This window comes from Streptomyces sp. NPDC029014, from assembly GCF_055564695.1.
Map to the genome: position 1 here is coordinate 80,262 of NZ_JBVHVT010000011.1, position 54,776 is coordinate 135,037.

Genomic DNA, 54,776 nt, shown 5'->3' on the forward strand with positions numbered 1-54,776 from the left:
GAAGGCCGCAAGAAGAACCGCCGGGTCGAGATCACCTTCCCTCGCAGCACCGGCAGCACCGGCAGCACCGGCTAGCTGCCGGACCCGTCCGGCTTCGCCCCCGCCCCCGCCGCCGCCCCGAGCATCGCGGCTGCCGCTGCGCCCGCGGTGCGGGCTGGGTCCGGGCCGGGGGTGAGGGCGGCCACCGCCGTGGCGCCCTCGACCAGGATCAGGAGCTGGTCGGCCAGTTCCTCCCGCCCCGGCCCGGCCACCTCTCCCAGCAGCGCCCGTAGCTCCGCCTTGTGCCGGCGTACGGCGTCCAGCACTACGGCCGGCCCGGCCGCGCCGACTTCCCCGTACGCGTTCATGAACGCGCACCCGCGGAACCCCGGCTCCGAGAACCAGGCCCCCAGCCAGTCGAAGACGGCCCCCACCGGGTCGTCGGGGGCGGCGGCCACCGCGTCCCGCAGGCTGCCCATCCAGCGCCGGTCGCGCCGCTCCAGGTAGCCCGCGACCAGTGCCTCCTTGGCGGGGAAGACCTTGTAGAGCCGCTTGAGCGGTACGCCCGACTCCGCGCGGATGCGGTCCATGCCGACGGCCTGGATGCCGTCGGCGTAGAACAGCGCCTCCGCGGCGTCGAGCAGCCGGGTGCGGGCCTCTTCGTCGTCCATGCCGGCAGCGTAACCCAGGACCCGCTTGCGCGGAGAACGCTCGTTCTCTAGGGTCGGGGCGTGATCGGAGAACGGTCGTTCTCCGATTGCCTCCCCTTCGTTTCGTTCCGTCGAAAGGTGTGTTCGCCATGACCTCGGCCCCGACCTCGACCTCTGCCTCGACCCCGCCCGCCGTACGTCCGCCCCTGCCGCCCTTCACCGAGGAGTCCGCCCGCGCCAAGGTGCAGGCCGCCGAGGACGCATGGAACAGCCGCGACCCCGAGCGGGTGGCCCTCGCGTACACCGAGGACTCCGTCTGGCGCAATCGCGACCGCTTCCTCACCGGTCGCGCCGAGATCCGCGCCTTCCTCGCCGAGAAGTGGGAGCGCGAGCTCGACTACCGCCTCCGCAAGGAGCTGTGGGCGTACACCGGCAACCGCATCTCCGTCCGCTTCGAGTACGAGTGGCACGACGCCTCTGGCCAGTGGTGGCGCAGCCACGGCAACGAGCAGTGGGAATTCGAGGAGAACGGGCTGATGCGCCGCCGCGAGGCCAGCATCAACGACGTCCCGATCGAGGAGGCCGACCGCCGGCTGCGCTGACGCGCTCATGCGCGCTGACGCGCTGATCCGGACGTGTGGCGTTCGGCGCCGCCCGGCGTTCCCCGGCCGGTCGCGGCGCCGGACGGGTGGAGGCTCGGCCCCGTCGAGCAGCCCGCACCACCCCCTCCGAGGAGGACGCCATGTCCGACCCGATCCCGTCCTCCGACTGGGAAGACCGCATCACGGCCCGTCCGGCCGCCCGACCTGGGGATCCCGGGCACGGGCACTCCTTCCCGCCGCGCCCCGAGACCGTCCGCGTCACCCCCGCCCACCTGTCCGCGCTGGACCGGGAGGTCTCCCACGACCTGGACGGCCACCTCCCCGAGGGCGTGCCGGTGCGCGCGGTGCCGCGCCCCGTGCCGCCGGAGCAGGTGCGCCCGCCGCTGTGGCGGCGGCCCGCCGGTGTGGAGGGGGACGACCGGGGCGAGGCCACGGGGGTGTTCCGGCCGGACGACCGCTTCGAGTTCTCGGACACCTCGTTCCCCTGGCGGACCTGCGGCCGGGTCCAGACCCCGGCCGGCTGGGCGTCGGGGGTGATGGTCGGCCCCCGGCACGTGCTGACCGCCAGCCACGCCGTGCCCTGGCTCGCGAGCGGGGGCGCGGACTGGATGACCTTCACGCCGGCACAGTTCGACACGAGCACGCCGTTCGGCACCGCCCACTCGACCCGCGTCTACTCCTGGCTCTGCGCCAACGGCGCCGACGGGATCGACTCCACCGAGGCCGCCTTCGACTACGTCGTCTGCGTCCTCGACCGGCGCCTCGGCGACACCGTGGGGTGGATGGGCTCCCGGACGTACTCCACCGACTGGGACGCCAAACCGCTCTGGGGGCACGTCGGCTACCCCTTCGACATCGGCTCCGGGGTCCGGCCCGTCTACCACCCGCGCGGCGTGATGGACCGGACGGTGGCCGAGAGCACGGCCGGCCGCGACTCGTACCGGATCGTGCACCGCAACGACGCCGTCGGCGGCCAGTCCGGCGGCCCCTTCTTCGGCTGGTGGGACGGCGACCCCTGGCCCCGGGTCGTGGCCGGGCAGAGCGCCGAGAACTGGGGCGGGGTCGGCGGCCCCAACGCCGCGGGCGGCGGCTCCGCACTCCCCGTCCTGATCGACTACGCCCGCTCGGTCGAGCCGTAAACTTGCCTCCCGCCTCCGCCGTGGACCGGCCAATGCCTGCTCGCGAGGCGACGTTCAGCGGCCCGACAGTTCGTGCGGGGCGGCGAGCGACTCCGTGCCCCGGATCTCTGGATGAGACTCCGGCGATGCCGCCTCGCTGCGGCATCGCCGTCGGCGTGCCGCACATGGCTGCACCGCCCGGCCCACCCCCGTCGGCGCTGAACACGCCTGAACCGAGGCATCACACCTGGACGGGATCGGCTTCTCAGGCGCTCTGCCGCAGCCGGAGCCGGCGGCCGAAGACGTCGTATCGAACCCGGTCCACCCCGCGCTCCGCAGCGACACGCGAACCTCAAACGACCGGGGGCTTTATGGGCGGCCCACTGCCCCGATCAGCCAGACCCCCCGTCGGCGAATCCAGGTCAGTTTTCGATCGATGGAATGACACCCAGCACTGCTTCCGCATTTGCGATCATTCGCCCGATTTCGATGGGCAGGTTTTCGAATTCCTCCATCACTACATCAAATGGCTCCACTCTGCGAATGGCGCCTCCCGGGCTCTTTACTTCCACGAAAAAGCGATATCCTGTTGGTGAATTCTGGTCGGCGACCTTCACCCAAGCGGCCCCATGACGCTGCACCAGGAGGTCGCCCAGGTACGACGTTAGATCCGTGTGGAGTGTGATCCAATCCGACTGTTCGAACTCGCCCAAAGGAAGTCGATCGGTGTAGTTTTGCAGACCCGGAATCAGCGACAATGGGTCCGCCGCGTAACGCTCAGCATCGACACCCAGTATGGATGCAATGTTGAGGACGTTGAAATGCGCCTCTCGCCCCCAAGATAGCAGATCTTCATCCGCTCGGCCGAGTGTTTCATCGTGCATGTTCAATATCCCTTCGATCGGACTTCAGTATCCTACCGCTTCCTCCGTGTCGGCGGATCCCACTGATCCCTCTTGGGCGCGGGTCCGTATTCGAGGAATATTATCTTAGCCTCCGTCAGGTATTTTCGAAGCTCCGCAGAGGGTCCCGCGTCCGTGAACGACCATCGAGGGTCATAAAGCGGGTCTATTCGACGCAGAGCGAGATCCTTGTTGATCTGTTCCCTGATGTCTGCCTTGAGTGGGACCTCGTTTAGGAGCGTGCGATTGCTACCATCTTTCAACGTAATGGTTCGGTAGGGCCCATACGTCTTAACTTCCACTGCGATCGTGCGGCCATCCGGCAAATCAACAGGCACATCTACCTTGCGTCCACCCTTGCTGGTTACGGGATAGCGCGAATCTTTGTTGGTGGGTACCGGATAATGCCTTTCGGTGCCGCCGCCCCACAGCTGTCGATGGAAATCCTCTCCCCGATTCCACCGCAGCTCGACGGCGCGGGTGTTGCGGACCTGCCGTAGTGTGAGTGGGCCATCTGAAGGCAACAGGGCGGGCCTGGAATAATCAGGTTCTTGCCCGGTGTAAGGATTCCCTTGGTCCGCCTTAATTTTGTTACTGCCGGCACCCGGCTCCGGTGCATCGCCCGGCGTAGGGGCGGCGTCGTCGGCGGCTTGGCCCGCCTCATCCGCAGAGCCGCCCGAGATGTCGCCGTGACCCGGGTGGGGAGGGGGGCCGAGGTGGCCGCTACCCCTGAGCGGATTCTCGGAGTGGCCAATTCCAGAGGCTTCCGAACGCCTGGTGATGGACACCCTTTCGATGTGGCCGGCGGTGTCCGTAGGGCGCGAGTGACTAGGAGTGGCCGGGGGGTGGGCGCCCGCACTGTTGCGGGGCATGTTGTCCGGGGCATAACGGCCGAGGGCGGTGTTCGGGCCGGCGCCGCCGGGCGTGTGGTCGCTGGTAGCGAGGACCGGGTCGGATGTGTCGGAGCCGAGGCGGATGGCGTCGCCGGCGCGGCCGCCCACGCTGGCCAGGACCCGGTCGGGTGTCTTGGTCGTGGCCGGGGTGTCCGCCTTGGGTGCGTCGGCGTTCGGGGTGTCCGCGTTCGCGCCCGGCTTGCTTGCAGGGGCGTCTTCCGCGCGCTGGAGGACGTTGCCCTTCGCGTCGTAGATGTTCCCCTCGGGGTCCATGAACTGCGCCGCGCCGGCCTTGGGCAGCTTGACCGTCCCCGGAGGGAACTCGGTCGTGCCTTCGGGGAGTTTGATGGTGTCGTTCGGGAGCTTGATCGCGCCTTCGGGGACGGCCGAGCCCGGGGGGAGTTTGATCGAGCCGTCCGGCAGGGTCTTCGCGCCGTCCGGTAGAGCCACCGCGCCGTCGATGTTGATCTTCGGGATCTCGCCCTTGCCCATGCCTCGCAGGGCGGCCATCACGTCGCCGACCTTCGACACGCCGGCGCCCGCGCCCTTGAAGACGTAGGTCATCGGGTCGACGACCCGGCCTGCCTTACCGGCGAAGGACAGGGCCTTGGCGACCGCGCCCGCTTTGCCCGCGCCGGACACACTGCCGCCGGTGCCGCCGGTGGCGATGGTGGTGATCACGTTGAAGACGACCGCGCCGGCCGCGCGGGAGGGGTTCGAGCTCCACTGGTCCCAGGCCAGGAGTGCCTTGCCCGTCTCCTTCATCGCCGTGCGCGACTCGCGCAGCCACGGCGGCAGCTTGTCCGCCGGGGCTGCGAGGAAGATCGGGCCGATGCCGGGCAGGGAGGTGATCGCCGATGCTGTGGACAGCTTGGCCAGGCCTGTCCACGACGCCTTGAAGGTGTCTGCGCCGTCGAGGCCGACCAGGCCGCCGAGGCCCTCGAGGGTGCCGCCGATGCCGTCGACGATGAAGCCCGTACCGAAGTCCCAGGCGTGCTCCCACACCTGCCAGGCGGGCACGGACTCCTCTACCGCATCGCCCCAAGGCAGTGACTTCGCCTGCTTCAGGTCCTCGGCCTTGTAGCCGTACATGCCCGGGCCGTTGGACCCGTCGTTCACCTTCAGCGGCGAACCGTCGACCAATGCGACGATCTTGGCGTGAGCGGACCGCTCTATTTCGTGGAACTGGGCCCACACTTCGGCGATCTTGTTGCGGCGTTCGAGGTTCTGGTCGGTCAGGTCGCCGTCCTCGTACCACTTCTCGTCGCCGGACACCTTCGAGCGAAACGATTCTGCTTCTCTCCTCAGGCTGTCCAGTCGTCGCACGAGCGGCTCGGCGTCGCGCGCGTACCTGTCCAGCGCGCCGGCGATCGTGGTCATGTCCGAGCTGACCCTGACGCCCCAATCCGACACGGGCTTCGTCGTCGCGAAGAGCTGCTCCGCCTCGGGCGCCTGGTAGAAGGCGTGGAGTCCGCCGAAGCTCGTGTGGACGTCGCTCGCCTTCGTCTGGACCGTGGTTCCGCCCGACGAGATCGCCTTCGCCTTTTTGCCCAATGCGGCGAGGTCGCCCGTGAATACAGGGACCTCGGCCGGGTCTACCGGTGAGTGGTCGCTCACTGCCCGCCTCCCGGCCGGTCCCGCAGGGCCTGCAGGTTCACGGCCCTGGCGGCGTCCTGAGCCTGCTTGGCCGACTCCAGGTCACCTTCGATGTACTCATTCGTCGCCTTCACCGCACCGAGCACGCACGCCTCGATCCGGTCCGACATCGACTGGAATTCAGGTTTCCGTTTCGCCAGGTACTCACCCAGGGCGGCCGCCACCGGGCCCAGGGCCTTCGTCGACACGAACGCCTGACCGGCGGCCGGTGCCGCGCCAGGCGCCACGGGCCCCCGCGGCCCCATCCCCGAAGCCGAGCCGGGAACAGCAGTCCCGGCCGCCTCCGCCGCCTCCGACATGGCGGTCATGAGCGTGCTCAAGGCCTTTTCCAGATCACCCGCGTTGCCGCCGACCGTCCGCAACTGCCCTTGTACCCCTTGCGGCTTGATGTCCCATGACGTCATAGGCCCCCCGTCCCTCGTGCACCCGACTGTTCTGCACCGGCTGCCCGGTCGGCCTGTGAGGCCGACCGGGGCCTGCGCGTGCCGGGCCGTTCCGTTCTTCTTCGCCGGCGCCGAGCGCAGCGGCTGGATGCTGTTGTGGATCTTGCCCGAGAGGTTGCTCCGCCGCTGTTCCTCGGCGCGCTGCTCGTCCATCGCAGCGTCCGCCCTGGAGTCCGCGATGACGGCGCCTTCATGTGTCCGATGCGCGCGGCGATGACGAGTTCGCGTCGAGTGCGTTGGTGAGGCTGGCCGCACCGGCTCGAACGAGCCGAGTGCAACCTGCCCCGGCTGTTGAACTCGTCTCCCGGGGACCGTGCACCGGTGATCAACTATCGGATCAACGCCCCCATATACCAACCGATTTGTGCAACTCGGACATCAGGTTGGCCGGAACCTGCGCCCCCATGTCGAACGTCATTCCGTTCCCCGGCGGGTCGAACAGCCGTAAGTATGGGTGTTTTTTGTGACCTTGCGTTGCCCTGATCGCTTGAGTCCAGCGTGTTGTTACGAATGGATGACAACCGGACTGTGTGGCTCGGGCGCCCTCCAGGTGGCCGCGTGCGCGCCGGAGTCCTCGACTCGACGCATGCCGATCTCATGTGATAGGCCGCGCTGCCGCCGCCGCAGCCGCTCGTGCCGTTCTCAGCGATAGAGGTGGGCGTGTTCCCTGGCCCAGGTGCCGAAGGTGCGGGGGTGTCGGCCGGTGATCTCGTGGACGCTCGGGCGCTGGTCGAGGGTCCACTGGGTGAGTTCGGCGAGTTGGGCGCCGTACTCCTGGAGGGCGTACAGGGTGACGTCGATGCCGTCGTCGGGCCAGCCGCGCCCGCGCCATGTCTCGCGGCTCTCGTCGGGAGTGGCCTCGGCGGCGGCGATGTCGCGGCCGACGGCCCTCGCGATGCCCGCCACCCGCTCGCGGGTGGCGATCGGCAGTCCGACCGCTTCGAGGATCCTGCCGACGTGGTCGCCGCTGCGCAGCGCTGCCGCCGCGACGGCCGCCAGGTCGTCCTCGTGGATGAACGGATAGTGGCCGCCGTTCAGGAACGCCTCCCGGACGACGCCTCCGGTCCTGATCGTGTCGGCCCAGTCCGAGCCCGTCGCCGGGTAGGTGCCCTCGATGACCGCGCCCATCACCGCCGAGGGGCGGATGTGCGTCCACTCCATGCCCGAACGCTCGACGGCCTGCTCGACGGCCAGCCAGAACCAGGTCTCCGGCGGGTACGCCACCTCGTACTCCGGCCCGTGCGACGACAGCACCACGATCCGCCGCACCCCGGCATCCCGGGCGGTGTCCAGCACCTCGCCGACCGTCGCCGGAACCGCGCCGGCGAGGAAGACCGCGTCCACGCCGTCGAACGCGTCGGCGTACTCCAGCGGGCGCCGGCTGACGGAGCCCTCGACGACCTCGGTGCCCGCGGGCCAGTCGTGGAGCTGGCCGGATTCCGCGAGGACGCGGACGCGGTCGCCGGTGGCCGACAGCTGCCGGGCCAGGCGGCGTCCGACGATTCCCGTGGGGCTGCAGCCCGCGCCCTTGCGGGGGTTGACGGCGGTCAGCAGGTGCAGTCGGCTGCCGGACGTGTCCGTCGACGGCGTGACCGTGGTTCCGGGCATGGCAAGATCCTCCAACGCGGCAGCGGAGATCTTGCGCCGCCCTCGGCAGGTGCTGCGACGGGCGGGTGCGGATCAGGAGCGCCAACTGTACATGCGATAGCGGGAGTTAGGGAGGGGGGGTGAGGATTCGCGGGTCCGCCGGTCCGCCGGCCCGCCGGTCCGCCCTCACCGCAGGTGCAGGAAGCTCCGGGCGTCGTCCCAGCCGTCGAGGGCCCGGCCGTCCACGTCCGAGGGGTCCGCCTCGGCGCGTGCCGCCAGTGCCTCCACCAGCGCGAGGGCGCGGGGGCCGAGACGGCCGAAGCGGCGGGCGGTGTGCCCCAGGCACAGCCCGGCCAGCCTGAGCAGCGGGCTCCCCGGGACGGCCCGGGTGCCGACCTCCGTGCACCAGTGCTCCACGAACTCCCGGTCGTCGTCGTTCAGCGCACTCCCGACCAGGACGTGCGCGGCCTCACCCTCCTGCGAGCGGTCGCGCAGAGCCCGCTCCAGGGTCTCGGCGACCACGCCGTGGGGCAGCACGGGAGGGTTCATGCCGGACGGTCCGGGCGTCCTGACCGGTGCGTCCCGCCGCCTGCGGCCGCCGTGACGCCGCAGCAGGGGCGCATCCGCGCCACGGGCCCGTCCGGTTGGGCTCGCAACCGGCTGCGCCCGGGCGTCATACCCGGGCCACGAGCGCGTAGCGGACGTCGTCGACCGGGTGCCCCCACAGGTCCGGGTCGGTGCCGAGGTCCTCCACCTGCACGGTGGCGACCAGAGGTTCGAGCGCGGAAGCGAGGTCGTCGGGAAGCACGCCGCCGCTCCAGGGCAGCGCTTCGGCCCCGGCGACGTACGGCACCCCGGACTGCCCCGCCTCCCGCCAGCGCCCCTCGACCAGGAGCAGAGTGCCGCCCGGGCGAAGCCGGTCCACCCATGCGCGCAGGGCGGCTTCAGGAGCAGGGAGGGTCCACAGGAGGTGCCGGGCGAGCACCGTGTCGAACCGCTCACCGCCCGTCGGAGGTTCAGCGGCGTCCCCGACGACGAAACGCCCCGGGAGACCGGCGGCCGCCAGCTTCGCCCGGGCCTGCTCGACCATCCTCGGGGCGAGGTCAACCCCGGTCACCCGGTGTCCGGCCGCCGCGAGCAGCGCGGAGAGCGAGCCCGTGCCGCAGCCGGTCCCATGGCGGCCTCGCCCTACGGGACGTTCCAGGCGGAGATGACGGGCTGCCCGTCCTCGGTGGCCAGGAAGGCGAAGGTGCCCGGATGCGGGTGGCCGAGCAGTCGGCTCGCGGACGCGTCGAGGCCGAGCCAGCGCACGGTGAGCACGCGCGCCAGGTGGCCGTGCGCAACCACGGCGACATCGCCCTCGCCCAGCAGCGGACGGATGCGGTCCAGCACCGCGTCCGTGCGTGCGGCCACCTGCGCGAGTTCCTCGCCGGGGTGGTCGGCACCACCGGGAACGACACCGTCGCGCCACAGGTCCCAGCCCGGCCTCGTCTCGCGGATCTGCTCGGCGGTCAGGCCTTCGTAGCCGCCGTAGTCCCACTCCAACAGGTCGGGATCGGGCTTGGCGCCGGTCAGGCCGGCGAGCTCGGCCGTCCGCATGGCGCGGCTCAGCGGGCTACTGAACACGGCAACCGGACGGCGGCGGGCCAGCCTCGGAGCAAGAGCGCGGGCCGCAGCCTCGCCCGCTTCCGTCAGCGCGACGTCGGTCCGTCCGGCGTGCCGGCCCGACAGGCTCCACTCGGTCTGGCCGTGCCTGATCACCATCAACTCACCCATGGCCGCGCACGCTATCTGACCTTGCGGCACGCCGAGGCGGTTTCTGCACCTTGGCCACCGTCGCCGGTCGCTCACAGCGAAGCCGCGGGCGTCGTCAGGTGTCGAGGAGGTGGTCGGCCTTGCCGGCCTTGATGTCCCGGATCAGCTGGCGCAGGGCCTCCGCGCTGTCGGTGAGGTACGCGGTCTCCTGGCCGGCGACCGCGATGTAGCTGTTCCCGTTCCCGTCCACCCCGAACCGGTAGCAGTTGTTCCCCTCGCCGCAGAACGGCTCTTCCCAAGTGATTTCGGCCATCGAGGGCTCCTCAGAGTTGGCGGGCGATCGCGTGGATGAAATCGCGGGACGCGTCCACCGACAGCGCGTGCTTGTCCATCCACATCAGGTGGGACCGGTACTTCGACAACTGGGCCTCGACGTGGGTGAACTCGGGGCCGTGTGCCGAGTCGAGCTGCACGGTGTCGAGTCGACGTACAGGGCCTTCGGCGTAGAGCATGGCGTGCCCGGCGCCAGGGAATGCCCCAGCACCGACCGTCAGCACGCGGATCGTGATGTTGTCCCGGTCTGATGCCTCGCACAGGTGGTCCAACTGCTCCCGCGTGGTACGACGGCCGCCGAACAGCATGCGCAGGGCGGCCTCGTGAATGACTCCGACGTACTCGCAGGCATTGTCGCCTTCCAGCACCCGTTGCCGCTGCATGCGGTGGGCGATGCGCAGCTCGACCTCCGATGCCGGCAGCTCCGGGATCACGGAGCTGAAGACCGCTCGGGCGTACGCACTCTGCTGGAGAAGTCCCGGAACGTGCACGCTCTGGACCGTGTGCATACGTGTGGCGTGCCATTCCAGTTCGGAGACATCCAGGAGGCCGGACGGGAGCCTGCCACGGTACGCCTCCCACCATCCGCGCTCCCGCGGGTGAGCAAGCGCCGCAAGGGCGTCGACGTAGGTCTCGTCCGGCACGGCGCAGTGCCGTGCCAGGGTGCGCAGGCGCTCTTCGCTGACCGCCCGCAGGCCCTGCTCGATCGAAGACAGCTGCGAGCGGCTGACGTTGAGCACCGCCGCTGCCGACTCCGCGGAGATATCTGCTGCGATACGCATCCCGCGCAACTCGGCGCCCACGCGCCGCTGTCGCTCCGTTGGAGAGGTCCTGGCAGTCATGCCTGCAGTCTGCCCGCTCGCAGCAGCGCTTGACGATACGGGTGAATTTTTCGGAAGTGTGGGCGCAATTGCGCCCCTCATGCCCTACATTTTGTAACGCACCGCTTACGCAGGGCAGTTGAAGTGCATCCCCGGGCCGCGCCGTGTCCTGCTCCGGGGGCGGGCCACAGCTCCCGGTATTGCGTAGCCATCCGTGCGCGTCGACCTCACCGCAGCCACGCCAGCCACAACCGCCGTGTAGTGCTTGAGGAGTTCGAGATGTCCGTGCCGCCTTTCGCGTACCCGCCCGCCGACCACTTCGCCGCCTGTCCGACCGCCCGGGTCGAATCCGGGTCCGCGCCCGGCCCGTTGCCCGACATGTTGGCCTGCAGCCTCGGCGTGCCGGGGGAGGCCTGGAGCGGGCAGATCGCGCGCTCGGCGGTGGAGGCGGCCCTGCACGCCCACGGGCTGGACCGGCTCGTGCCGGCCGCCGTGCAGGTCACCGGCGAGCTGCTGGCCGCGGCCTGGCGGCTGGACCCCGGCGGGCACCTGTACCTGTCCGCCCGTTACCGCGATGACGTGCTCCGCCTGACCGTGTACGACGGCCACCGGGCCCACGGCCACCCCCGGCTCGCCGCGCACTGCGAGGCCCGGCGCCGGGCGGCGCTCCGGCTGCTGCGGGTGGTCGTGCGGGAGTGCGGCGGGGAGTGGGGGTTCGGGGACTCGCGGGAGCCCGGCGGCGGGACGCGGACCTGGGTCACGCTGCCCCGGGCCGGGGCCGTCGGGTACCTCCCCGGCTGAGCGGGCCCCGGCTGAGCGGGCCCCGGCCGGGGTCCGGCCGGTCAGGAGCCGCGGTGGGCCTGGGTGATGAGGTCCATGGCGACCTCCAGCGCGGCCGCGCGGGTCTCCTCCGGGTCGCCCTCCACGTGCTGGAGGAACATCATGCCGGCGTGCAGCGTGAAGAGGGCGCTGACGCAGCGGACCTGGTCCGTGAGCGGGCCGTCGTCGTTGCGCAGCACCTCGACCAGGTTGAACAGCCGCCGCTTGACGGTCTCGCCGATGCTGAGCTCCCGCATCGTGGCCTGGTTCTCCTGCATGAAGCGGTACAGCTGGGCGCCCGACGCCATGGCCTCGCTGTAGCGGCGCAGCACCTCCCGCTTGGTCTCCAGGGTGCACGGCTGGGGCTGCGCCTGGGCCCAGTCGATCAGCTCGTCGATCGGGCGGGTCGCGTCGTCGAAGACGCTGATGATGATGTCTTCCTTGGTCTTGAAGTGGTAGTACAGCGCCGCCTTCGTGACCTCCAGCCGCTCCGCGATCTCGCGCAGCGACGTCTTCTCGTACCCCTGCTCGGCGAAGAGCTCCAGTGCGACGTCCTGGATGCGCTGGCGCGTGTTGCCACGTCGCCCCTGCGGACTGCTGCTGGACATGCGTCTCCCCATGAACTTACTTGACGCCCGGCTAGTGACGGGTCTACCTTCCCTAGTGTAGTGAACTAGCCGGGCGTCAAGTAAGTGCCAAAAGCGCAGAAGTGCCCATCGCCCGGCCCCAAGTGGATGTGCCGACGGGGAGCGGAATCATGGTCGACAGTGCCAGCAAGACGGTCGGGGCCTCGGGGGAGGTGAAGCCGCGCAGCGTACGGGTCGTCCTGATGGCGCTGATGATCGCGATGCTGCTGGCGATGCTCGACAACATGATCATCGGCACCGCGATGCCGACGATCGTCGGTGAGCTCGGCGGTCTGGAGCACCTGTCCTGGGTGGTCACCGCCTACACGCTCGCCACCGCGGCCTCCACCCCCATCTGGGGCAAGCTCGGCGACATGTACGGCCGGAAGGGCTCCTTCCTCACCTCCATCGTCATCTTCCTGATCGGCTCCGCGCTCAGCGGCATGGCCCAGGACATGGGCCAGCTCATCGGCTTCCGTGCCGTCCAGGGCCTCGGTGCCGGCGGTCTGATGGTCGGCGTCATGGCGATCATCGGCGACCTGATCCCGCCCCGCGACCGCGGCAAGTACCAGGGCATGATGGCCGGCGTGATGGCCCTCGCCATGATCGGCGGCCCGCTGGTCGGCGGCACCATCACCGACCACATGGGCTGGCGCTGGTCCTTCTACATCAACCTGCCGCTCGGCGCCGTGGCCCTCGCCATGGTCACCGCCGTCCTGCACCTGCCCAAGAAGAAGGCCCAGGGCAAGATCGACTACCTGGGTGCGGCGCTGCTGACGGTGGCCATCACCTCCACCGTGCTCGTCACCACCTGGGGCGGCACCGAGTACGCCTGGGGCTCCACCGAGATCCTCGGCCTGATCGTGCTGGGCGTCGCCGCCGTCGCCGCCTTCCTCTTCGTCGAGACCAAGGCCGCCGAACCGGTCATGCCGCTGCACATCTTCCGCAGCCGCAACTTCACCCTCATGTCGGTGATCGGCTTCCTCGTCGGCTTCGCGATGTTCGGCGGCGTGCTCTACCTGCCGCTCTTCCAGCAGGCGGTCCAGGGCGCCTCGGCCACCAACTCCGGCCTGCTGCTGCTCCCGATGCTGCTGTCGATGATGGTCGTCTCGCTGATCGCGGGCCGCATCACCACCAGCAGCGGCAAGTACAAGATGTTCCCGATCATCGGCGGCGCGCTCATGGTCGTGGGCATGTACCTGCTCGCGCAGATGGACACCGGCACCAGCCGCCTCGTCTCCGGCGTCTACATGGCCGTGCTCGGCGCCGGACTCGGCTTCCTGATGCAGATCACGATGCTGGTCGCGCAGAACAGCGTCGAGATGAAGGACATGGGCGTCGCGTCCTCCTCGGCCACCCTCTTCCGTACGCTCGGCGGCTCGTTCGGCGTGGCGCTCATGGGCTCCCTGTTCACCAGCCGGGTCACCGACGCCATGGTCGAGCGGCTCGGCCCGCAGGCGGCCGGCTCCGTCGGATCCGCCCAGCTCGACGCGGCCAGCCTGGCCAAGCTGCCGGAGGCGGTGCGCGAGGCGTACCAGCACGCGGTCGCCGCCGGTACGCACTCCGCGTTCCTGCTCGGCGCGTTCGTCGCCGTACTGGGCTTCCTGGCGGCCTGGTTCGTCAAGGAGGTCCCGCTGCGGGGCGCGGGCCCGGCCCCGGCCGAGGCCGGAGCGGGAGCGGGAGCGGGAGCCGAAGCGGGCGACGCCGGGAAGCCGGCTGCGGCCGCGCCGATCGCCCACTGACGGACCCTCACCGGGCTCATCGGCCCCAGCCCTCACACAGGCCCCGGCCCCGGCGGACCACCGCCGGGGCCGGGGCCTTCCGTCTGCCCTGAATCCGCCGCGGACCCGCCTGACGACCGGTCTCCGGTGTCGCTTTCGTCCCAGGTCAGGACTTGATTCCGGGTGATCAAGGACCAAGGCCATCAACCGGTGCCAATGGGGAAATTGGTGGGAACCCGATCTCCGGCGCGGACGTCATGAACCTCAGAGCGCGGCAAACGCGGAGAGGGGAGTGGACGGTTCATGGACTTCACGGCACGCACGCGCAGGCTGGGTACGCGTTCCCGGATCGCCATCGCGGTTTCGGCCGCCGCGGTGGCGGCGACGGTGTGGGGGGTGGCGACCCTCGTCGAACCGAACGGCACGGCCCAGCAGAACCTCTCGCGCGGGCACGACACGGCCGGAGCCGACTCCACCGGCGGGGGGAAGGGCGGCGGCCCCGACGGCGCCCCGGCCGCCGGCAGCCCGGACGGGGGAGGCAAGAACGACGGAAAGGGCGACGGGGCCGGTGGCGGCAAGGCTGATGGCAAGGGCGGCGGGAACGGCGACGGGACCGGCGACGGGACCGGCGACGGCAAGGGCGGCGCCCCGGGCGGCAGCGGTCCGCAGATGCCCGATTCCATAGCCCACGCCTCCGAGGGCGGCGGGAACACCGTCAACATCACCATCGACGACGGCCCGGACCCCAACTGGACCCCGAAGATCCTCGACGTACTGAAGAAGCACGACGTGAAGGCGACCTTCTGCATGGTCGGCCCGCGTGCCAAGGCCCACCCCGACCTGGTCAAGAAGGTCGTCGCGGCCGGCCACCGGCTCTGCGACCACTCCATGGACCACGACACCACCATGGACAAGAAGCCCGTCGCGTACCAGGAGAAGCAGATCCTGGACGCGAAGCGGCTGATAGAGGAGGCGGCGGGCGGCGGCGCCAAGGTGGAGTACTACCGCGCCCCCGGCGGCGCGTTCACCCCCGACAGCCGGCGCATAGCCGCCGCCAACGGGATGCGCCCGCTCGGATGGAACGTCGACACGAAGGACTTCCAGAAGCCGGGGACCGCCGCCATCGTCAACGCCGTCAAGCAACACATAGGGAACGGCCCCACCATCCTCTTCCACGACGGCGGGGGCGACCGCCGGCAGACCGTCGAAGCCCTGGACCGGGTCCTGGCCTGGCTGGCCGAGCAGGGCCGCCCCACCGGCTTCCCGGTGCGCACCGCACCCGACGCGCCCTGACACGCCGTCCGGCGGGCGAACGGGTGAGGGTCGGCGGCAACGCGCCCCGCCGGGTGTTCCCTGGGCGTACGACCGCATCCGACGGCGTACGACCGCGTACGACTGCCCACGAGCGCGCGCGGACCGTGGTGCGGCCGCACCGGCCCCGTGCCAGGAACCGACCAGGAGCCCCCGTGACCATCTCCCCGAGCAAACTGTCCGACCCGGCCGTCAGAGCCTTCGTCACCGCCGTCAACGCCCACGACGAGGAGGCCTTCTACGACCTCCTCACGCCCGACGCGACCATGTCCGACGACGGCTCCGACCGTGACCTGCGGGTCTGGGCCGACAAGGAGATCTTCTCCTCGTCCGGCCACATGGACGTCGTCACCGAGTCGCAGGGCGGCCGGGGCCTCGTCGTCAACTACCGCAACGACACCTGGGGCGAGATGCGGACGGCCTGGAAGTTCACCGTCACCGACGGCGGCCACATCAGCCGCTTCGAGACCGGCCAGGCCTGACCCTCCCGGGCTCGGGCCCCGGGCCTCCGCGGCCCGGGGGCCAGGGCCTGCGGGAGATCCCAAGTGAGTACGCAGGCTCATGCGCAACCTCGGTACGTCCGCAACGATCAGAGCCGTGAACCAGTCTCGACCACGCCGAGAGGCAGACACCCCCGTCGCGTTCGTGGGCGGCTTCCTCGGTGTGCTGGCCCTGGTGCTCCTCGGCTGCGGCACGGTGTTGAGCAGCCTGTCCATCGGAGCGCCCTCTGCACGAGACCTGGCGCAGCAAGCCCACTACAGGGTCGAGTTCGCACAGGTGGCCACGGCCATCCTCGGAGTCGGCAGTCTGCTGGCTGCAGTGCTGCGGCTGTGGCGGACCCTGACGGTCCATCTCGTCGTGTTCGGCACCGGAACAGTCGTCCTGTGGGCCGCGGCAACCTCACGGTGAACGAGCGCGGAGCCCCTTGTCCGCCGGACCGGCCCTAACCCGCCTCGGCCGCGCGCAGGACCGCCGCCGTCAGCGGCCCGTTCTCCGGGGCGGCACCGCCGGGGAAGGCGTACCGGCGGCGCACGTACCCGTACGCGATCCCCGTCCCCGGGTCCGCCCAGCCCAGGCCGCCCGCCGCACCGCTGTGCCCGAACGCCTCCGGGCCGACCGCCGGCTGCCGCTCGAAGCCCAGCCCGAAGTGGTCCCGCTCCGCGGTGACCCGGTCGTCGCCCGGCAGGCACAGTCGCGCGAACTCCGCCGCCGTCCCCGGCTCCAGCAGCGCCGGGCGGCCGTCCAGCGCGCCGATCGCCGCCGCGTACATGCCCGCCACGCCGCGCGCCGTACCGACCCCGCCCGCCGAGGCCGGGCCCTGCGCCCTCACCCGCGGGTGGTTGGCGAACGCCACCAGGTCCATCGGCGGCTCCCGGTGCGCGTTGAACGCCACCGGCAGCAGCTCCGGCACCGCCGCCCCGGCTCCGTCCCCGCCTGCGTCCCCGTCCAAGCCCCCGTCCCCATCCCCGTCCCCGCCCCCGGCGGTGGCCGCGGCCGCGGTCGCCCGCTGTTCGGGCGTCGGGAGCATGTCCAGCACCGGCCTCCAGCGGCCCTCCAGCTCCCGCGGCAGCCCCAGGTACAGGTCCAGCCCGTACGGGGCGCGGATCCGCTCCTCGTACACCTCCTGCAGGGACCGGCCCGTCACCCGCCGCACCACCTCGCCGGTCAACGCGCCGATGACGAAGGCGTGGTAGCCGTACGCGGTCCCCGGCTCCCAGTACGGGCGCGCCCCGGCCAGTCGGGCCGCGATCAGCGCGTCGTCCGCGATCTCGTCGTAGTCGAAGCCCTCCGCGGTGTTGACCAGGCCCGACTGGTGCGCGACCAGCTGCCGCACCGTCAGCCGCTCCTTGCCGTACCCCGTGAACTGCGGCCAGTACGCCGCCACCGGGCGCTCCAGGTCCAGCAGCCCGTCCTGCACCAGCAGCGCCACCACCAGGTGCGCCGCGCCCTTGCTGATCGAGTACACGCCGGTCAGGGTGTCGGGGCCGGTGTCCTCGCCGGTCCACAGGTCGACCACCCGGCGGCCGCCGCGGTGCACGACCAGCTGCGCCTCGGGGGAGTGCTCCGCGGCCCCGGCGAAGGCGGCGAACTCCTCCCGCACCGACTCCCAACCCGCCGCCACCGTTCCGTTCACCCGCGTGCCCATGCCGACTCCTCTGCTCCTGCTGTCGCGTGCGGCTCTCCGGCACCCCGAACGGAAGGCGATCATGGGGTATTCCGGGGCGGTCCCCGTACGGGTGAAAGCCGGCCACGCCTCGTTCCGGCCCGCAGCGGGACCCGTTGGTCCGGGCATGAAGCGCACCCGCACCGCCGCTCTCGCCCTCGCCGCCGCCGCGGCGGCCCTCACCCCCGCCCTCGGCCAGGCCGCCGCCACCGCTGCCGCCCCCGCGGAGGGCCCGTACCTCCAGGACCCGGGCGGCGGCGACAAGACGATGAAGTCGATGTGGACCGCGGACGACATGCACAAGGTGGAGGCGCAGCTGCGCTTCTACCCCGACATCCAGTACAAGACGGTGTCCCGGCCCGGGCACCCCGAGGCCCCGGACTACCCGCGCCGCACCGGCGACCCCAAGTCCCTGGCCTGGCAGCCCGACTTCGACTTCGGCTGGGCGGTGTCGGACTCGATGCTGGTGAAGAAGGCCGTCACGACGAAGGACGGCCGGCACCCGATCGTCGTGCACGCCGTGCTCCGCTCGCCGCGGCACGGCAAGGTGCTGGAAGTGCACAAGGAGCTGGCGGACCAGCCGGCGAAGGGACGCGCCAAGGTCCCCGGTAACAAGCGGATCGGCTGCGACACCGGCGACTACACGGTCGAATGGTCGGTCACCCGGACCGGCTACGGGACGCTCACCGGCTCGATGCCCTGGAACGCCAGCTGCGAGAACCACCGGACGGCCTTCTCGGCCGGGAGCGACGGCAAGGGCTAGCGGGGCGAAGCGGGGAGGGCCGGCCGTCGCGCGCACCTTGTGGGCGCTGCGGGCGGCTGGCCGGCGGTCTCGGATCAAGGGCCGCGGCAGCCATTCTGACGCACGGATCGGCATGCGGCAGAGGCGAAGATCGTTTTTCGGTCACCGTTTCCCCCGAACGGAGGACGGAGGACGGAGGACGGAGGGCGGGGGCCGGGGGACGGCCCGACCGGAGGGCCGGCACTGCTGTGTCGTGCTGTGCCGTGCTGTGCGGCTGATCAGCGTCGCTTGGCGGCCTGGTTCGCCTTCGCGGCGATGTCCTCCAGGACGGCCTCGGGGTCGCCGCCCGGCTCGACGGCCCGGCCGACGTTGCGCTTGATCGTGTCGCTGACCTCCACCCACGCGGGGTCGTTCACCGGGTAGAGCTGCGCGCCGCGCAGGGCGGTCAGGAACAGCTCGTCGTTCTTGTCCAGGCCGCCGGCCGGGTTGCGGGAGGCCGAGACGGTCGAGGGCAGCAGGTGGTAGCGGCCCGCGAAGTCGGTCAGGTTCTCGTCCCGGTACACGTGGTCCAGGAACTTCCCGATCTGCGTCCGCTTGCCGTGCTGCTTGAACGCCATCATCCAGTCGGCGACGCCCACGGCCGGCGGCGTCTCCCCGGCGCCCATGGTGTCCGAGACCGGCATGGCGACGGTGCCCACGGCGATCCCCTTGGCGCGGGCCTCGTGCCAGAGCGACGGATAGCCGTTGAGCATGCCGACCTCGCCGCGCAGGAAGGCGGCGAAGGCGTCCGCCCGGTTGAGCTGCGAGGGCGGGACGGGGCCCGTCAGCCCGGGGGCGACCAGGTTGTCCTTGACCCAGCGGAACGCCTGGATGTTCTGGTCCGAGGCCAGGTTGTAGTTGCCGGCGCTGTCGGCGTACCCGCCGCCGTTGCTCAGCTCCCAGATCATCGCCTCGGCGTGCGCCTCCTCCGGGCCCAGCGGCAGGGCGTACGGGGTCTTCACGCCCTTGTCCTTGAGCGCTTTGGCGGCGGACTTCAGGTCCGACCAGCGCTTCGGCTCGCCGAGGCCGGCCTGCTTGAACAGGCCCTCGTTGTAGAAGAGGAGCCGGCTGCTCGCCACCCACGGCAGGCCGTAGAGGGTGTTGCCGACCGAGCCGGCCTCGGCGAGAGGCGGGAGGAAGTTCGCCTCCGCGCTGATCGACAGGAGTTCGTCGGCGGAATACAGCTGGCCCTTGGCTGCGAAATCCGAATACGAGCCCATGAGGGCCATGTCCGGGGCCTTTCCGGCCTTCACCATGCGGGAGACCTCGCGGTCGATGTCGGCCCACGGCAGGAGCTGCACCTCGACCTTGATGTCGGGGTTGGCGGCGGTGAATTCCTTGCCGACCTTGTCCCAGAAGGCCTTGGAGCTGGTGGCCTGGTTGGTGCCGTATTCGGCGGCGACCAGGCGCAGGGTGTCCTGATCGCCGGGGTCCGCCTCGGATCCGCAGCCGGACAGCGGGGCCGCCAGCAGGCCGAGCGCGACCGCCGCCGCGGCCGCGCGGAAAATTCTTCGTTGCACGGGTCTATTCCCCTGAATTCCTTGTGGTTCCCGTCAGTGCTTGTGAATCACTCCGGACCGGGGGTTGACCGTCCGCGGCCCGCTGGCCGGAATTCTCCCTTGTGGGCGGGCGATAAGTTCGGTTGGGGCGGTGTTTGTGGGCAATGCTCCAAGCACCGCTTTTCCTGATGGTGTTTTCCGATATGGGGCCAGGGAGTGTGACGCGCGTAGACATGTCGAAAGGCCCGTTTCCGCCGGATGGGATACGGGGCGCAGGCTCGGGGCCGGATCAGGTCAACGGGTGCCGGACCGCAGGCGCGGGCCGCCCTGCGCGGCCGGCCGCGGGCTGGCCTGTACGACCGCGGGGTTCCGCGCCGCGGGATCCGGCCGCGGGGTGGGCCGCTGTGGGGGTGGGCGCGCGGTCCGGCTGCTGCGGGGCGGCCGGGGGGAACCGGCCGCGGGGGTCGGCTGCCGCCGGGGTGCGGCCGGTGCAGGTCCGGCTGCGGTCGTCCGGCCGCGGGTCGGGGCGTTGTGGGGTGGCGGAGGGGGCCGGCCGGCACGGGGCGGCGGCCGAGGAGGTCCGGCGCGTGCGGGTCCGATGCGGGGATCCGGCCGGTGCGGGCGGCGGTTGTCGGTCAGTCGGGGAAGTCGCCGGCGTACGGGTCGGGGTCTCCCGTCTCGGGGTTGCGGCCCTCCTGCCAGCGGCGCTGCGCCTTGCGCCAGTGCACGAAGCTGAGCCGCCCGCCGTCCCAGAAGGTGAGGCCGACGGGGCTCACGTCGAACTCGTCCGAGCACAGCCGCAGCAGGAACTCGGCCATCCCGTACGGGTACACGGCGAAGGCATCGGCCGTGTGCCGGCCGATGACCAGGACCGGCCAGCGGTCCGGATCGGGGTCGGAGGCCAGCCAGCACAGGATGTCCGAGCCACCGGTGACGCCCCACGCGATGATCGACTCGGGGTCCACGTCGAGGGCGGCCCGGCCGCCCTCCGCCTCCCACTGCTGCCGGGCGTTTGCGGTCTCCTCGGCCATCTCGGCCGGATCCCACTGGAGTCCGGGCTTGGGCAGCGGCAGCAGGACGCTCGCCTCACCGTTGATGCTGCCGGCTCCGAAGCGGCCCATGAAGGCGACGAAGTCGGACGGGAACCGGGTGCCCCAGACGGTCTCGGCCCGCTGCCAGTCGATGTCCTCATCGGCGCCGTGGGTCGCGGGCATGATCTGCTCCAGCGCCTTGACCCGCGCGTTCTCCGTCATCCGCTCCCCTGCCACCCCGGCTCAACCGCCCCAACCTACCGCCGGGCAGGCCGCGCGCCCAGCGCGAGATGAGACGCTCCGGTCCGGCCACCGAGACCTGCGAGCCCACACGGAGCCCCCAGGCCGCCATCGCCCCCGCCTCCGCCTCCAGGACGTGCCGGGAGCGCAGCCGCGGCAGCCCCAGCCGGCCCGGCGGCATCGTGGTCAGGGCGATCACGCGGAGGTTCCGGTCCAGGTGGGCCACGTCGATGGCGAACCGCATCCCGAAGGTGTGCACGCTCCCGGCCGGGGTCAGCAGCAGGGCGCCGGTGATCCCGTCCCGCCCCAGCAGGCCCCGGGTGCGGGCCCGGTACGACGCCGCGATCTCCAACGGCACCAACCCAGTGCCGTCCGCACCGCGCGTGGCGGCTGCGCTGTCCGTGTCGGCCGCGCCGTCCGTGTCGGCCGCGCTGCCTTCGCGGGTCGCGTGGCCTGCGCTGCCCTTGTCGTCCGTTCGCAGGACGCCCTTGCCGTCCGTCCACCGCCGCCCCCGACCCATGGCCGCCACCCTAGGGCGCCGCGGTGGGCCGTAGCCGTGCCGACGGCGTTTCCCGGCCATCCGTGGACGCCCGGTCGGCCGGGGTTGGGCCCACGGGCCCATGCCGGCCCGGTCGTCGCCGCCTACCTTCGGCGGATGGCCGTGGTCGTGATCATCCTTGCCGCCGGGTACGGCGTCGCCGCCGGGCTGCTGCTGCCGCGCGCCGCCTACCGGCTCTCCGTCGCGCCAGGGGTGCCCTGGCGCGGCCACTGCCCCCGGGGGCACCCGCTGCGCGGCTGGTACGGCCCCGCCCGCTGCCCCGGTGCCCCCGACCCCGGCGTTCCCGGCTCGGGCGTCTCGGGGCCCGGTGTCTCCGAGCCCAGCGCCTTGGGCCTCGCCGGCCCTGGCCCTGGCCCGGATCCCGACGTTTCGGATCCCGGCGCGTTGGGTCCCGGCGCCTTGGGTCCCGTTGGCCCCGGCCCCGGCCCTGGGTTTGGCTCCGGTCTCGGGCCTGGCCCTGGCCCCGGTCCCGGGCCTGGCCCCGACCCGAGCCCCGGCTCCGGGCCCCGGCCCGGCGTCGCGGGCTCTGGGGTCGGGGCTCGTTCCCGCGTCCGCTTCGGGGTGTCGCGGTGCCGGTCCCGCGTCCGCTTCGGTTCCGGGGGTGCGGCGGGGTTTCGGTCCCGCGGTCGCTTCGGGTTCGGGGGTCGGGCCGGGGGCGGTGTCCTCGGGCCGGGGGGCTTCGGTGTGCCCGGGCATCGGTACGGGCCGCGTACTGGGCGGGTCGCGGTGGTCAGCGGAGTGGTCTGCGCCGCGCTCGGCTGGGCCGTCGGGCCGCGGCCTGAGACGGCCGTGTTCGCCGGGCTCGCGCCCGTGCTCGTCCTGCTCGCCCTCGTCGACCTCGCCGTGCACCGCCTGCCCGACGTGCTGACGCTGCCCCTGGCCGCCGCCGCGACGGTCGCCCTCGGCGCGGCCGCCCTCCTGCCCGGTGCGGCCGGCTCCTGGCGGCTCGCGCTCCTCGGCGGGGCCGCGCTGGGGGCCGCGTACCTCCTGCTGTTCCTGATCAACCCCGCCGGCATGGGTTTCGGGGACGTCAAGCTGGCGCTCGCCCTGGGGGTCGCTCTTGGGTGGTACGGGTGGGGGGTATGGCTCTTCGGAGCCTTCCTCGGTTTCCTCTACGGGGCCGTCTACGGCCTCGGACTGGTCCTGCGCAGCCGCAATGGGCGGAAGCAGGCGTTCCCCTTCGGCCCCTTCATGGCGGCCGGAGCCCTCACCGGAGTGCTCCTGGGTGGTTTCGGAGCGTAATCATTCGGCGCCGATGCACACATAACGCTTTACGAAGGGTTATGGTGGAACCCCCCCCCTCGGGCCGGTCCGTATCCCCCCCACGGACCGGCCCGTTTTCTTTTTTGCCCCATGCCCTCGCCCCCCTCGACAAAAGCGCAGGTCAGCCGCGCTGGGCCCAGAGGTTGGTGCCCGGGGTGGAGACGGCGAAGGAGTCGATCTCCTTCAACTCGTCCTCCGTCAGCGGCGAACCCGTCAGTGCGGCCACGTTCTCCTCCAGCTGCCGGACGCTCGACGCACCGATCAGGGCCGAGGTCATCCGCTGGTCCCGCAGCACCCAGTTCAGCGCCAGCTGGGCCAGCGACTGCCCGCGCCGGGCAGCGATCTCGTTCAGGCCTTCGAGGCGGCGCTGCACCTCCGGCGAGAGCAGGCCCGGGTCGAGGGACTTGCCCTGCGAGGCGCGCGAGCCCTCCGGGATGCCGCCCCCGAGGTACTTGCCGGTCAGCAGGCCCTGCGCCAGCGGCGCGAAGGAGATGCAGCCCATGCCGGCCTCCTCCAGGGTGTCCAGCAGCCCGTCCTCCTCCGTCCAGCGGTTGATCATGGAGTACGAGGGCTGGTGGATCAGCGGCCGCACGCCCATCCCGCGCAGGATCCGGGCCGCCTCGGCCGTCTGCTCCGCGGTGTACGAGGAGATGCCGACGTAGAGCGCCTTGCCCTGCTGGACGGCGGACGCCAGGGCGCCCATCGTCTCTTCGAGCGGGGTCTCCGGGTCGAAGCGGTGCGAGTAGAAGATGTCGACGTAGTCGAGGCCCATCCGCTTCAGCGAGGCGTCGAGGGAGCCGAGGAGGTACTTCCGGCTGCCCCACTCGCCGTACGGGCCGGGGTGCATCAGGTACCCGGCCTTGGTGGAGACGATCAGCTCGTCGCGGTAGCCCGCGAAGTCCTCGGCGAAGATCTTGCCGAAGTTCAGCTCGGCCGAGCCGGGCGGCGGGCCGTAGTTGTTCGCCAGGTCGAAGTGGGTCACGCCGAGGTCGAAGGCGCGGCGCAGGATGGCGCGCTGGGACTCCAGGGACTTGTCGTCGCCGAAGTTGTGCCAGAGGCCGAGGGAGATCGCGGGGAGCTTGAGGCCGCTGAGGCCACTGCGCCGGTACTCCATGGCGTCGTAACGAGCGGGCTCTGCCCGATAGGGATTGTTATCAGTCACGTTGTCCTCTCTATCACGGACCTGTGACAGACCGAGTTGGGTACCCGATCCCCCTGCGCAGTAATGTGGCGGACCGGGGGAGGACCGCATTTCGCACGGGGGCACCGCACGGAGGGGCTGGAAGATCGTGAAGCTGCGCGACCTGGTGTACAGGCTGTACGCACGCCGGGTGGAAGGCCGCCTCGACCACGCCGCGTCGCCCAAGCACATCGGTGTGATCCTGGACGGCAACCGGCGCTGGGCGAAGGCGTCCGGAGGCACCACCGAACAGGGCCACCAGGCCGGGGCCGACAAGATTTCCGAGATGCTGGGCTGGTGCACCGAGACGGACGTCGAGGTCGTCACCCTGTGGATGCTCTCCACGGACAACCTGGACCGGCCGGAGGTCGAGCTCCGCCCGCTGCTCAACATCATCGAGAACACCGTCCGGGGCCTCGCCGCGGACGGCCGCTGGCGCGTCCACCACGTCGGCAACCTCGACATCCTGCCCGCGCGGACCCAGACCGTGCTCAAGGAGGCCGAGCAGGCCACGCACGACGTCAAGGGGATACTGGTCAACGTCGCCGTGGGCTACGGCGGCCGCCAGGAGATCACCGACGCGGTCCGCTCGCTGCTGCTGGAGCACGCCGCCAAGGGCACCTCCATCGAGGAGCTCGCCGAGATCCTCGACATCGACCACATCGCCGAGCACCTCTACACGCGAGGCCAGCCCGACCCGGACCTCGTGATCCGCACCAGCGGTGAGCAGCGCCTGTCCGGATTCATGCTGTGGCAGAGCGCGCACTCCGAGTACTACTTCTGCGAAGTGTTCTGGCCGGCCTTCCGCAAGGTCGACTTCCTGCGCGCGCTGCGCGACTACGCGGCCCGCCACCGCCGCTACGGGACCTGAGTCCGGGGGCGCCTGACGCCCCCTCGGCTCCCTCGGGTCCCGTCACCCCCTCCCGCCCCGCCGGTCCCCACCGCAAGCCTTTCACCTGGGGTTCACCGAGCGTCCGTCATATGCCAAGGCATGGCCGAGGCTGTTCGGGGAATATCCCTTTCAGGTCGACGCCCGATCCACGGGTGTCGAATCTCAGCGGACGGCACGGGGCCGTCCGCCCGGGAGGCCCTTTGCACCAGGACGCACGTGCGGCTCGCACGGACGGAGTGGGAGGGCCGGAACTCGGCCCTCGCAGGGGTGCCGATGACCGGTCCGGTCTTCAAGGCCCGACCTCTTACGAGGGGGTACGTCCTTCCGTGGTGACCAGCACTAAGCGCCGCCTGCCCGACAGGCGGACCTACGTCCTCGACACCAGCGTCCTGCTGGCAGACCCCAACGCCATCACCCGATTCGACGAGCACGAGGTCGTGCTCCCGATCGTGGTGATCACGGAGCTGGAGGCCAAGCGCCACCATCCCGAACTCGGCTACTTCGCCCGCCAGGCCCTGCGCCTGCTGGACGACTACCGGGTCCGCAACGGTCGGCTCGACGCCCCCCTCCCGATCGGGGAGCTCGGCGGCAGCCTGCGTGTCGAACTCAACCACTCCGACCCCGGCGTCCTGCCGGCGGGCTTCCGGCTGGGGGACAACGACTCGCGGATCCTCGCGGTCGCCCGCAACCTCCAGGCCGAGGGCTACGACGTCACGGTCGTCTCGAAGGATCTCCCGCTGCGCATCAAGGCCTCCTCCGTGGGCCTGCTCGCCGAGGAGTACCGCGCCGAGCTCGCGATCACCGATGCCGGCTGGACCGGCATGAGCGAGCTCGCCCTCTCCGCGGAACAGGTGGACCTCCTCTACTCCGAGGAGCGGCTCTACGTCCCGGAGGCCGCCGAACTGCCCGTGCACACCGGACTGATCCTCCAGTCCGAACGCGGCAAGGCCCTGGGCCGGGTCACCGCCGACGGCAACGTCCGGCTCGTGCGGGGCGACCGCGAGGCCTTCGGGCTGCACGGCCGCAGCGCCGAGCAGCGCATCGCGCTCGACCTGCTGCTCGACCCCGAGATCGGCATCATCTCCATGGGCGGCCGGGCCGGCACCGGCAAGTCGGCCCTGGCGCTGTGCGCGGGCCTGGAAGCCGTGCTGGAGCGCCGCCAGCACCAGAAGGTGATGGTCTTCCGGCCGCTGTACGCGGTGGGCGGGCAGGAGCTGGGCTACCTGCCCGGGGACCAGTCCGAGAAGATGAGCCCCTGGGCGCAGGCCGTCTTCGACACCCTCTCGGCGGTGGCCGGGCGGGAGGTCATCGAGGAGGTGCTGAACCGGGGGATGCTGGAGGTCCTGCCGCTCACCCACATCCGCGGCCGCTCGCTGCACGACGCGTTCGTCATCGTCGACGAGGCGCAGTCCCTGGAGCGCAACGTCCTGCTGACCGTTCTGTCCCGGATCGGGACGAATTCGCGGGTGGTCCTGACCCACGACGTCGCCCAGCGCGACAACCTCCGGGTCGGCCGGTACGACGGAGTGGTCGCCGTCGTCGAGAAACTGAAGGGGCATCCGCTCTTCGCGCACGTCACGCTGACCCGTTCCGAGCGCTCGCCGATCGCGGCCCTCGTGACGGAGATGCTGGAGAACCTGTAGGTGCCTACGGGGTGAAAACCCCATAGCGGGACAGTTGGTTGACGCCGTCCGGCAAAGGTCCAGGAGCCTAGCCGGGCGGCGTCGTGTTGCACAGCCCTTCGGTGCAACAAGCCGCGACATGCCAGGTGTGACCTTTCCCACGCATCGGGGAATTGCCTTGCGGTGGCGGGGTCCGGCAGAGTCTGTTTTCCGTCAGGCCCTGCATACGGCACAGTTGTATCTCCCGTGAGATACGTGCACCACCACAACTCCACAACCGTTCGCCGTATGCCGCCCGAGTATCACGCGGCAGCCCCCGCAGGGGAGTTGCCCACGGGCCCGCGCCTCCAGTGACGACGTTCCACGGAGGCCAGTGTCAGGGGCACTCTTGCGCCCGCCCGGTCACTGCGGACGCTGCTGGAAGGACATCGTGTGAGCCGGATCTCGGTCCGGGGATTCGCAGTGGCGTCGGCCACCGCGGTCACCACCGTGGGCGCAGTCGTGGGCGTCGCCGCAGGCGACCCCTCCGCGAACGACCTGGAGACCACCGCGTCCGGGGCCACCCTCCTGGCCGACATCCCGGTCGGCGAGCAGGTCGAGGTCCAGAGCGGCTCCCTGGCGCAGCAGGCCGACACCATCGCGCAGGGTGCCGACACCGAGGCCCGCCGTTCGGCCGAGGAGGCCGCCCGCGTCCAGGCCGCCGAGGACGCCAAGAGCAAGAAGGCCGAGGCCCAGAAGGCCGCGGACGAGAAGCTGAAGAAGGAGCGCGAGGCGAAGGAAGAGATCGCCAGCCGCTCCGCCACGCGCGACGCCTCCGACTTCGCGCCCCAGAGCTCCTACACGGTCGCTCAGGTCAAGGACATCGCCCGGCAGATCGTCCCGTCCGGCCAGTTCCAGTGCTTCTCCAACATCGTCAACCAGGAATCCACCTGGAACTACAAGGCCGTCAACTCGTCCTCGGGCGCGTACGGTCTGGTCCAGGCGCTCCCCGGGTCGAAGATGTCCTCGGTCGCCTCCGACTGGCGCACCAACCCGGCCACCCAGATCCAGTGGGGGCTGAACTACATGAACGACCGCTACGGCAGCCCCTGCGGAGCCTGGAGCTTCCACCAGGCCAACGGCTGGTACTAGAACCGGCCCGAGCCGCAGCCGCTCGACTTCCGGGGAGCCCCGCACCGTCCGACGGTGCGGGGCTCCCCGCGTGTACGGTCTGTCGGAGTGCGTCCGCAGGTGGGGGGAAAGGAACGACATGGGGAACAGGGCAGGCTGGCTCGGCCGGCTCGCGAGCAGACTGAACCGGATGGAGGCCGGACTGGCCGCGCGGCGTGCCGTGGTCGAGGGCGGGTCCGGGCCCGACTCCGGGGCCGGCTCCGAGGCCGGCTCCGGCTCCGGATCCGGGTCCGGGTCCGGTGCCGGGACGGCCGGCGAGGGCCGGGCCCCCGCCGCCGCCTCCGGGCAGCCGACCCCGGCGCCGGGCACCTCCACGGAGCACCCGGCCCTCCCGTCCCACCCGCCCCTGCCGCCCGCCCAGCCCGCGCGCCCCGACCCGGCGAGCGTGATCCCCTGGGGCATGCGGGTCGCCGCCGAGGCCAGCTGGCGGCTGCTGCTGCTCGCCGGGATGCTCTGGGTGCTGATGAAGGTGATCAGCGAAGTCCGCCTGGTCGTCCTCGCGTTCGCCGCGGCCATGCTGGTCACCGCGCTGCTCCAGCCCTTCGTGGTGCGGCTGCGCCGGCTCGGGCTGCCGCGCGGACTGGCCACGGCCGTCACCGCCGTCCTCGGCTTCGTGGTCATCGGCCTGGTCGGCTGGTTCGTGGTCTGGCAGGTCATGGAGAACCTCGACGACCTCTCCGCCCGCGTCCGCGACGGCATCAACGAGCTCAAACTCTGGGCACTGGCCAGTCCGTTCCACGTGACCGAGAAGCAGATCAACGACATCGCGAAGAACCTCAGCGAGACCATCGGCACCAACACCGAGCAGATCACCTCCGCGGGCCTGCAGGGCGTGACGGTCCTGGTCGAGGTGCTCACCGGGATGCTGCTCGCGATGTTCTCGACGCTGTTCCTGCTCTACGACGGCGCGCGCATCTGGGGCTGGGCCCTGGGCCTCGTCCCGGCCGGCGCCCGCCGGGGCGTGGCCGGTGCCGGCCCGCGCGCCTGGCGGACGCTGACCGCGTACGTGCGCGGCACGGTCCTCGTCGCGCTCATCGACGCCATCTTCATCGGCCTGGGCATCTACTTCCTCAACGTGCCGATGGCGGTGCCGCTGGCCGTGTTCATCTTCCTGTTCGCCTTCATCCCGCTGGTCGGCGCGGTGGTCTCCGGCGCCCTCGCCGTGGTCGTCGCGCTGGTGACGCAGGGGCCGGTCAGCGCCCTGCTGGTGCTGGCCGTGGTGCTGGCGGTGCAGCAGATCGAGGGGCACGTGCTCCAGCCGTTCATCCTCGGCCGGGCGGTACGGGTGCACCCGCTCGCGGTGGTGCTGGTGGTGGCCGCGGGCGGCATGATCGCGGGCATCGGCGGGGCGGTGGTCGCCGTGCCGCTGGTCGCCGTCACCAACACCGTGGTCGGCTACCTGAAGGCCTACTCGCGCGACCAGCTCCTGCACGGCGCCGCGCCGATCGGCCCCGGTCCGCACGGGGCGACGGCGGTGGAGCAGGCTGCGCGGGAGGCCGGCAGTGATCAGCGAGCCTGAGCTGGAGGGGGGCTGGGAGGACGACCGGCCGCCCGCCGCTCCGGTGCCGCAGGACGATGCGGAGGGCGCCGGACGCGCCGTACGCGGGGCGCGGGCGCCGTGGCCGTGGGCGCTGGGCGGGGCCCTGCTGGCCTCGGCCGCGTGGGCGGCCTTACCGGTGTTGCAGGACCGTTCCTTCGGAGCGCCGCCGCTCGCGTACCGGCACAGCGAGGACCTGTGCAAGGAGACCCGGCTCGACACCCTCGTGAGGACGACCGCGCCCGTGATGTCCAACCACCGGGCCCACCGGGAGAGCCCGGCCCTCGACTGGTCCCACTGCGAGTACTTCACGGAGTGGGTGGAGAAGGGCACCTCGTACCAGATGCAGGTCATGGTCGAGCTGCACAAGAAGACCGACCCGGAGGCGGAGTTCGGGGTCGCCCCGGGCGTCTTCCGGGAGGTGGTGCCGAACGCCGGCGAGGTGGAGCAGGTGGCCGGGCTCGGCGAGCGGGCGCTGATGAACAGCAGGTCCCCCTACACCTCGGGCCCCCGCCTCCAGGTGCTCGACGGCGGGGCGGTGTTCACGCTGTCGGTCGGGTGGCTCGGGGACACCGACGAGGCGGGCGCCGAGGGCCCGCAGCCCGACGAGGACGCCGTCAAGGCGGCCATGGTCGAGGACATGCGGACCCTGATGGCCCGGCTGCGCAAGTAGAACGGGACAGGGGCCCCGCTGCCGTGACGGCGGCGGGGCCCCTGTGCGCGTACGGGCTGCTACTCGGCGAGGGTGGCCTCGGCGTCGAGGGTCACCGCGACGGCCTGGATCACCGAAGCGATCTTGAAGGCCTCCTGGATCGTCGAGCGCTCGACACCGGCCTTGCGCAGGACCTGCTCGTGCGAGTCCAGGCACTGGCCGCAGCCGTTGATGGCGGAGACGGCGAGCGACCACAGCTCGAAGTCGACCTTCTCCACGCCCGGGTTGCCGATGACGTTCATCCGCAGGCCCGCCCGCAGCGTGCCGTACTCCGGGTCGGAGAGCAGGTGGCGGGTGCGGTAGAAGACGTTGTTCATCGCCATGACCGCGGCGGCCGACTTGGCGGCCGTGTACGCCTCGGGCGACAGCGCGGCCTTGGCCTCCGGCTCCAGCTCACGCAGGACCCGCGGGGAGCGGGCGGCGATGGCGCAGGACAGGACGGTGCCCCACAGCTGCTGCTGGGTGAGGGTGTCCTGGTTGCCGATGACCGAGCCCAGGTTGAGCTTCAGGTCCTTGGCGAAGTCCGGTATGGCGGACTTGAGGGAGTCGAGGGACATCCGTCACTCACCGGCCAGCAGGGCGCCGGCGTCCAGGGTGTCCTCGCCCTTGGTCCAGTTGCAGGGGCACAGCTCGTCCGTCTGCAGGGCGTCGAGGACCCGCAGGACCTCCTTGGGGTTACGGCCGACGGAGCCGGCGGTCACCATCGAGAACTGGATCTCGTTGTTCGGGTCGACGACGAAGACGGCGCGCTGCGCGAAGCCGTCCGCACCCTGCACGCCGCAGGCCTGCATCAGCTCGTGCTTGGAGTCGGCCAGCATCGGGAAGGGCAGGTCACGCAGGTCGGCGTGGTCCTTGCGCCAGGCGTGGTGGACGAACTCGGAGTCGCCGGAGACGCCGAGGACCTGCGCGTCGCGGTCGGCGAACTCGTCGTTCAGCTTGCCGAAGGCGGCGATCTCGGTCGGGCACACGAAGGTGAAGTCCTTCGGCCAGAAGAACACCACGCGCCACTTGCCCTCGTAGGTCTTGTGGTCGATCTGAGCGAACTCCTTGCCGGCCTCGAGCGAGACGCAGGCGGTCAGATCGTAGGTGGGGAACTTGTCACCGACAGTGAGCACGTGCTCTCCTTGCAGGGGAAAGGCGCCCTGGTCGGGCGCTTTTCGAGGGGGTGGACGTGTCTCACATGCTGGCACAGCCAGCATTGATTGCGGAAATAGCTAGTCTTGTAGTGGGTGATCGGAGGTGCTTATCAGTGGCTGTGGGTAGTAGGGGAGCGAAGCAGGCGACGCTCGCACAACTGCGCGCGTTCGCCGCCGTCGCCGAACACCTGCACTTCCGGGATGCCGCCGCCGCCATCGGAATGAGCCAGCCCGCGCTCTCCGGCGCCGTCTCCGCACTGGAGGAGGCCCTCGGCGTCCAGCTGCTGGAGCGCACCACCCGCAAGGTGCTGCTCTCCCCGGCCGGCGAGCGGATCGCGACCCGCGCCCGCGCCGTCCTCGACGCCATGGGCGCCCTGCTGGAGGAGGCCGAGGCGGTACGCGCCCCCTTCACCGGCGTCCTGCGCCTCGGGGTGATCCCCACGGTCGCCCCCTACCTGCTGCCGACCGTGCTCGGCCTGTTCCACCGCCGCTACCCGGGCATGGACCTCCAGGTGCACGAGGAGCAGACGTCGTCGCTGCTGGACGGGCTCGCCGCCGGACGACTCGACCTGCTGCTGCTCGCCGTACCCCTCGGGGTGCCCGGGGTCACCGAACTCCCGGTGTTCGACGAGGACTTCGTCCTGCTCGCCCCCCGCGAGCACCCGCTGGCCGGGCGCCGGGACATCCCGCGCGAGGAACTGCGCGGCCTGCAGCTGCTGTTGCTGGACGAGGGCCACTGCCTGCGCGACCAGGCCCTGGACATCTGCCGGGAGGCAGGGCGGACCGACGGCGCCGACGTCACCACCACCGCCGCCGGGCTGTCCACCCTCGTCCAGCTGGTCGCGGGCGGCCTCGGAGTCACCCTGCTGCCGCGCACCGCGCTGCGGCTGGAGACCGCCCGCAACGAGTACCTGGCCACCGGGTACTTCGCCGAGCCCGCGCCCTCCCGGCGGATCGCGCTCGCCATGCGGACCGGCACCGCCCGGCAGGAGGAGTTCCGGGCCATCGCGGCCGCGCTGCGCGAAGCCGTGCGCCCGCTCCCGGTGTGGCCCGCCGAGTAGTCGGACCGCCGGGAACGGGCGTGCGTACGGCGCCGGCCGGCGCGCCGGTCACTCGGTGCGCAGACCGTCCGGGCGCATCATCCGCAGCAGCGGCGGCAGGCTGAGCAGGGTCACCACGGCGACGGTGGCGGCCCCGATGCCGGCCATCCCCGCGACCGAAGCCCAGTCGATGCGGACGGGTACGTCGGTCATCCGCATCAGCACCGCCCCGAGCGTGAGGCCGATGACGGTGGCCAGGGCCAGGCCGAGCAGGACCGGCAGGGCCGTCTGCCAGAGCACCGACAGGCCGAGCGTCGAGCGCCTGGTACCGAAGGCGACCAGGGCGGCCAGCAGCTTCCGGCGCTCGCGCAGCTGCTCCAGCTGGGACACCAGCAGGCTGGCGCCGATCAGGACGAGGACCAGGGTGGCGCCGATGAACAGGCCGGTCCGGATGGAGCCGAGCTCGGGGGCCGTCCGGGTCGACTGGAGGGTCATCACGGTGGCCAGTGGGTCGGCCTTGTAGGCCGCCGTCCGGGCCAGCTCCATCGCGTCCGGCGTGCCCGGGTCCAGGGTGATGTACACCTGGGCGGAGCCGTAGCGCTGCACCTTCGGGGCGGCGGACGGGGTGACCAGCAGGCCGCTGCGCGTCGAGCCGACCGGGTCCTTGCGGGCCTGCGCCGGGCGGGTGGAGGCGGGCACGGTCCAGACGGTGGGCGGCGGGCCGTCGGGGTCGTGGAGGTTCCCCGTGTACAGCTTCTCTCCGGGAGCCGCGGTGGCCCGCTCGCCGCGCACGGTGGTGCCGCCCGTCAGGGCGAAGGCATCGCCGTCGCGGCAGGAGGGCAGCACGGCGACCTCGCCGAGGGCGGCGCACGTGCCGATGGTGAGCTGGATCGGGTCGGACTCCGCGTCAGCCGGGTCGGCGGCGGCCGAAGTCGAGGCCAGCGGGACGGACTTGGTGATGCCCCTGGTGCCGGCCACCGCCCTGCCGAGGGCGTCGACCCGGTCCTCGGTGCCGGAGCGGGTGAGGATCGACAGCGAGGCCCGGCCCGGGTCCTGGCCGGTCTCCTCGGAGTAGTCGCGCTCGACGCCGGCGAAGAGCATCTGCAGGGCGATGGCCCCGGCGACCGCGACCGCGATGCCGCCGACCAGCCGGGCGGCGGTGCCGCTGGTGAGCTGGAGCCGGCGCAGGGCCAGCTGCCAGGAGACCGGTCCGGCCCCGCCGGACAGGCCGACGGCCCGCTCCAGCAGCCAGGGCAGCAGGGCGGTGATGCCGACGAGGAGCAGCACCACGCCGGCGGACACCTGCCACTGGTTGAACCGGCCGGACCCGTTGCCGCGGCCCACCATCGGGACCAGCAGGCCGAGTCCGGCCGGCGGCAGCAGCAGCCGCCACCACAGGCGGCGCCGGACCGGGGCGGCCGAGCGCACCACGCCCAGCGGCTCGATGACCGCGCCCCGCAGCGCGAACAGGGTCACGAGGACGGCCGCGGCCGGGACGGCGACGGCGACGACCAGGGCCAGCGGCCAGGCCGGGGCGAGGTCGGCGGGGAAGAGGCTGCGGTCCTGGAGGCTGACGTACGGGGTGAGCCGGCGGGCGGCGAGGAAGAACCCGGCGCCCAGGAGCAGGCCGGCCACCGCGCCGGCGAGCGCCTCCCCGGCGGCGATCCGTCGGGTCATCCGGCCGTCCGCGCCGACCAGGCGCAGGGCGGCGAGGCGCTGGTCGCGGCGGTCGCCGCCGAAGCGGACGGCGGCTGCGACGAACACGGCCACCGGCACCAGCAGGGCGGTGAACATGACGAGCACGAGCAGGGCCAGGACCGGGTCGAGGGGCTGGGCCTCCAGGGTGTTCTCGAAGGCGGTGATCCGCTGGACGTAGGGGCTGTCCGCCTCCTGGGAGAGCCGGTCGGTGCCCGCGTAGTAGTAGAGCTCGCCCGGTCCGACGAGTCCGGCGTCGCCGATGACGGCCGTGACCCGCCCGTCGAGGCGCTCCCGCAGCAGCTTGCCGGCGTCGCTCTTCAGCAGCCGGTCGAGGGCGGGGGAGACGGCCAGCTCGCCGGGGCCCGGGTACTTCTTCAGCCCGGGCGCGAGCGGCGCGTCGGGGCCCTCGGGTTGGACCAGGCGCCCGTTCACGTCGTCCGAGCGGTAGGTCATGTTCCCGGAGGCGATCAGCAGGGTGTTGCGCCCGGGCCGGTCGGCGGTGTGGGAGGTGATCGTCTCGCGGGCGTCGCCGCGCGCGTCGCGGGCCGCCATCGCGGCGGGCACGGCGGTGGTGCCCAGCAGCAGGGCGACGCCGAGGCCGACGCCCACACCGGTCAGGAGGGTGCGCGTCCAGCCCTCGCGGCCGCCGCCGACGGCGAACCGGACGCCCATGGCCAGGTCGCGGGCCCAGGTCCGGAGCAGGTTCATACGATCCGCTCCATGTCGCGGGAACGGCCGTCACGGACGACGATCTCGCGGTCGGAGTACGCGGCCACCCGGGTCTCGTGCGTGACGAGGACGACGGCGGTGTTGGCGGCCCGGGCGGACTCGGTCAGCAGCTGCATCACGAGCTCGCCGTTGAGGGAGTCGAGGGCGCCGGTGGGCTCGTCCGCGAAGACCACCCGCGGGCCGGTGACCAGGGCGCGGGCCACGGCGACGCGCTGGCCCTGGCCGCCGCTGACCTCGCCGGGGCGCTTGCGGGCCAGGTCGTCGACCTGGAGCTGCTCCATCCAGTGCAGGGCGGTCCGCTCGGCCTCCCGGCGCTTGACGCCGGTCAGCCGCAGCGGCAGGGCGACGTTCTCCACGCAGGTCAGCTCGGGCACGAGGCGGCCGAACTGGAAGACGAAGCCGAAATCCGTGCGGCGCAGGGCGCTGCGCTCGGCGTCGTTCATCGCGGTCAGCTCGCGGCCCGCGTAGGTGATGGAACCGGAGTCGGGCGTCAGGATGCCGGCCAGGCAGTGCAGCAGGGTGGACTTGCCGGAACCGGAGGGGCCCATGACGGCGACGACCTCGCCGGGGTGGATGGAGAACCCGGCGCCGTCCAGGGCGTACGTGGCCCCGTACGCCTTGCGGAGGTCCGTGGCGGCGAGCAGGGAGCCGGCGGGGGTCACCGGGCCACCTCCTGCCGGAGCCGGTCGAGGCGGGCGGCGGTGAGCTCCAGCCACCGCAGGTCGGCTTCGAGGTGGAACAGGGCGTGGTCGCAGACCAGCTGGTCGGCGAGGTCCCCCTTGCGCTTGCGCTGGGTCAGGGTGCGCATCAGCCGCAGGTGCTCGGCGCGCTGGGTGTCCAGCAGGTCGGCGGCGCTGCGGCCGGTCAGGAGCGCGAGGACGACCTTGGTGTAGAGGGTGGACTGGAGGTAGGGCTCGGGCTTCTCGGGCTGCGCGAGCCAGGCCGAGACGTCGGTGACGCCGGCGTCGGTGATGGCGTACCGCTTGCGGTCGGGGCCGCCGCCCGCCTCGATCCCGTCGACCTCGACGAGGCCGTTCTTCAGGAGGCGGGACATGGTCGAGTAGACCTGCCCGTAGGCGAGCGGGCGGTCGTGGCCGAACTTCTCGTCGAAGGCGCGCTTGAGGTCGTAGCCGTGCCGGGGGCCGGCCTCCAGGAGGCCGAGGAGCGTGTGACCGATGGACATGCCCAGGACTATACATCCGGTGTATACGCGGTGTGTATACATGGGGTGCAGAGGTGGGCGCCGCCCCGTCCTGCGGCCATTCGAAGGGACTTGGCGCCCGGAGGCGGCGGCTCGGCGCCGGCTCCGGGAGCGGCTGGCACTTTGTGGGCACTGATCCCGTTTTCGCGGGTCCCCGTTCCGGCCCTGATCCGGCCGTTCCGGCCCAGCTCCGGCCACCGGCCTCGTACCGGCCGCGTTCCGGCGGCCCCGTCTCCCGAAAGGCGCACCATGCACGCACCTCCCGCGGACACCCCCGCGCTCCCGCCGCAGCAGTCCGCCGCACCGGCGCGGACGGACGGCCGGCCGACCCCGGCCGCCGCCGCGTCCGCCGGTCGGTCCGCACCCCCGTGGTGGACGTGGGCGGTGGCCTCCGGGCTCTTCCTCCTCTACGCGACGCTGTCGCTGCGCACCCACGAGCGGCTGCACTCGCACAGCTTCGACCTGGCGATCTTCGAACAGGCCGTCCGCTCCTACGCGGCGGGGCACCTGCCGGTCTCCGAGGTCAAGGGGCCGGGCTTCCCCCTGCTCGGCGACCACTTCTCCCCGGTCCTGGCCCTCCTGGCCCCGGCGTACTGGGTCTGGCCGTCGGCCCGCACCCTGCTGCTGGCCCAGGCGGCCCTCGTCGCGGTGAGCACGCTGCCGTTGATGCGCTGGGCGCACCGGGCGCTGGGCGCCGCCGCGGGGGTGGTGGTCGGGCTCGTCTACGGGCTCTCGTGGGGCATCGCGAGCGGGGTCGGCTTCGACTTCCACGAGTGGGCCTTCGCCGTCCCGCTGCTGGCCTGCTCCCTGGTCGCGCTGGGTCAGGGGCGGCTGCGGGCGGCCGTGCTGTGGGCGCTGCCGCTGCTGCTGGTGAAGGAGGACATGGGGCTCACCGTCGCCGTGATCGGGCTGCTGGCCGCGTGGCGCGCCGGCAAGGGGGGACGCCGGCTCGGTATCGCCGCCGCTGTGGCCGGGGTGGTGTGGCTGATGCTGGCGATGCTGGTGGTGCTGCCCGCGCTCAACCCGAGCGGCACGTACTTCTACGCCGGCTTCCTCGGCGGCGGGGACGGCGACGGCGGTGCGGGCGGCGGCCCCGGGCAGCTGCTGTACAAGGCCACGCTCGGGCTCGTCACCCCCGACACCAAGGTGATGACGCTGGTGCTGCTGCTGGCGCCGACGCTGTTCCTGGCCCTGCGCTCACCGCTGGTCCTGGTCGCGGTGCCGACCCTGCTGTGGCGGGCGGTCTCCGACTACGAGCCGCACTGGGGGACCGGCTACCACTACTCCCTCACCCTCATGCCCATCGTCTTCGCGGCGTTCGTCGACGCCCTCCAGCGGCGCGGCACCACCGCTGCCGGCCTGCGCCGCTACCTGCTGGGCGCGGCCGGCGTGTGCCTCCTGCTGCTGCCGAGCCACTCGCTGGGCCAGCTGTTCCGGCCGTCCTTCTGGGCGACCGATCCCCGGGTCGCCGTGGTGCACCACGTGATGGACCGGATCCCGGACGGCGCCACCGTCCAGGCCTCCGACCACCTCGTCCCGCACCTGGTCCACCGGACGAGCGTCAGCCTGTTCGGCTGGCCCGACAGCCGACCGAACCCCGCGTGGATCGTGGTGGACACGCGGGTCCCGGACGAGCTGCGCTGGCCGCTGAGCATCCGCGACGAGGCCCTCGCGCTCGCCGGGGCCCGCAGCCGCGGCTACCGCACCGTGGCCGAGGAGGGCGGTGTCGTCCTGCTCGGCCGCACCCGTTGACCGCGGCGGGCTGTCGGGCTGCCGCGGCTGCCGGGCCGGTCGGCACCGGCCGCGGCCCTCAGGGCCGCGGCCCGGACCGGGGCCGGCCGCGCGGCGGGATCGGGGCCGCCCCGCCCGGGAGCCGGCCGGTCTCCGCCAGCGCGCGCCGCAGCAGGAACTCGATCTGCGCGTTGGCGCTGCGCAGTTCCTCGCCGGCCCAGCGCGCGAGGGCCTCGTACACCTGCGGGTCGAGCCGCAGCAGCACCTGCTTGCGCTCCTGCCGTCCGGCGCGCGCGGCCCGCTTCGGCGCGGGCCCGTGCCCGTGCCCGGGCCCCGCGGCCTCCGCCTCGCCGGACGAGCTCACTGGTAGAGGGTGCCGGTGTTGACGACGGGCTGGGCCGCGCGGTCCCCGCAGAGGACCACCATCAGGTTGGAGACCATGGCGGCCTTGCGCTCGGGGTCCAGCTCCACGATGTCCTCCTCCTGCAGGCGGGTCAGGGCCAGTTCCACCATCCCGACCGCGCCTTCGACGATCTGCTTGCGGGCCGCCACGACCGCGCCCGCCTGCTGGCGCTGGAGCATCGCGGAGGCGATCTCCGGAGCGTACGCGAGATGCGTGAAGCGCGACTCGATGATCTCGACGCCGGCCGCGTCGACCCGCGCCGCGAGCTCCAGGGCCAGCTTCTCGGTGATCTCCTCGGCGTTGCCGCGCAGCGACAGGCCGCCCTCGTCGTGGGCGTCGTAGGGGTACTCGATCGCGATGTGCCGGACCGCCGCCTCGGCCTGGGTCTCCACGAACTCGGCGAAGTCCTCCACCTCGAAGTTGGCGCGCGCCGTGTCCTGGACCCGCCACACCACGACCGCGGCCAGCTCGATCGGGTTGCCGTAGGCGTCGTTGACCTTCATGACGGCCGTCTCGTGGTTGCGCACGCGGGTGGATATCGAGCTCCGCGAGGTCAGCGGGTTCACCCAACGCAGGCCGTCCGTGCGGACGGTCCCGCGGTAGCGGCCGAAGAGCTGCACCACACGCGCCTCGCCCGGCGAGACCGTGTTCAGCCCGCTCATCGCGACCAGCGAGACGACCACCAGCAGGATCCCGGGCACGATCAGGCCGAGGTGCCGCACGCCGGTCTCCCCGGCGGCGCCCAGGGCGATCAGCAGCACCCCCGCGGCCGCCCCCGCCAGCCCGAGCAGGAGGGCGAGTCCGCCGCCCACGCTGCGCGCCGGGAACTCCCGTACGCCCGTCTCGACCCGTGCCGCTTCTGTCATGACATGCCCCCGTTCCCATGGGTCCGATCGATCGGACGCCCTAGCAAAGTGATATCACTTTTCGGGGTCACCGCAACCCTCCGGGGCGTACGAGCGTCGGTTCCCTTGACGTGGGTGCTGATTCTCACGTCCGAATTGAACGGTTTTGTTCATACTTGGCAAACCTTTGCCACAACCTGCGGTGTTAGCTTTTTCAGCTGACGTCGGGGGGGAATTCGAGCGGAGCGGGAGCGATGGGCCGAGCAGAAGCGCGTAAAGCGCAGCAGCAGCGCACCGCGCGGCGGTCGCCGCGCGGGCGCGCCAGCGGAAAGGGGCAGGCCGGCAAGCGCACCGGCATACGCCGCTTCCTCAACTGGAAGACGATCCTGGGGACTTTCTTCGGGATGATCCTGCTCGGCATGGCCGCACTCGTCGGCCTGTACTTCTACGTGGACCCGCCGAACCCGAACGCCGAGGCGATCCAGCAGAGCAACACGTACAAGTACGCCGACGGCAGCCTCATGGCCCGGGTCGGTGAGATGAACCGCGAGATCGTCCCGATCGAGAAGGTCCCGAAGGAGATCCAGACCGCGTTCATCGCCATCGAGAACAAGTCCTTCTACGAGGACCGCGGCGTCGACTTCATGGGCGTGGCCCGCGGCCTGGTCCGGACGGCCACCGGCAAGGGCGCCGCGGGCGGTTCGACGATCACCCAGCAGTACGTCAAGAACTTCTACCTGACGCAGGACCAGACTCCCACGCGCAAGCTCAAGGAGCTGGTGATCTCCCTCAAGGTCGACCAGAAGATGACCAAGGACGAGATCCTCGCGGGCTACCTGAACACCAGCTACTTCGGGCGCGGTGCCTACGGCATCCAGGCCGCCTCCCAGGCCTACTACAACACCGACGTCGAGAAGCTGACGCTGGAACAGGGCGCCTACCTCGCGGCCCTCCTCCAGGCCCCCAGCGACTACGACTGGGCGACCGCCAGCCAGAAGGGCAAGGAACTCGTCACCGTCCGCTTCAACGGCGTCTTCCAGAACATGGTCGAGATGGGCGCGCTGGACGAGGCCAAGCGCCAGACGCTGAAGTTCCAGGAGCCGGTCAAGCCCAAGCCCGCCCCGGGCCTGGACGGCCAGAAGGGCTACCTGAAGCAGGCCGCCGACGCCGAGCTGCGCCGCCAGACCGGCATGACCGCCGCCGAACTCCAGGCGGGCGGCTGGGAGATCGTCCTCAACATCGACCCGAAGAAGCAGAAGGCCCTGGAGACGGCCGTCAAGGACGAGCTGGAGTCGAAGCTCGACCGCAAGAACCGGCCCGTCGACGCGGCCGTGCAGGCCGGCGCCACCTCCGTCGACCCGAAGACCGGCGCGATCGTCGCCATGTACGGCGGCACCGGCCTGTCCGACCACTGGGCGAGCAACGCCCTGCGCACGGACTTCCAGCCGGGCTCGACGTTCAAGCCGGTCGTGCTGGCCTCCGCCCTGGAGAACAAGGCCCTCACCCAGGACAAGAAGCCGATCACGCCGAACGCGCTGTACGACGGCACCAGCAAGCGCGCGGTCGTGGGCAGCAGCGTCCCGTTCAACCCGCAGAACCAGGACGACAGGAACTACGGCACCCCGATGATGTCGGTGCAGGAGGCCACCAACTTCTCGGTGAACTCCGTGTACGCCCAGATGATCGTCGACGTGAAGCCGCCGAACGCGAAGAAGACGGCCCTCGAGCTCGGCATGAAGGACCGTCAGGGCTGGCCCGAGGACAAGCCGGCCATGTCGCTCGGCACCATGAGCGCCAACACCCTTGAGATGGCGGGCGTCTACGCGACCCTCGACAACCACGGCAAGAAGGTCACCCCTTCGATCATCAAGAGCGCCGAGCACGCCGAGCGCGAGTTCAAGAAGCCCGAGTCCGGCCAGCAGGTCCTCAGCCGCGAGACCGCCGACACCGTCACCAAGGTCCTCACGGGCGTCGTCAACGACGGCTCCGGCAAGGCCGTGCGCAGCTCCGCGTACGAGGCCGCCGGCAAGACCGGTACCACCGAGTCGAACGTGGCCGCCTGGTTCACCGCGTACACGCCCGAGCTGGTGACCGTCGTCGCGATGTTCGGTGAGGAGCCGGGAACCGCCAAGCAGACCACCCTGACCGGTACCGCGGGCGGCGGACGCGCCGGCGGCTCCAGCTTCCCGGCGGAGATCTGGAAGGCGTACACGCTGGCCGCGCTCAAGGGCGTGGACACGGCGAAGTTCGACCTGTCCGAGGCGGACATGGGTCCCGTGCAGCTGCCGTCGCGCAGCACCTCCCCGTCGGCCTCGGCGAGCACGACCAGCCCGTCGCCGAGCTCCAGCCAGGTCTCGCCCAGCCCGGACCCGAGCAAGGTCTCGCCGAACCCGGACCCGAGCAAGAGCAGCGGCAAGCCGGACCCGACCAAGAGCGGCACGGTGAAGCCGGACCCGACGAAGAGCGGCGCGACCCCGCCGATCCAGCCGCCGTTCGGCCAGCAGAACCCGTAGGCCGCACGCCCCACGCGAAGGACCGCCGCCCCGCAGCTCACGAGCTGCGGGGCGGCGGTCCTTCCGGGCGGTGCGGGGGCCGTCGCGCGGGCCGGGCGCGGCCCTGACGGCCCGGGCCCCTGGGCGGTGCCCCGGCCGGTCCCCGGGCGGTCGAGCAGGCTTCAGACGGCCCTCAGCGGGCCCTCAGTTGCCTCAGCGGCGCTCAGCGGGCCCTCAGCGGCGGTCGTGGCCGCCCGGCAGCGAGAGCTCGAACCAGACCACCTTGCCGCTGCTCAGCCGGGTCGCACCCCAGCGCCGGGCCATCCGGTTGACGAGGAACAGGCCGCGGCCGCCCTCGTCGGTCTCCCGGGCCCGCCGCTGGCGCGGCAGTTGCGGGGAGTCGTCGCCGACCTCGCAGCGCAGCACGTCCGTCCGCAGCAGCCGCAGCGTCACCGGCCGCTCCGCGTACCGCACCGCATTGGTGACCACCTCGCTGACCAGCAGCTCCACCGAGTCCTCGAGCTCCTCCAGGCCCCAGCGGGCCAGCGCCCGACGGGCGAACCGGCGGGCCCGCCCCGGGGCGGTCTCCTCCGGGTCGAGGAACCAGTACGCCACGTCGCTGGGCGCGATCCCGTCGAAGCGGGCCGCGAGCAGCGCGATGTCGTCGTCCCGGTCGCCGGGGCCCAGCATGTCGAGGACGTCGTCGCAGAGCGCCTCCAGCGGCGGCGGGTGGTCCAGCCCGGTCAGCTGGGCGGTGGTGGCCAGCCGCTCGCGGAGCTGCTCGATGCCGGTCCACACGTCCCGCAGCCGGGACTCCACCAGCCCGTCGGTGTAGAGCAGCAGCGTGGCCCCGGCCGGGGCGTCCAGCTCCACGGCCTCGAAGTCGACGCCGCCGACGCCGATGGGCGCGCCCGGGGGCACCCGGAGCACCTCGGCGCGGCCGCCCAGGTGCAGCAGCACGGGCGGCGGGTGGCCGGCGTTGGCGATGGTGATCCGGTGCGACACCGGGTCGTACACGGCGTACATGCAGGTCGCCATGCGGTCGGAGCCCAGCCGCTGGGCCTGCTCGTCCAGGTGGTGCAGCACCTCGGCGGGCGGCAGGTCCAGCTGCGCCAGGGTCTGCGCGGTGGTCCGCAGCTGGCCCATGATCGCGGCAGAGGTCATGGAGTGGCCCATGACGTCGCCGACGACGAGCGCGACCCGGCTGCCCGGCAGGGGTATGGCGTCGTACCAGTCCCCGCCGACCCGGGCGGTCTCGGCCGCCGGCAGGTAGCGGGAGGCCAGCCGGACCCCGGTGGGCTGGGGCAGGCTGTGCGGCAGCATGGTGCGCTGGAGCTCGTCCGCGATGTACGCCTCGCGGCCGTACAGGACGGCCTTGTCGATGCCGAGCGCGGTGTGCGTGGCCAGCTGGGCGGCGACCAGCAGGTCGTTCTGCTCGAACGCGGGCCGCTCCGGGCTGCGCAGGAACACGGCGGCGCCGATCACCCGGCGGCGGCCGCGCAGCGGCGCGAGGACGGCCCTCCGGCCGCGCGGTACGGGGTGCTCCGCGCCCAGCAGCTCCGGCAGCGCGTCCTGCGCGCCCTCGGAGGACGCGAAGACGGGCCGGACGCCGCGCAGCACCTCGGCGAGCGCCCCGCCGGGCAGGATCTCGCACAGCTCGGCGGCGGGCAGGTCGCCCTGCGGGCCGACCAACGGCAACTGGCTGAAGTCGAGCTCCCCGGCGCCCCCCGCGGCACCGGCGCCCTCGGCTCCGGTCAGGTCGTCGATCGGCCGGAGCCGGTCGGTGCGGCGCAGCCTTAAAACGACCGGTCCGACGGGCCGTTCGTCGCCGACCGGCAGGGGATCGCGCAGGTAGACGAGGATGGCGTCGGAGAACGTCGGCACGGTGGCCCGGCACAGGCCGAGCACGATCTCGTCGAGGTCGATGCCGCGCGCGATGCGGCGCGTGGCGGCGCCGACGAACCGCAGCCGGTCGCCCTCCCGGCGGGCGAGGGCCCCCTCGACGCTGCCGACGGAGGGCACCGCGCCGCCGGCCGCCGCCCGGTCCCCGGTCCCGGCCGGGTCCCGGACGTCGGGCGCGCCGGTCTGCGGGGTGCCCTCCGGGTCGGCGGGGTCGACCGGGTCGACGAGGTCGACGGGATCGAGGCCGGCGGTGGCCGTGCCGGTGCTGCTGGCTCCGCTCTTGCTGCCCTTGCCGTGCTTGGTGCTCCTGCCGCCGGCGGTGTCCGTACCGCCGGTGTCGGCCGCGCGGCTGCGTACTCCGTCCGGTATGGCGCCCCCTGCTGCTGCCGCCGCTGCCGCGGCCGTTGCCGCCTGCGCGGCCGGCCGCTCTTCCCCCGCGCGTTCGGGGCGGGCCGCTGCGGCGGTCCGGGCGGCCTCGGAGTCCCGCGTGCGGCCGCGCCGGCGCCGGGTCCGCGGGGCGGCCTGCGCCGCCGGGCGGCCCTCCTCGCGGGCGGGTGCGGCCGCGGGGTCCGGACCGGGGGCCGCCCCGCCGTCGCGGGGCCGTGGTACGTCCGGGCCGGGGCCGGGGGTGTCCGCGTGCGCGCGTACGGGGTCGGCGCCGGGTCCGGCCGCACCGCGCACGCCCTCGGCGGCCGGGGCGGGAGCCTTCCCGTGGCCCAGCTCGTCCGTGCACCCGCCGGGGACCGTGGCGGGGGCCCGCCCGTCCGCGGCACCGGCGGCAGCGGAGGCGGAGGTGGCGGAGGAGGGCGTGCCGGGGCCGCCCTGGGCCGGTGCCGCGGCGGCTGCGGCAGGCTGCGGGCCCTCCTGCGAGGTGGGGTACTCCGTCACGCGTGGCATTCCGTCCGTTTGCGCTCGATGTGCGCTGCACTCAACTCGGTCAGTCGCGGTATACCCGCTCAGCGGCGGGGACACCATCGCCCCGCGGTTCCTCCCCAAACTTCGTCAGGGGGACGCCCGCCCCGACTTCGTCCGCGGGGACCCCCACCCGCACGTTACCCTCTCGCCCCGGCGTTGACCTCCAGTCAATTTCCGCGTCCGGCACGAGATTTACGGAAGTGCGGCAGGGCGCGGCACCCGCGCGCGACCTTGCGGAGGGAGATATTACGGTTCAACCCCCGGGGCGCATCAAGGGTCTCATGAGGTCATGTGCGCCGGAGTGCGGTCCCAGTCCGCCGGCAGGGCCGGAACGCCCCAGGCAGGATCGGGCCGCCAGCCCTCCCACCCGTCCGAGAACGGAGCCCCCCACGCCTTGACGACCTCCAGGGCCTGCTGCCCGGCCTCCTGCACGCGCCGCGCCTGACCGGCGTCCAGCAGGCCCACCCGCTGCGCCTGCGCGAACTCGTCCTCGTCGCGCCACTTCCACGTGCGGTCCGGGTAGACGGAGATGTCGAGGAAGTGGTCGACGGAGTCGATCCCGCCCGTCCAGCGCGACCGCGGCTCCTCGAGGTTGACGTACCAGTTCTTGAACCGCCAGCCGTGCTCCCAGAACAGCCACACCGACCACGGGTCCCCGGGCCGGGCCAGCTTCAGCACGCCCGTGCCGAACCAGCGGGAGCGCGCGGTGGTGCGGGGCGCGGTGTAGCGGGTGGCGAGCGGCTCCTCGTGCACGGGGGTGCCGTCGGCGAGCACCGGCTTGACGCACTCGGTGCCGGGCGCCATCCACACCGCCAGCAGCTCCGCCGTGTCCTGCACCACGGTCACCGGGCGGCAGATGTGGACCGCGCCCGTCAGGCCCGGGGCGTGGTCGCGGTACCGCCAGAGGATCTGCGTCCCCGGCCGCCAGCGCTCGCCCTGTGCTTCGCCGCCCCCGCGGCCTGAGGTACCTGTCATGCGCAGATATTAGGGCTGGGGCCCCTGTGCTCGCTGCGGTGCAGGTCACGGAGGGGTTCGGGGGCGGGAAACGACCGGATCCGGCCCCTGTCCGGAACCGTTTCAGGGCCGGGTCATCCGCAGGACGTCGAGGGCCTCGTCGAGCTGCTCCAGGGTCAGGTCGCCCCGGTCGACGTAGCCGGCCTCCAGGACGACCTGCCTGATCGTCTTCCGCTCGGCGAGGGCCCGCTTGGCGACCTTGGCGGCCTCCTCGTAGCCGATGTACCGGTTGAGCGGGGTGACCACGGAGGGGGAGGACTCGGCGTACTCCCTGGCCCGGGCCACGTTGGCGGTGATCCCGTCGACGGTGCGGTCGGCGAGCAGGCGGCTCGCGGAGGACAGCAGGCGGATCGATTCGAGCAGGTTCCGGGCCATCACGGGGAGCATCACATTGAGCTCGAAGTTGCCCGCGGCGCCCGCCACCGCGACCGCGGTGTCGTTTCCGGTCACCTGCGCGGCGATCATCAGCACGGCCTCGGGGACGACCGGGTTGACCTTGCCGGGCATGATCGAGGACCCCGGCTGGAGATCCGGGAGGTTGATTTCGGCCAATCCCGTACGCGGTCCGGAGGCCATCCAGCGCAGGTCGTTGCAGATCTTCGTGAGGGAGACGGCGATGGTGCGGAGCATGCCCGAGGTCTCCACCAGCGCGTCCCGGGCGCCCTGGGCCTCGAAGTGGTCGCGGGCCTCTGTCAGCGGCAGCCCGGTCGCGGCGGCCACCTCGGCGATCACGGAGGCGGAGAAGCCGGCCGGGGTGTTGATCCCGGTGCCCACCGCGGTGCCGCCCAACGGCAGTTCGGCCAGCCGGGGCAGGGCCGCCTCCAGCCGCTCGATGCCGTAGCGGACCTGGGCGGCGTACCCGCCGAACTCCTGGCCCAGGGTGACCGGCGTGGCGTCCATCAGGTGGGTCCGGCCCGCCTTGACCACCTCGGCGAAGGCGGCGGCCTTGCGCTCCAGGGCGAGTTCGAGGTGGCGCAGGGCGGGGACGAGGTCGTGGGTGACGGCGGCGGTCGCGGCGATGTGGATGGACGACGGGAACACGTCGTTGGAGCTCTGCGAGGCGTTGACGTGGTCGTTGGGGTGGACGTCGCGGCCGAGCCGCTCGGCGGCCAGGGTGGCGATCACCTCGTTGGCGTTCATGTTGGACGAGGTCCCGGACCCCGTCTGGAACACGTCCACGGGGAAGTGGTCGTCCCAGCGGCCGTCGGCCACCTCGGCCGCGGCCGCGACGACGGCCGCGGCGAGCTCGCGGTCGAGCACCCCAAGCTCCGCGTTGACCGTGGCCGCGGCGGCCTTGATCCGGGCGAGCGCCTCGATGTGGGCGCGCTCCAGGCGCTGCCCGGAGAGCGGGAAGTTCTCCACCGCGCGCTGGGTCTGGGCCCGCCACTTGGCGTGCGCGGGGACCTTCACCTCACCCATCGAGTCGTGCTCGATGCGGTGCGGCCCCGCCTGGTCCCGGGTGGCGTCGTGCTGATCGTTCGTCATGTTCGTGGCCTCCTCGAAAAGTTGAGCAACCGACTTGTAGGAAGTGTTCCCCTCTCCCCTGCCGGGCAGTAAATACCGGCGGTAACGCCGATCTCGGCGATGCGTACATGACATGTGTGGGCAGGGCGCCCAAGCTCAGATGTACCGTCGCCGCCGTCGCGGCGTTCGCGGCCGCCCTCGGAGGCGTCACCGCCGTCACCCCCCTGGCCCACGCGGCCGCCCCGGCGGCCGGCTCCGGCGCCGTCAGCGGCGCTGTCACCGGCGCCGTCACCCCACTGCCGCCCGAACTGGAAGCCGTCCGGGCGGCCGAGGCCACCAGGATCTACGGCGACCCAACGACGACCTGCAGTTCGGCCCCGTCATGACCGACTGCGTCACCCGCCGGGTGCTCGGCCAGGGCGCCTGCGAGCCGAAGTACGCCCCCGGCTGGCAGGCCCGCGTGGACGGGCTGCGGCCAGGTCGAGGCCACGGTCGCCGACCCGAAGACGGTCATGCGCGCCGCCGGCTACGCCGACTCCGCCTACGAGCTCGTCGTCATGGGCTACCCCAGCCCCATCGGCCCCGACTCCTACGACAACCCGGGCTTCCCCGGGAAGCTCCCGGGCGGCTGCGCCGGCTGCGACTCCGACGCCGCCTGGGGCCGCAACCACGCCGTGCCCGCCTTCGAGAAGGGCGTACGGGAGGCCGCCCGTGCCTCCGGAGCCCTGTACCTGGACAACTCGCGGCTCTTCCACGGCCACGAGGTGTGCAGGGAGGACACCTGGGCCCGCGGCCTCTACCTGGACCTCGGCGACCACTTCCCGTGGGACGAGAACACCGCCCGCCAGTCCTTCCATCCCGACCGGCGCGGCCACGGCGCGTTCGCGGCCTGCCTGACCCTGCTGTACGGCTCGGGCCTGCGCGAGGCCTCCTGCGCCGACCCGGCGTCCACCGGCACGCCCGTCCTCCAGGCCGGGGCCTGGGACGACCTGTACCGGCCGCTGCGGAACGGGGCCACCGGCATCTGCCTCGACGCCGACGGCGGCTCCAGCGCCAACGGCACCGAGGTCATCGGCTGGGACGGCCACGGCGGCCGCAACCAGGGCTGGTGGTACGACCCGGCGGGCGCGGCCGTCCACGGGTACGCCCCCCCCCACACCCGGCCGGACGACTCGGCCGGGTGTCCCTACCCGCGCAGCGGCGGCAGCGGGGCCGAGGCCACCTCGAAGCCGCCGCCGGTCACCGTCGCGAACGGCGCCGGGGCCATGCAGGTGCCGACGCGGGCGAGGATCGGGTCACGGCCCGGGTCCAGGTCGGCGATGCCCCAGGAGAAGCCCAGCCGGTCGGGCGCGCCGTGCCGGCCGTCCTGCACGCTGATGCCGATCCGCTCCCCGACCGTACCGACGTTCGACTTCGTCACGACCGCCGTGAGGGTGGCCACCCCGTCGCCGGTCATCAGGCAGTCGACCTCGGCCTCCGACGTCCCGACGCTGCCGTCGAACGACCGCTGGTGGTAGACGGTGACCTTCCCCTTCGCGTCCACGGGCGTCCCCGGCTGCGGCTTCCCCTCGATCGTGACCGGCCGGGTGTACGGCGCCGCCTCGGCGTCCACGCCGAACCGGATCACGTCGCCCTGCGGCGCGTACGAGAACAGCACCCGCGCCGTGCCGTGCACGGCGGCGGCGCGCGGCGCGGAGGCCGGCGCGGGCGCCGCGAGAACCAGCGCACCGACGGTGCCGAGCGCGGCGGCGGACAGGACCATGCTGCGGATCTTCATTCGAACTCCCTCGACCAGGTGCTCCGTTCGCTTGCGGAACAAGCCTGGCCGCGGCCCCGGCCGGCAGCCATCTGCCGATCGGCCGGACCTCCGGGGGAGGCCGTACGCCGATCGGCAGAGCAGGGGCGGGGGAGGGAGGGAGGCGAGCGGGCTAGCGGTCGTTGATGTACGCGCGGATCTCACGCGGCCGGTTGGTGATGATCGTGTCCACCCCGAGCCGCAGGCACAGCTCGACGTCCTCGAACTCGTCCACCGTCCACACCCGCACCCGCAGCCCCTTGGCACGCAGCCGCGCCACCAGCCCCGGATCCCGGCGCACCAGGTCGATGCCCGGCCCGGCGTGCCCCGCGAACGGCGGCCGCGGCGGCCGCACGGCCCGCTCGATCAGGTACACGGCCGGCAGCCCGGGCGCGAGCCGGTTCATCCTGACCAGCGCGTTCCGCGAGAAGCTCATCACCTCGACGCGGCCGTCGGCGCCGTCGGCGAGCCCGTGGTCCCTCAGCACGCGCACCAGCTCGGCCTCCAGCCGGCCGCCGGCCCGGCTGGGGTGCTTGGTCTCGACGGCCAGCCCGACGGGCCGGTCAGCGGCCAGCGCCTCCTTGAGCAGGTCCTCGAAGAGCAGCACCTGCGCCCCGCGGTGCTCCTCGCCCTTCCAACCGCCGAAGTCGAGCGCGGCGAGCTGCTCGTACGTCATCGCGGAAACGACCCCGCGCCCGTCGGAGGTGCGCTCCACCGTCCGGTCGTGCACGCACACCAGCCGTCCGTCGGCGGTCAGCCGCACATCGCACTCCAGCGCGTCCGCGCCGTCGGCGATGGCCTGCCGGTACGCGGCGAGGGTGTGCTCGGGGTGCTCGTGGGAGGCCCCGCGGTGGGCGATGACCCGCACGTCGCGGGCGGTGGGGAGCAGCTGTGTCATAGGGGAGACGTTAACCGGCTGCGACGGAGCCGCCGGTACCGCACCATCCACACGTGGCCGAACACCAGATGACACTCCACCCCACCCCACCCCCTGCCCCCCACTGCCGCCCCGGCGCCCGGTCCCCGGAGCGCGTGACGACGCCGGTCACGGTGGAGTCGGGAACCGGAACTGCTCGGGTGCGGTTTCGGCCGGGGGACGCACTGAGCCCCCGGCGGGGCCGGGGGCTCAGTGCGGATGTGGGGCCGCCAGCGGTCAGGCGAGGCCCGGGCCGCGGACCGGGATGTGGGTGAAGGTCGGTTCCGGGGCCGGGTTCTGGAAGAAGTCGTTGCCCTTGTCGTCCACGACGATGAACGCCGGGAAGTCCTCGACCTCGATCTTCCAGACCGCCTCCATGCCGAGCTCCTCGTACTCGACGACCTCGACCTTCTTGATGCAGTCCTGGGCCAGCCGGGCCGCCGGGCCGCCGATCGAGCCGAGGTAGAAGCCGCCGTGCGCGCCGCAGGCGTTGGTCACCTGCTGGGAGCGGTTGCCCTTGGCCAGCATGACCTTGGAGCCGCCCGCCGCCTGGAACTGCTCGACGTACGAGTCCATGCGGCCGGCCGTGGTCGGGCCGAAGGAGCCCGAGGCGTAGCCCTCGGGGGTCTTCGCCGGGCCGGCGTAGTAGACCGGGTGGTCCTTGAGGTACTGCGGCATCTCCTCGCCCGCGTCCAGCCGCTCCTTGATCTTCGCGTGGGCGATGTCGCGCGCCACGACCAGCGGGCCGGTGAGGGAGAGGCGGGTCTTGACCGGGTGCCGGGACAGCTCGGCCAGGATGTCGTCCATCGGCTGGTTGAGGTCGATGGTGACGACTTCGCCGCCCGAGAGGTGGTCGTCCGTCGTCTCCGGGAGGAAGCGGGCCGGGTCGCGCTCCAGCTGCTCCAGGAAGACGCCCTCGGCGGTGATCTTCGCGACGGCCTGGCGGTCGGCGGAGCAGGACACCGCGATGGCCACCGGCAGCGAGGCGCCGTGGCGCGGCAGGCGCACCACGCGCACGTCGTGGCAGAAGTACTTGCCGCCGAACTGGGCGCCGATGCCGATCTTCTGGGTGAGCTCGAAGACCTGCTGCTCCAGGGCCTCGTCGCGGAAGCCGTGGCCCAGGGCGGAGCCCTCGCGGGGCAGCTCGTCCAGGTAGTGCGCGGAGGCGTACTTGGCGGTCTTCAGCGCGTGCTCGGCCGAGGTGCCGCCGACGACGATCGCGAGGTGGTACGGCGGGCAGGCGGCCGTGCCGAGCGAGCGGATCTTCTCCTCCAGGAACTTCATCATGGAGGCCTCGTTGAGGACCGCCTTGGTCTCCTGGTAGAGGAAGGACTTGTTGGCGGAGCCGCCGCCCTTGGCCATGAAGAGGAACTTGTACGCGCCGCCGTCGGTCGCGTACAGCTCGATCTGCGCGGGCAGGTTCGAGCCGGTGTTCTTCTCCTCCCACATGGTCAGCGGGGCCATCTGCGAGTAGCGCAGGTTCAGGTTCGTGTACGCGTCGTAGATGCCGCGGGAGAGCGCTTCCTCGTCGCCGCCCTCCGTGAGGACGTTCTGGCCGCGCTTGCCCATGACGATCGCCGTGCCGGTGTCCTGGCACATGGGCAGGACGCCGGCGGCCGCGATGTTCGCGTTCTTGAGGAGGTCCAGGGCGACGAACTTGTCGTTCGCGGAGGCCTCGGGGTCGTCGATGATCCGCCGCAGCTGCGCGAGGTGGGCCGGGCGCAGGAAGTGCTGGATGTCGTGGATGGCCTCCTCGGCGAGCTTGCGCAGCGCCTCGGGCTCGACCTTGAGGAACGTACGGCCGTCGGCCTCGAAGGTCGAGACGCCCTCGGAGGTCACCAGCCGGTACGGCGTGGAGTCCTCGCCCAGGGGCAGCAGGTCGGTGTACGCAAACTCTGGCATGACGGCAGTCATCCTCACTCGGGCGGACAGCGCTGACGACCGATTTGGCAGCGCGGTCAACCAGCGTAGGACCTCCCCGTGGGGATGTGTCTGTGAGGTAAGGCTCACCAGCGACTATCGCGATCTATCGTGTCTCGCTATGCTGGTCGACGTGGACATGGAAAAGCACCCCGCAGACCCTGCCGCCGCCACGGCCCCGGCCGCGCCCGCCACCGCCCCGGCCGTGACGCCGCCCGCGCCCGCGCCTGCGTCCGCGGCCCCCGTCGCCGGCGGCCTGCGCGCCTCCGACGCCGACCGCGACCGGATCGCGCAGATCCTGTCCGACGCGCTCGCCGAGGGCCGGCTGACCGCGGACGAGCACTCCGAGCGCCTGGACTCCCTGTACGCCCTGAAGACCGTCGCCGAGCTGGACGTCCTGGTACGGGACCTGCCCGCGCCCGGCGGCTCCCCGGCGTCGTCCGCGTACGCGACCGGCACCGCGGGCCGCGCCCCGGCCGGACCGGCCGGCCTGCCCGGCAACGCCGAGACGGTGGTCGCGGTGTGCAGCAGCTCCGCCCGCAAGGGGCGGTGGCGGCCGGCCGCGCAGACCCGGGCGGTCTCCGTCATGGGCGACATCACCATCGACCTCACCGAGGCCGTCTTCGAACAGCAGGTCACCGAGATCAACGTGGCGTGCGTGCTCGGGAACGTGGAGGTCCTGGTCCCGGAGAACGTCACCCTGCGCGGTCACGGCAGCGGCGTCCTCGGCAACTTCGAGGTCCACGGTGAGGGACGCCCGGGCACGGACCCGAACGCCCCCGTGGTGATCATCCGCGGCTTCGCCCTGCTGGGCAACATCGAGGCCCGCCCCAAGTTCGGCTCCCGCCTGGTCGACCTGGCCCACAAGCTGCAGAAGCGGCTGCAGGGATAACCGCGCGGCCGCCCCGCCATCCCCGCCGGGCGCCCGCACGCCTTCGGCCCGCCACCGGATGACTCCGGGCGCCCACCCGGGGTGGAGGCGGAGTTCCTCCAGGGGTGCGGCCGCGCCGGAGCTGCATCGGGTTTCGGTCGACTTTTCCCGCAGCGCCGGGCGCGCCGCACGCAGTGCATAGGGGCGCGTACAGCGGGTAGGGACAGGTGCATCGTCTCTCGCTTGCGTATCCGTCGTCAGGAGTAGACCGTGCAGCATCCGCCGCATCAGTCCCTGCAGGTAGCCGCCGTACCGACCCTTCAGGCACGTCCGGCCGCCGTGCCGAAGGCGCGGGTGCCCGCACGGGAGGATGACGGCCCATGGCACGCGGAGGCGGTGTGCCGGCGGGACGAGGCGGGACTGTTCTTCGCCCCGTCCAAGGAGCCCACGGCGGCCCGGCTGTCCCGTGAGGAGGCGGCCAAGCGGGTCTGCGCCCGCTGTCCGGTGATGGTCGCCTGCCGCGAGCACGCCCTGCTCCAGCCCGAGCCGTACGGGGTGTGGGGCGGGCTCACGGCGGCGGAGCGCCGGGTGGTGCTGGCCCGGCGGCGGCGCCGGGCGGCGGAATTGCGCCAGGCGGCGCCGGGCGCCGGGCCGATAGCCGCCGCGGGCTGAGACCCGTACGCGCGCATGCGAGAGGGGCGGTCCCGCCGCACACGGGAACCGCCCCTCTCGCTGTGCCGGCACGGTCGCCGGCCGGGTGCGCTCGAACCCGGCGGCCCGGATCCGGGGCCCCTGACCGGGCCCCGGGTCCGGGATCCGGGATCCGGATCCGTACTCCTACTTCGCGCGGTCGAAGTCGATGGCGCTGTACGCGCGCAGCTTCGACAGGCGGTGGGTCGAGTCGATCTGCCGGATCGTGCCGGACTTCGAGCGCATGACCAGGGAGGACGTGGTCGCGGTCTCCGAGCGGTAGCGGACGCCGCGCAGCAGCTCGCCGTCCGTGATGCCGGTGGCGACGAAGAAGACGTTGTCGCCGGACACCAGGTCGTTGGTGTGCAGGACGCGGTCCAGGTCGTGGCCCGCGTCGATGGCCTTCTGCCGCTCGGCGTCGTCCTTCGGCCACAACTTGCCCTGGATGACACCGCCCAGGCACTTGATGGCGCAGGCCGAGATGATGCCCTCGGGGGTGCCGCCGATTCCCATCAGCATGTCCACGCCGGTACCCTCGCGCACCGCCATGACCGAGCCCGCGACGTCGCCGTCGGAGATGAACTTGATCCGGGCGCCGGTCTCGCGGATCTCCTTGACGATGCCCTCGTGGCGGGGGCGGTCCAGGATGACCACGGTGACGTCCTCGACGGCCATGCGCTTGGCCTTGGCGACCCGGCGGATGTTGACCGACACGGGGGCGTTGATGTCGACGAAGTCGGCGGCCTCGGGGCCCGTGACCAGCTTGTCCATGTAGAAGACCGCGGAGGGGTCGAACATGGTGCCGCGGTCGGCGGCGGCCAGGACGGCGATGGCGTTCGGCATGCCCTTGGCGTTCAGGGTGGTGCCGTCGATCGGGTCCACGGCGATGTCGACCTCGGCGCCGGTGCCGTCGCCGACCCGCTCGCCGTTGTAGAGCATCGGGGCTTCGTCCTTCTCCCCCTCGCCGATGACGACGACGCCGTTCATCGAGACGGTGGAGATCAGGGTCCGCATCGCATTGACCGCGGCGCCGTCGGCGCCGATCTTGTCCCCGCGCCCGACCCACCGGCCCGCGGCCATCGCCGCGGCCTCGGTCACCCGGACGAGCTCCAGGGCGAGGTTGCGGTCGGGTGCCTCGGGGGCGACTTCGAGCTGGGGCGGCAGGTTGTGCTCGGTCATCGGAGCGCACCTTTCTGTACGACGACGGCCGGGAAGGTGAGGGTGCTCGAACTCTATCGCTACGTTGACAAACTGAGCAGGGCGGGTCACGTATGAGCGGATTATCGGTCGCCCGGTTGTCCTGAGCGGACGTCTTGCGGAGGGCGTGCGGAGGGTGCGCGGAGGGGTGTGCCGGGGCCCCGCGCCCGTGTGCCCGTGCGCCGCGCCCACCCCGGCGGTGATCGCCCGGGGCCATGGGGGACGATGGTGGCGTGGCAGGTATGAAAGGCAAGCAGACGGTCTGGGACATGGTCCGGTCACTGGCGGTGATCGGCATTGTCGTGGCGGGGATCTACATCTTCGTCCCGCACGACGACAAGGCCGATCCCACGCACGTGGTGGACTACCGCGTGGAGACGATCACGGCCCGGCGTGCGGCGCCGTACCCGGTCGGGGCGCCCGTGGGGCTGCCGGCCGAATGGCGGGCGACCTCGGTCACCTTCGACCGCAAGGACTCCCACGCCTGGCACCTGGGCTTCCTGGACCCCGACGGCCAGTACGTGGCCATCGAGCAGTCGAGTGACGTCTCGCCCAAGTACCTCGACAAGGTCACCCAGAGGGCGGCGGCCACCGGTGAGACCCAGCAGGTCGGCGACGCGGCGTGGGAGCGCTGGGACGGCGAGAAGTACGACGCCCTCGTACGGCGCGACCAGGGGCACGTCACCGTGGTGACGGGCACGGCCCCGTTCGAGGACCTCGGCAAGATGGCGGCGGCCCTGGAGTTCAAGCAGGGTCAGTGACGCCGGCGGTGCGCTTCGGGCCCCCGGCGTACTCCCGCGTACTCACGCGTACCCCTGCGCGCCCCGCGCACCCCACGGAGCGCGAAAAGGCCGTGGGGGGGGGGGGGGGGAGGGGGGGGAGGGCGCGGTGGGGCGGGTGGTTGTGCGGGGGCGGGCATGGGGTAGGAGCGTCATCGGTGTGCGTATTGTA

The 54,776-nt window shown here is 72.1% G+C and carries 50 protein-coding genes and 2 pseudogenes (1 of these 52 only partly in view); 23 read left to right on the top strand and 29 right to left on the bottom strand.

What is annotated here, in order from left to right; translation table 11 throughout:
* Positions 1-75: the 3' portion of an OmpA family protein gene (locus tag ACZ4VL_RS08550; protein WP_468197332.1), read on the top strand. It extends 579 nt beyond the left edge of the window; 75 of the gene's 654 nt are visible here — the last part of the coding sequence; its start codon lies beyond the left edge, outside the window; the stop codon is at positions 73-75.
* On the opposite strand, the gene ACZ4VL_RS08555 is transcribed toward ACZ4VL_RS08550, so the two are convergent.
* Positions 72-650 (bottom strand): TetR/AcrR family transcriptional regulator, encoded by a 579-nt coding sequence (locus tag ACZ4VL_RS08555; RefSeq protein WP_468197334.1) that lies wholly within the window; start codon positions 648-650, stop codon positions 72-74. The genes ACZ4VL_RS08550 and ACZ4VL_RS08555 overlap by 4 nt on opposite strands.
* A 128-nt stretch (positions 651-778) precedes the next feature.
* Here ACZ4VL_RS08555 and ACZ4VL_RS08560 point away from each other — a divergent pair, with 128 nt between their 5' ends.
* On the top strand, positions 779-1,231 hold the full coding sequence (locus ACZ4VL_RS08560; RefSeq protein WP_468197336.1) for a nuclear transport factor 2 family protein: 453 nt from the start codon (positions 779-781) through the stop codon (positions 1,229-1,231).
* Between the two features lie 140 nt (positions 1,232-1,371).
* A complete protein-coding gene (locus tag ACZ4VL_RS08565) occupies positions 1,372-2,370 on the top strand; it encodes a trypsin-like serine peptidase (protein ID WP_468197338.1) in 999 nt (332 codons plus the stop codon).
* Positions 2,371-2,771: 401 nt separating this feature from the next.
* Here ACZ4VL_RS08565 and ACZ4VL_RS08570 read toward each other — a convergent pair whose 3' ends face one another.
* From ACZ4VL_RS08570 to ACZ4VL_RS08610, 9 genes are all read right to left on the bottom strand, one after another.
* Positions 2,772-3,233 (bottom strand): hypothetical protein, encoded by a 462-nt coding sequence (locus ACZ4VL_RS08570; RefSeq protein ID WP_468197340.1) that lies wholly within the window; start codon positions 3,231-3,233, stop codon positions 2,772-2,774.
* Positions 3,234-3,265: 32 nt separating this feature from the next.
* Positions 3,266-5,761, bottom strand: coding sequence for a hypothetical protein (locus ACZ4VL_RS08575; RefSeq protein WP_468197342.1), 2,496 nt, complete (start codon positions 5,759-5,761; stop codon positions 3,266-3,268).
* Entirely contained in the window at positions 5,758-6,204 is a 447-nt protein-coding gene (locus tag ACZ4VL_RS08580) for a DUF6507 family protein (protein ID WP_468197434.1), read from the bottom strand. The genes ACZ4VL_RS08575 and ACZ4VL_RS08580 overlap by 4 nt, the downstream gene beginning before the upstream one ends.
* Before the next feature lie 681 nt (positions 6,205-6,885).
* Positions 6,886-7,851: an SDR family oxidoreductase gene (locus ACZ4VL_RS08585; RefSeq protein WP_468197343.1), complete on the bottom strand. Its 966-nt coding sequence runs from the start codon at positions 7,849-7,851 to the stop codon at positions 6,886-6,888.
* A gap of 165 nt (positions 7,852-8,016) precedes the next feature.
* Positions 8,017-8,379, bottom strand: coding sequence for a hypothetical protein (locus ACZ4VL_RS08590; protein WP_468197345.1), 363 nt, complete (start codon positions 8,377-8,379; stop codon positions 8,017-8,019).
* 124 nt (positions 8,380-8,503) lie between these two features.
* Positions 8,504-9,136 (bottom strand): class I SAM-dependent methyltransferase, encoded by a 633-nt coding sequence (locus tag ACZ4VL_RS08595; RefSeq protein WP_468197437.1) that lies wholly within the window; start codon positions 9,134-9,136, stop codon positions 8,504-8,506.
* A complete protein-coding gene (locus ACZ4VL_RS08600) occupies positions 9,019-9,606 on the bottom strand; it encodes a histidine phosphatase family protein (protein WP_468197347.1) in 588 nt (195 codons plus the stop codon). The genes ACZ4VL_RS08595 and ACZ4VL_RS08600 overlap by 118 nt, the downstream gene beginning before the upstream one ends.
* A 94-nt stretch (positions 9,607-9,700) precedes the next feature.
* Entirely contained in the window at positions 9,701-9,898 is a 198-nt protein-coding gene (locus ACZ4VL_RS08605; RefSeq protein ID WP_468197350.1) for a hypothetical protein, read from the bottom strand.
* Positions 9,899-9,908: 10 nt separating this feature from the next.
* Positions 9,909-10,760 carry a helix-turn-helix domain-containing protein gene (locus tag ACZ4VL_RS08610; protein ID WP_468197352.1) on the bottom strand — a complete coding sequence of 284 codons (852 nt, stop codon included), beginning with the start codon at positions 10,758-10,760 and terminating at the stop codon, positions 9,909-9,911.
* A 258-nt stretch (positions 10,761-11,018) separates the two neighbouring features.
* On the opposite strand from ACZ4VL_RS08610, the gene ACZ4VL_RS08615 reads away from it, so the two are divergent.
* Complete coding sequence (locus ACZ4VL_RS08615) at positions 11,019-11,540, top strand: ATP-binding protein (protein WP_468197355.1); 522 nt, start codon at positions 11,019-11,021, stop codon at positions 11,538-11,540.
* A 41-nt stretch (positions 11,541-11,581) separates the two neighbouring features.
* Here ACZ4VL_RS08615 and ACZ4VL_RS08620 read toward each other — a convergent pair whose 3' ends face one another.
* A complete protein-coding gene (locus ACZ4VL_RS08620) occupies positions 11,582-12,166 on the bottom strand; it encodes a TetR/AcrR family transcriptional regulator (RefSeq protein ID WP_468197358.1) in 585 nt (194 codons plus the stop codon).
* 149 nt (positions 12,167-12,315) lie between these two features.
* Between ACZ4VL_RS08620 and ACZ4VL_RS08625 the strand changes: the two genes are divergently transcribed.
* The 4 genes from ACZ4VL_RS08625 to ACZ4VL_RS08640 all read left to right on the top strand — a co-directional run bounded on the left by ACZ4VL_RS08625 (position 12,316) and on the right by ACZ4VL_RS08640 (position 16,125).
* Positions 12,316-13,926 (top strand): MDR family MFS transporter, encoded by a 1,611-nt coding sequence (locus ACZ4VL_RS08625; protein WP_468197360.1) that lies wholly within the window; start codon positions 12,316-12,318, stop codon positions 13,924-13,926.
* A gap of 282 nt (positions 13,927-14,208) precedes the next feature.
* Positions 14,209-15,198, top strand: a complete 990-nt coding sequence (locus ACZ4VL_RS08630; protein WP_468197363.1) for a polysaccharide deacetylase family protein — start codon at positions 14,209-14,211, stop codon at positions 15,196-15,198.
* A gap of 173 nt (positions 15,199-15,371) precedes the next feature.
* Positions 15,372-15,698: a nuclear transport factor 2 family protein gene (locus ACZ4VL_RS08635; protein WP_361100942.1), complete on the top strand. Its 327-nt coding sequence runs from the start codon at positions 15,372-15,374 to the stop codon at positions 15,696-15,698.
* A 115-nt stretch (positions 15,699-15,813) separates the two neighbouring features.
* The gene (locus ACZ4VL_RS08640) at positions 15,814-16,125 is read left to right on the top strand and encodes a hypothetical protein (RefSeq protein WP_468197366.1); all 312 of its coding nucleotides are present in this window, start codon (positions 15,814-15,816) and stop codon (positions 16,123-16,125) included.
* Positions 16,126-16,159: 34 nt separating this feature from the next.
* Here the strand turns inward: ACZ4VL_RS08640 and ACZ4VL_RS08645 are convergent, their stop codons facing one another.
* On the bottom strand, positions 16,160-17,362 hold the full coding sequence (locus tag ACZ4VL_RS08645; RefSeq protein WP_468197368.1) for a serine hydrolase domain-containing protein: 1,203 nt from the start codon (positions 17,360-17,362) through the stop codon (positions 16,160-16,162).
* Between the two features lie 145 nt (positions 17,363-17,507).
* Here ACZ4VL_RS08645 and ACZ4VL_RS08650 point away from each other — a divergent pair, with 145 nt between their 5' ends.
* Complete coding sequence (locus ACZ4VL_RS08650; RefSeq protein WP_468197371.1) at positions 17,508-18,143, top strand: hypothetical protein; 636 nt, start codon at positions 17,508-17,510, stop codon at positions 18,141-18,143.
* 257 nt (positions 18,144-18,400) lie between these two features.
* Here the strand turns inward: ACZ4VL_RS08650 and ACZ4VL_RS08655 are convergent, their stop codons facing one another.
* From ACZ4VL_RS08655 to ACZ4VL_RS08665, 3 genes and pseudogenes are all read right to left on the bottom strand, one after another.
* Positions 18,401-19,681 carry an extracellular solute-binding protein gene (locus ACZ4VL_RS08655; RefSeq protein WP_468197373.1) on the bottom strand — a complete coding sequence of 427 codons (1,281 nt, stop codon included), beginning with the start codon at positions 19,679-19,681 and terminating at the stop codon, positions 18,401-18,403.
* A 614-nt stretch (positions 19,682-20,295) separates the two neighbouring features.
* Positions 20,296-20,913, bottom strand: coding sequence for an SMI1/KNR4 family protein (locus ACZ4VL_RS08660; protein ID WP_468197374.1), 618 nt, complete (start codon positions 20,911-20,913; stop codon positions 20,296-20,298).
* 88 nt (positions 20,914-21,001) lie between these two features.
* Positions 21,002-21,451: pseudogene (locus ACZ4VL_RS08665) on the bottom strand (DUF192 domain-containing protein); the annotation flags it as partial.
* Positions 21,452-22,174: 723 nt separating this feature from the next.
* Between ACZ4VL_RS08665 and ACZ4VL_RS08670 the strand changes: the two are divergent.
* On the top strand, positions 22,175-22,732 hold the full coding sequence (locus ACZ4VL_RS08670) for a prepilin peptidase (protein ID WP_468197376.1): 558 nt from the start codon (positions 22,175-22,177) through the stop codon (positions 22,730-22,732).
* Between the two features lie 142 nt (positions 22,733-22,874).
* On the opposite strand, the gene mgrA is transcribed toward ACZ4VL_RS08670, so the two are convergent.
* Positions 22,875-23,915, bottom strand: a complete 1,041-nt coding sequence (mgrA, locus tag ACZ4VL_RS08675; RefSeq protein ID WP_468197378.1) for an L-glyceraldehyde 3-phosphate reductase — start codon at positions 23,913-23,915, stop codon at positions 22,875-22,877.
* A gap of 127 nt (positions 23,916-24,042) precedes the next feature.
* Between mgrA and ACZ4VL_RS08680 the strand changes: the two genes are divergently transcribed.
* The 5 genes from ACZ4VL_RS08680 (at position 24,043) to ACZ4VL_RS08700 (ending at position 29,827) form a co-directional block, all read left to right on the top strand.
* Positions 24,043-24,804: an isoprenyl transferase gene (locus ACZ4VL_RS08680; protein ID WP_361100966.1), complete on the top strand. Its 762-nt coding sequence runs from the start codon at positions 24,043-24,045 to the stop codon at positions 24,802-24,804.
* Between the two features lie 347 nt (positions 24,805-25,151).
* A complete protein-coding gene (locus ACZ4VL_RS08685) occupies positions 25,152-26,468 on the top strand; it encodes a PhoH family protein (protein ID WP_468197380.1) in 1,317 nt (438 codons plus the stop codon).
* A 411-nt stretch (positions 26,469-26,879) separates the two neighbouring features.
* Positions 26,880-27,578 carry an aggregation-promoting factor C-terminal-like domain-containing protein gene (locus ACZ4VL_RS08690; protein WP_468197382.1) on the top strand — a complete coding sequence of 233 codons (699 nt, stop codon included), beginning with the start codon at positions 26,880-26,882 and terminating at the stop codon, positions 27,576-27,578.
* Positions 27,579-27,696: 118 nt separating this feature from the next.
* Positions 27,697-29,136: an AI-2E family transporter gene (locus ACZ4VL_RS08695; protein WP_468197384.1), complete on the top strand. Its 1,440-nt coding sequence runs from the start codon at positions 27,697-27,699 to the stop codon at positions 29,134-29,136.
* On the top strand, positions 29,120-29,827 hold the full coding sequence (locus ACZ4VL_RS08700; protein ID WP_468197387.1) for a hypothetical protein: 708 nt from the start codon (positions 29,120-29,122) through the stop codon (positions 29,825-29,827). Before ACZ4VL_RS08695 ends, ACZ4VL_RS08700 begins: the two co-directional genes overlap by 17 nt.
* Positions 29,828-29,886: 59 nt before the next feature.
* Here the strand turns inward: ACZ4VL_RS08700 and ACZ4VL_RS08705 are convergent, their stop codons facing one another.
* Positions 29,887-30,423, bottom strand: a complete 537-nt coding sequence (locus ACZ4VL_RS08705; RefSeq protein ID WP_404234219.1) for an alkyl hydroperoxide reductase — start codon at positions 30,421-30,423, stop codon at positions 29,887-29,889.
* Positions 30,424-30,426: 3 nt separating this feature from the next.
* Complete coding sequence (locus tag ACZ4VL_RS08710; RefSeq protein ID WP_468197391.1) at positions 30,427-30,981, bottom strand: peroxiredoxin; 555 nt, start codon at positions 30,979-30,981, stop codon at positions 30,427-30,429.
* Between the two features lie 134 nt (positions 30,982-31,115).
* Between ACZ4VL_RS08710 and ACZ4VL_RS08715 the strand changes: the two genes are divergently transcribed.
* Entirely contained in the window at positions 31,116-32,063 is a 948-nt protein-coding gene (locus tag ACZ4VL_RS08715; protein ID WP_468197392.1) for a hydrogen peroxide-inducible genes activator, read from the top strand.
* A 48-nt stretch (positions 32,064-32,111) separates the two neighbouring features.
* Here ACZ4VL_RS08715 and ACZ4VL_RS08720 read toward each other — a convergent pair whose 3' ends face one another.
* The 3 genes from ACZ4VL_RS08720 to ACZ4VL_RS08730 are packed head-to-tail and all read right to left on the bottom strand — an operon-like array spanning position 32,112 to position 35,652.
* Positions 32,112-34,448 carry an ABC transporter permease gene (locus ACZ4VL_RS08720; protein ID WP_468197394.1) on the bottom strand — a complete coding sequence of 779 codons (2,337 nt, stop codon included), beginning with the start codon at positions 34,446-34,448 and terminating at the stop codon, positions 32,112-32,114.
* Positions 34,445-35,131: an ABC transporter ATP-binding protein gene (locus tag ACZ4VL_RS08725; protein WP_468197397.1), complete on the bottom strand. Its 687-nt coding sequence runs from the start codon at positions 35,129-35,131 to the stop codon at positions 34,445-34,447. The genes ACZ4VL_RS08720 and ACZ4VL_RS08725 overlap by 4 nt, the downstream gene beginning before the upstream one ends.
* Positions 35,128-35,652: a PadR family transcriptional regulator gene (locus ACZ4VL_RS08730; protein WP_468197400.1), complete on the bottom strand. Its 525-nt coding sequence runs from the start codon at positions 35,650-35,652 to the stop codon at positions 35,128-35,130. The genes ACZ4VL_RS08725 and ACZ4VL_RS08730 overlap by 4 nt, the downstream gene beginning before the upstream one ends.
* 267 nt (positions 35,653-35,919) lie before the next feature.
* Between ACZ4VL_RS08730 and ACZ4VL_RS08735 the strand changes: the two genes are divergently transcribed.
* Positions 35,920-37,422: a DUF2079 domain-containing protein gene (locus tag ACZ4VL_RS08735; protein WP_468197402.1), complete on the top strand. Its 1,503-nt coding sequence runs from the start codon at positions 35,920-35,922 to the stop codon at positions 37,420-37,422.
* A gap of 58 nt (positions 37,423-37,480) precedes the next feature.
* On the opposite strand, the gene ACZ4VL_RS08740 is transcribed toward ACZ4VL_RS08735, so the two are convergent.
* Both ACZ4VL_RS08740 and ACZ4VL_RS08745 read right to left on the bottom strand, forming a co-directional pair.
* Positions 37,481-37,765: a type II toxin-antitoxin system antitoxin gene (locus ACZ4VL_RS08740; protein ID WP_468197404.1), complete on the bottom strand. Its 285-nt coding sequence runs from the start codon at positions 37,763-37,765 to the stop codon at positions 37,481-37,483.
* Positions 37,762-38,670: an SPFH domain-containing protein gene (locus ACZ4VL_RS08745; protein ID WP_468197406.1), complete on the bottom strand. Its 909-nt coding sequence runs from the start codon at positions 38,668-38,670 to the stop codon at positions 37,762-37,764. The genes ACZ4VL_RS08740 and ACZ4VL_RS08745 overlap by 4 nt, the downstream gene beginning before the upstream one ends.
* A 233-nt stretch (positions 38,671-38,903) precedes the next feature.
* On the opposite strand from ACZ4VL_RS08745, the gene ACZ4VL_RS08750 reads away from it, so the two are divergent.
* The gene (locus ACZ4VL_RS08750; RefSeq protein WP_468197408.1) at positions 38,904-41,162 is read left to right on the top strand and encodes a transglycosylase domain-containing protein; all 2,259 of its coding nucleotides are present in this window, start codon (positions 38,904-38,906) and stop codon (positions 41,160-41,162) included.
* 213 nt (positions 41,163-41,375) lie between these two features.
* On the opposite strand, the gene ACZ4VL_RS08755 is transcribed toward ACZ4VL_RS08750, so the two are convergent.
* From ACZ4VL_RS08755 to ACZ4VL_RS08765, 3 genes are all read right to left on the bottom strand, one after another.
* Positions 41,376-43,724 carry a SpoIIE family protein phosphatase gene (locus tag ACZ4VL_RS08755; protein ID WP_468197439.1) on the bottom strand — a complete coding sequence of 783 codons (2,349 nt, stop codon included), beginning with the start codon at positions 43,722-43,724 and terminating at the stop codon, positions 41,376-41,378.
* A 513-nt stretch (positions 43,725-44,237) separates the two neighbouring features.
* Positions 44,238-44,933 (bottom strand): cytidylyl-2-hydroxypropylphosphonate hydrolase, encoded by a 696-nt coding sequence (gene fomD / locus ACZ4VL_RS08760; RefSeq protein WP_468197411.1) that lies wholly within the window; start codon positions 44,931-44,933, stop codon positions 44,238-44,240.
* Between the two features lie 102 nt (positions 44,934-45,035).
* On the bottom strand, positions 45,036-46,457 hold the full coding sequence (locus ACZ4VL_RS08765; protein ID WP_468197414.1) for a class II fumarate hydratase: 1,422 nt from the start codon (positions 46,455-46,457) through the stop codon (positions 45,036-45,038).
* 116 nt (positions 46,458-46,573) lie between these two features.
* Here ACZ4VL_RS08765 and ACZ4VL_RS08770 point away from each other — a divergent pair, with 116 nt between their 5' ends.
* Both ACZ4VL_RS08770 and ACZ4VL_RS08775 read left to right on the top strand, forming a co-directional pair.
* Positions 46,574-46,822, top strand: a complete 249-nt coding sequence (locus ACZ4VL_RS08770; protein ID WP_468197444.1) for a hypothetical protein — start codon at positions 46,574-46,576, stop codon at positions 46,820-46,822.
* Positions 46,792-47,575, top strand: a pseudogene (locus tag ACZ4VL_RS08775) (RICIN domain-containing protein); the annotation flags it as partial. The gene ACZ4VL_RS08770 and the pseudogene ACZ4VL_RS08775, both read left to right, overlap by 31 nt.
* Positions 47,576-48,364: 789 nt before the next feature.
* On the opposite strand, the gene ACZ4VL_RS08780 reads toward ACZ4VL_RS08775, so the two are convergent.
* Positions 48,365-49,129: a glycerophosphodiester phosphodiesterase gene (locus ACZ4VL_RS08780; protein WP_468197417.1), complete on the bottom strand. Its 765-nt coding sequence runs from the start codon at positions 49,127-49,129 to the stop codon at positions 48,365-48,367.
* Between the two features lie 255 nt (positions 49,130-49,384).
* Positions 49,385-51,049, bottom strand: a complete 1,665-nt coding sequence (locus tag ACZ4VL_RS08785; protein ID WP_468197419.1) for a fumarate hydratase — start codon at positions 51,047-51,049, stop codon at positions 49,385-49,387.
* Positions 51,050-51,200: 151 nt separating this feature from the next.
* On the opposite strand from ACZ4VL_RS08785, the gene ACZ4VL_RS08790 reads away from it, so the two are divergent.
* Together ACZ4VL_RS08790 and ACZ4VL_RS08795 are read left to right on the top strand one after the other, a co-directional pair.
* Positions 51,201-51,959, top strand: coding sequence for a DUF1707 SHOCT-like domain-containing protein (locus ACZ4VL_RS08790; protein WP_468197421.1), 759 nt, complete (start codon positions 51,201-51,203; stop codon positions 51,957-51,959).
* Positions 51,960-52,208: 249 nt separating this feature from the next.
* Entirely contained in the window at positions 52,209-52,610 is a 402-nt protein-coding gene (locus ACZ4VL_RS08795; protein ID WP_404234190.1) for a WhiB family transcriptional regulator, read from the top strand.
* Between the two features lie 165 nt (positions 52,611-52,775).
* On the opposite strand, the gene glpX is transcribed toward ACZ4VL_RS08795, so the two are convergent.
* Positions 52,776-53,807 carry a class II fructose-bisphosphatase gene (gene glpX, locus ACZ4VL_RS08800; protein WP_468197424.1) on the bottom strand — a complete coding sequence of 344 codons (1,032 nt, stop codon included), beginning with the start codon at positions 53,805-53,807 and terminating at the stop codon, positions 52,776-52,778.
* 260 nt (positions 53,808-54,067) lie between these two features.
* On the opposite strand from glpX, the gene ACZ4VL_RS08805 reads away from it, so the two are divergent.
* Positions 54,068-54,586 (top strand): DUF4245 domain-containing protein, encoded by a 519-nt coding sequence (locus ACZ4VL_RS08805; RefSeq protein ID WP_468197442.1) that lies wholly within the window; start codon positions 54,068-54,070, stop codon positions 54,584-54,586.
* Positions 54,587-54,776 lie beyond the last annotated feature (190 nt).

What these genes read in the sequence shown, in the direction of transcription:
- ACZ4VL_RS08615 (WP_468197355.1), top strand. Translation starts at nt 11,019, where the DNA reads ATGTCCGTGCCGCCTTTCGCGTACCCGCCCGCCGACCACTTCGCCGCC.
- ACZ4VL_RS08620 (WP_468197358.1), bottom strand. Translation starts at nt 12,166, where the DNA reads ATGTCCAGCAGCAGTCCGCAGGGGCGACGTGGCAACACGCGCCAGCGC.
- ACZ4VL_RS08605 (WP_468197350.1), bottom strand. Translation starts at nt 9,898, where the DNA reads ATGGCCGAAATCACTTGGGAAGAGCCGTTCTGCGGCGAGGGGAACAAC.
- ACZ4VL_RS08585 (WP_468197343.1), bottom strand. Translation starts at nt 7,851, where the DNA reads ATGCCCGGAACCACGGTCACGCCGTCGACGGACACGTCCGGCAGCCGA.
- ACZ4VL_RS08625 (WP_468197360.1), top strand. Translation starts at nt 12,316, where the DNA reads ATGGTCGACAGTGCCAGCAAGACGGTCGGGGCCTCGGGGGAGGTGAAG.
- ACZ4VL_RS08765 (WP_468197414.1), bottom strand. Translation starts at nt 46,457, where the DNA reads ATGACGAACGATCAGCACGACGCCACCCGGGACCAGGCGGGGCCGCAC.
- ACZ4VL_RS08555 (WP_468197334.1), bottom strand. Translation starts at nt 650, where the DNA reads ATGGACGACGAAGAGGCCCGCACCCGGCTGCTCGACGCCGCGGAGGCG.
- ACZ4VL_RS08600 (WP_468197347.1), bottom strand. Translation starts at nt 9,606, where the DNA reads ATGGGTGAGTTGATGGTGATCAGGCACGGCCAGACCGAGTGGAGCCTG.
- ACZ4VL_RS08660 (WP_468197374.1), bottom strand. Translation starts at nt 20,913, where the DNA reads ATGACGGAGAACGCGCGGGTCAAGGCGCTGGAGCAGATCATGCCCGCG.
- ACZ4VL_RS08785 (WP_468197419.1), bottom strand. Translation starts at nt 51,049, where the DNA reads ATGCCAGAGTTTGCGTACACCGACCTGCTGCCCCTGGGCGAGGACTCC.
- ACZ4VL_RS08560 (WP_468197336.1), top strand. Translation starts at nt 779, where the DNA reads ATGACCTCGGCCCCGACCTCGACCTCTGCCTCGACCCCGCCCGCCGTA.
- ACZ4VL_RS08720 (WP_468197394.1), bottom strand. Translation starts at nt 34,448, where the DNA reads ATGAACCTGCTCCGGACCTGGGCCCGCGACCTGGCCATGGGCGTCCGG.
- ACZ4VL_RS08650 (WP_468197371.1), top strand. Translation starts at nt 17,508, where the DNA reads ATGAAGCGCACCCGCACCGCCGCTCTCGCCCTCGCCGCCGCCGCGGCG.
- ACZ4VL_RS08730 (WP_468197400.1), bottom strand. Translation starts at nt 35,652, where the DNA reads ATGTCCATCGGTCACACGCTCCTCGGCCTCCTGGAGGCCGGCCCCCGG.
- ACZ4VL_RS08705 (WP_404234219.1), bottom strand. Translation starts at nt 30,423, where the DNA reads ATGTCCCTCGACTCCCTCAAGTCCGCCATACCGGACTTCGCCAAGGAC.
- ACZ4VL_RS08570 (WP_468197340.1), bottom strand. Translation starts at nt 3,233, where the DNA reads ATGCACGATGAAACACTCGGCCGAGCGGATGAAGATCTGCTATCTTGG.
- glpX (WP_468197424.1), bottom strand. Translation starts at nt 53,807, where the DNA reads ATGACCGAGCACAACCTGCCGCCCCAGCTCGAAGTCGCCCCCGAGGCA.
- ACZ4VL_RS08610 (WP_468197352.1), bottom strand. Translation starts at nt 10,760, where the DNA reads ATGACTGCCAGGACCTCTCCAACGGAGCGACAGCGGCGCGTGGGCGCC.
- ACZ4VL_RS08565 (WP_468197338.1), top strand. Translation starts at nt 1,372, where the DNA reads ATGTCCGACCCGATCCCGTCCTCCGACTGGGAAGACCGCATCACGGCC.
- ACZ4VL_RS08735 (WP_468197402.1), top strand. Translation starts at nt 35,920, where the DNA reads ATGCACGCACCTCCCGCGGACACCCCCGCGCTCCCGCCGCAGCAGTCC.
- ACZ4VL_RS08630 (WP_468197363.1), top strand. Translation starts at nt 14,209, where the DNA reads ATGGACTTCACGGCACGCACGCGCAGGCTGGGTACGCGTTCCCGGATC.
- ACZ4VL_RS08780 (WP_468197417.1), bottom strand. Translation starts at nt 49,129, where the DNA reads ATGACACAGCTGCTCCCCACCGCCCGCGACGTGCGGGTCATCGCCCAC.
- fomD (WP_468197411.1), bottom strand. Translation starts at nt 44,933, where the DNA reads ATGACAGGTACCTCAGGCCGCGGGGGCGGCGAAGCACAGGGCGAGCGC.
- ACZ4VL_RS08750 (WP_468197408.1), top strand. Translation starts at nt 38,904, where the DNA reads ATGGGCCGAGCAGAAGCGCGTAAAGCGCAGCAGCAGCGCACCGCGCGG.
- ACZ4VL_RS08745 (WP_468197406.1), bottom strand. Translation starts at nt 38,670, where the DNA reads ATGACAGAAGCGGCACGGGTCGAGACGGGCGTACGGGAGTTCCCGGCG.
- ACZ4VL_RS08805 (WP_468197442.1), top strand. Translation starts at nt 54,068, where the DNA reads ATGAAAGGCAAGCAGACGGTCTGGGACATGGTCCGGTCACTGGCGGTG.
- ACZ4VL_RS08590 (WP_468197345.1), bottom strand. Translation starts at nt 8,379, where the DNA reads ATGAACCCTCCCGTGCTGCCCCACGGCGTGGTCGCCGAGACCCTGGAG.
- ACZ4VL_RS08580 (WP_468197434.1), bottom strand. Translation starts at nt 6,204, where the DNA reads ATGACGTCATGGGACATCAAGCCGCAAGGGGTACAAGGGCAGTTGCGG.
- ACZ4VL_RS08645 (WP_468197368.1), bottom strand. Translation starts at nt 17,362, where the DNA reads ATGGGCACGCGGGTGAACGGAACGGTGGCGGCGGGTTGGGAGTCGGTG.
- ACZ4VL_RS08695 (WP_468197384.1), top strand. Translation starts at nt 27,697, where the DNA reads ATGGGGAACAGGGCAGGCTGGCTCGGCCGGCTCGCGAGCAGACTGAAC.